The organism is Halarchaeum salinum, from assembly GCF_039520965.1.
Classification (GTDB): Archaea; Halobacteriota; Halobacteria; order Halobacteriales; family Halobacteriaceae; genus Halarchaeum; species Halarchaeum salinum.
In genome coordinates, this window is sequence record NZ_BAAABL010000050.1 from 1 (window position 1) to 55,667 (window position 55,667).

Annotated in this window: 53 protein-coding genes and 1 other RNA gene (1 of these 54 running past the window's edge); 18 read left to right on the plus strand and 36 right to left on the minus strand. The window is 67.6% G+C overall.

Annotated features, from left to right (window positions below; all coding sequences use genetic code 11):
• The first annotated feature begins 315 nt into the window (after window positions 1–315).
• Entirely contained in the window at window positions 316–4,368 is a 4,053-nt protein-coding gene (locus tag ABDZ36_RS08735; RefSeq protein ID WP_211312728.1) for a DNA-directed DNA polymerase II large subunit, read from the plus strand.
• Window positions 4,369–4,539: 171 nt separating this feature from the next.
• Here ABDZ36_RS08735 and ABDZ36_RS08740 read toward each other — a convergent pair whose 3' ends face one another.
• Genes ABDZ36_RS08740 through ABDZ36_RS08750 form a run of 3 tightly spaced genes read right to left on the minus strand, consistent with a single transcriptional unit; the run spans window position 4,540 to window position 7,896 of the window.
• Window positions 4,540–5,013 carry a zinc ribbon domain-containing protein gene (locus tag ABDZ36_RS08740; RefSeq protein ID WP_211312729.1) on the minus strand — a complete coding sequence of 158 codons (474 nt, stop codon included), beginning with the start codon at window positions 5,011–5,013 and terminating at the stop codon, window positions 4,540–4,542.
• A 58-nt stretch (window positions 5,014–5,071) separates the two neighbouring features.
• Window positions 5,072–6,547 (minus strand): pyridoxal phosphate-dependent decarboxylase family protein, encoded by a 1,476-nt coding sequence (locus ABDZ36_RS08745; protein ID WP_211312730.1) that lies wholly within the window; start codon window positions 6,545–6,547, stop codon window positions 5,072–5,074.
• Window positions 6,544–7,896: a diaminobutyrate--2-oxoglutarate transaminase gene (locus ABDZ36_RS08750; protein WP_211312731.1), complete on the minus strand. Its 1,353-nt coding sequence runs from the start codon at window positions 7,894–7,896 to the stop codon at window positions 6,544–6,546. Before ABDZ36_RS08750 ends, ABDZ36_RS08745 begins: the two co-directional genes overlap by 4 nt.
• Window positions 7,897–8,076: 180 nt before the next feature.
• On the opposite strand from ABDZ36_RS08750, the gene ABDZ36_RS08755 reads away from it, so the two are divergent.
• On the plus strand, window positions 8,077–8,364 hold the full coding sequence (locus ABDZ36_RS08755; RefSeq protein WP_211312732.1) for a DUF7130 family rubredoxin-like protein: 288 nt from the start codon (window positions 8,077–8,079) through the stop codon (window positions 8,362–8,364).
• 74 nt (window positions 8,365–8,438) lie between these two features.
• Here the strand turns inward: ABDZ36_RS08755 and ABDZ36_RS08760 are convergent, their stop codons facing one another.
• The 11 genes from ABDZ36_RS08760 to hemB form a co-directional block, all read right to left on the minus strand.
• Complete coding sequence (locus tag ABDZ36_RS08760; protein ID WP_211312733.1) at window positions 8,439–8,798, minus strand: NifU family protein; 360 nt, start codon at window positions 8,796–8,798, stop codon at window positions 8,439–8,441.
• A gap of 25 nt (window positions 8,799–8,823) precedes the next feature.
• Entirely contained in the window at window positions 8,824–9,174 is a 351-nt protein-coding gene (locus ABDZ36_RS08765; protein ID WP_211312734.1) for a DUF5783 family protein, read from the minus strand.
• A gap of 67 nt (window positions 9,175–9,241) precedes the next feature.
• On the minus strand, window positions 9,242–9,757 hold the full coding sequence (locus tag ABDZ36_RS08770) for a GNAT family N-acetyltransferase (RefSeq protein ID WP_211312735.1): 516 nt from the start codon (window positions 9,755–9,757) through the stop codon (window positions 9,242–9,244).
• A gap of 134 nt (window positions 9,758–9,891) precedes the next feature.
• Complete coding sequence (recJ, locus tag ABDZ36_RS08775; protein WP_211312736.1) at window positions 9,892–11,328, minus strand: RecJ family nuclease; 1,437 nt, start codon at window positions 11,326–11,328, stop codon at window positions 9,892–9,894.
• A gap of 88 nt (window positions 11,329–11,416) precedes the next feature.
• Window positions 11,417–12,163: a uroporphyrinogen-III synthase gene (locus tag ABDZ36_RS08780; protein WP_211312737.1), complete on the minus strand. Its 747-nt coding sequence runs from the start codon at window positions 12,161–12,163 to the stop codon at window positions 11,417–11,419.
• Window positions 12,160–12,918 (minus strand): uroporphyrinogen-III C-methyltransferase, encoded by a 759-nt coding sequence (gene cobA, locus ABDZ36_RS08785; protein WP_211312738.1) that lies wholly within the window; start codon window positions 12,916–12,918, stop codon window positions 12,160–12,162. The genes ABDZ36_RS08780 and cobA overlap by 4 nt, the downstream gene beginning before the upstream one ends.
• Window positions 12,915–14,030 (minus strand): hydroxymethylbilane synthase, encoded by a 1,116-nt coding sequence (gene hemC / locus ABDZ36_RS08790; RefSeq protein WP_211312739.1) that lies wholly within the window; start codon window positions 14,028–14,030, stop codon window positions 12,915–12,917. Before hemC ends, cobA begins: the two co-directional genes overlap by 4 nt.
• A gap of 44 nt (window positions 14,031–14,074) precedes the next feature.
• Window positions 14,075–15,349 carry a glutamate-1-semialdehyde 2,1-aminomutase gene (hemL, locus tag ABDZ36_RS08795; RefSeq protein ID WP_211312740.1) on the minus strand — a complete coding sequence of 425 codons (1,275 nt, stop codon included), beginning with the start codon at window positions 15,347–15,349 and terminating at the stop codon, window positions 14,075–14,077.
• 47 nt (window positions 15,350–15,396) lie between these two features.
• Window positions 15,397–17,058 carry an ammonium transporter gene (locus ABDZ36_RS08800; RefSeq protein ID WP_211312741.1) on the minus strand — a complete coding sequence of 554 codons (1,662 nt, stop codon included), beginning with the start codon at window positions 17,056–17,058 and terminating at the stop codon, window positions 15,397–15,399.
• Window positions 17,059–17,509: 451 nt separating this feature from the next.
• Window positions 17,510–19,330 carry an ammonium transporter gene (locus ABDZ36_RS08805; protein ID WP_211312742.1) on the minus strand — a complete coding sequence of 607 codons (1,821 nt, stop codon included), beginning with the start codon at window positions 19,328–19,330 and terminating at the stop codon, window positions 17,510–17,512.
• 307 nt (window positions 19,331–19,637) lie between these two features.
• Entirely contained in the window at window positions 19,638–20,621 is a 984-nt protein-coding gene (gene hemB / locus ABDZ36_RS08810) for a porphobilinogen synthase (RefSeq protein ID WP_211312743.1), read from the minus strand.
• 131 nt (window positions 20,622–20,752) lie between these two features.
• Between hemB and ABDZ36_RS08815 the strand changes: the two genes are divergently transcribed.
• Window positions 20,753–21,127: a hypothetical protein gene (locus ABDZ36_RS08815; RefSeq protein ID WP_211312744.1), complete on the plus strand. Its 375-nt coding sequence runs from the start codon at window positions 20,753–20,755 to the stop codon at window positions 21,125–21,127.
• A 13-nt stretch (window positions 21,128–21,140) separates the two neighbouring features.
• Here the strand turns inward: ABDZ36_RS08815 and ABDZ36_RS08820 are convergent, their stop codons facing one another.
• From ABDZ36_RS08820 to ABDZ36_RS08830, 3 genes are read right to left on the minus strand one after another with little or no spacing between them, the layout of a single operon-like run.
• Complete coding sequence (locus ABDZ36_RS08820) at window positions 21,141–21,848, minus strand: energy-coupling factor transporter transmembrane component T family protein (RefSeq protein ID WP_211312745.1); 708 nt, start codon at window positions 21,846–21,848, stop codon at window positions 21,141–21,143.
• A complete protein-coding gene (locus ABDZ36_RS08825) occupies window positions 21,842–22,543 on the minus strand; it encodes an energy-coupling factor ABC transporter ATP-binding protein (protein ID WP_211312746.1) in 702 nt (233 codons plus the stop codon). Before ABDZ36_RS08825 ends, ABDZ36_RS08820 begins: the two co-directional genes overlap by 7 nt.
• Window positions 22,540–23,145, minus strand: coding sequence for a biotin transporter BioY (locus ABDZ36_RS08830; RefSeq protein ID WP_211312747.1), 606 nt, complete (start codon window positions 23,143–23,145; stop codon window positions 22,540–22,542). Before ABDZ36_RS08830 ends, ABDZ36_RS08825 begins: the two co-directional genes overlap by 4 nt.
• Before the next feature lie 98 nt (window positions 23,146–23,243).
• Between ABDZ36_RS08830 and ABDZ36_RS08835 the strand changes: the two genes are divergently transcribed.
• Window positions 23,244–23,843 (plus strand): sigma factor-like helix-turn-helix DNA-binding protein, encoded by a 600-nt coding sequence (locus tag ABDZ36_RS08835; RefSeq protein ID WP_211312748.1) that lies wholly within the window; start codon window positions 23,244–23,246, stop codon window positions 23,841–23,843.
• 234 nt (window positions 23,844–24,077) lie between these two features.
• Here ABDZ36_RS08835 and ABDZ36_RS08840 read toward each other — a convergent pair whose 3' ends face one another.
• Complete coding sequence (locus tag ABDZ36_RS08840; protein WP_211312749.1) at window positions 24,078–24,266, minus strand: hypothetical protein; 189 nt, start codon at window positions 24,264–24,266, stop codon at window positions 24,078–24,080.
• Between the two features lie 74 nt (window positions 24,267–24,340).
• Here ABDZ36_RS08840 and ABDZ36_RS08845 point away from each other — a divergent pair, with 74 nt between their 5' ends.
• Entirely contained in the window at window positions 24,341–24,985 is a 645-nt protein-coding gene (locus ABDZ36_RS08845) for a CRISPR-associated protein Cas4 (protein ID WP_211312750.1), read from the plus strand.
• A gap of 21 nt (window positions 24,986–25,006) precedes the next feature.
• Here ABDZ36_RS08845 and ABDZ36_RS08850 read toward each other — a convergent pair whose 3' ends face one another.
• The 3 genes from ABDZ36_RS08850 to ABDZ36_RS08860 are packed head-to-tail and all read right to left on the minus strand — an operon-like array spanning window position 25,007 to window position 26,408.
• Window positions 25,007–25,600, minus strand: coding sequence for an L-threonylcarbamoyladenylate synthase (locus ABDZ36_RS08850; RefSeq protein WP_211312751.1), 594 nt, complete (start codon window positions 25,598–25,600; stop codon window positions 25,007–25,009).
• Complete coding sequence (locus ABDZ36_RS08855; RefSeq protein WP_211312752.1) at window positions 25,597–26,106, minus strand: redoxin domain-containing protein; 510 nt, start codon at window positions 26,104–26,106, stop codon at window positions 25,597–25,599. Before ABDZ36_RS08855 ends, ABDZ36_RS08850 begins: the two co-directional genes overlap by 4 nt.
• A complete protein-coding gene (locus tag ABDZ36_RS08860; RefSeq protein WP_211312753.1) occupies window positions 26,106–26,408 on the minus strand; it encodes a glutaredoxin family protein in 303 nt (100 codons plus the stop codon). Before ABDZ36_RS08860 ends, ABDZ36_RS08855 begins: the two co-directional genes overlap by 1 nt.
• Before the next feature lie 95 nt (window positions 26,409–26,503).
• Between ABDZ36_RS08860 and ABDZ36_RS08865 the strand changes: the two genes are divergently transcribed.
• Entirely contained in the window at window positions 26,504–27,871 is a 1,368-nt protein-coding gene (locus tag ABDZ36_RS08865; protein ID WP_211312754.1) for a hemolysin family protein, read from the plus strand.
• A 24-nt stretch (window positions 27,872–27,895) separates the two neighbouring features.
• On the opposite strand, the gene ABDZ36_RS08870 is transcribed toward ABDZ36_RS08865, so the two are convergent.
• From ABDZ36_RS08870 to ABDZ36_RS08880, 3 genes are all read right to left on the minus strand, one after another.
• On the minus strand, window positions 27,896–29,080 hold the full coding sequence (locus tag ABDZ36_RS08870) for an inorganic phosphate transporter (protein WP_211312755.1): 1,185 nt from the start codon (window positions 29,078–29,080) through the stop codon (window positions 27,896–27,898).
• Window positions 29,081–29,120: 40 nt separating this feature from the next.
• Window positions 29,121–29,810, minus strand: a complete 690-nt coding sequence (locus ABDZ36_RS08875) for a DUF5828 family protein (protein ID WP_211312756.1) — start codon at window positions 29,808–29,810, stop codon at window positions 29,121–29,123.
• A gap of 64 nt (window positions 29,811–29,874) precedes the next feature.
• Complete coding sequence (locus tag ABDZ36_RS08880) at window positions 29,875–30,084, minus strand: DUF8007 family protein (RefSeq protein WP_211312757.1); 210 nt, start codon at window positions 30,082–30,084, stop codon at window positions 29,875–29,877.
• 94 nt (window positions 30,085–30,178) lie between these two features.
• On the opposite strand from ABDZ36_RS08880, the gene ABDZ36_RS08885 reads away from it, so the two are divergent.
• Complete coding sequence (locus ABDZ36_RS08885) at window positions 30,179–30,553, plus strand: cupin domain-containing protein (protein ID WP_211312758.1); 375 nt, start codon at window positions 30,179–30,181, stop codon at window positions 30,551–30,553.
• Complete coding sequence (locus ABDZ36_RS08890) at window positions 30,546–31,187, plus strand: DUF8052 family protein (RefSeq protein ID WP_211312759.1); 642 nt, start codon at window positions 30,546–30,548, stop codon at window positions 31,185–31,187. The genes ABDZ36_RS08885 and ABDZ36_RS08890 overlap by 8 nt, the downstream gene beginning before the upstream one ends.
• Window positions 31,188–31,214: 27 nt before the next feature.
• Here ABDZ36_RS08890 and ABDZ36_RS08895 read toward each other — a convergent pair whose 3' ends face one another.
• The 3 genes from ABDZ36_RS08895 to ABDZ36_RS08905 form a co-directional block, all read right to left on the minus strand.
• A complete protein-coding gene (locus ABDZ36_RS08895) occupies window positions 31,215–32,942 on the minus strand; it encodes a carbon starvation CstA family protein (RefSeq protein WP_211312760.1) in 1,728 nt (575 codons plus the stop codon).
• 132 nt (window positions 32,943–33,074) lie between these two features.
• Window positions 33,075–34,034, minus strand: coding sequence for an ArsA family ATPase (locus ABDZ36_RS08900; RefSeq protein ID WP_211312761.1), 960 nt, complete (start codon window positions 34,032–34,034; stop codon window positions 33,075–33,077).
• Complete coding sequence (locus ABDZ36_RS08905) at window positions 34,034–34,327, minus strand: DUF7990 family protein (protein ID WP_211312762.1); 294 nt, start codon at window positions 34,325–34,327, stop codon at window positions 34,034–34,036. Before ABDZ36_RS08905 ends, ABDZ36_RS08900 begins: the two co-directional genes overlap by 1 nt.
• 100 nt (window positions 34,328–34,427) lie before the next feature.
• Here ABDZ36_RS08905 and upp point away from each other — a divergent pair, with 100 nt between their 5' ends.
• From upp to ABDZ36_RS08925, 4 genes are all read left to right on the plus strand, one after another.
• A complete protein-coding gene (gene upp, locus ABDZ36_RS08910) occupies window positions 34,428–35,105 on the plus strand; it encodes a uracil phosphoribosyltransferase (protein ID WP_211312763.1) in 678 nt (225 codons plus the stop codon).
• Window positions 35,106–35,340: 235 nt separating this feature from the next.
• A complete protein-coding gene (locus tag ABDZ36_RS08915; RefSeq protein ID WP_211312764.1) occupies window positions 35,341–36,354 on the plus strand; it encodes a TAXI family TRAP transporter solute-binding subunit in 1,014 nt (337 codons plus the stop codon).
• A 33-nt stretch (window positions 36,355–36,387) separates the two neighbouring features.
• Complete coding sequence (locus tag ABDZ36_RS08920) at window positions 36,388–36,924, plus strand: DUF1850 domain-containing protein (protein ID WP_343749284.1); 537 nt, start codon at window positions 36,388–36,390, stop codon at window positions 36,922–36,924.
• On the plus strand, window positions 36,917–39,628 hold the full coding sequence (locus ABDZ36_RS08925; protein ID WP_211312765.1) for a TRAP transporter permease: 2,712 nt from the start codon (window positions 36,917–36,919) through the stop codon (window positions 39,626–39,628). The genes ABDZ36_RS08920 and ABDZ36_RS08925 overlap by 8 nt, the downstream gene beginning before the upstream one ends.
• Here ABDZ36_RS08925 and ABDZ36_RS08930 read toward each other — a convergent pair whose 3' ends face one another.
• Window positions 39,629–40,270, minus strand: coding sequence for an IMPACT family protein (locus ABDZ36_RS08930; RefSeq protein ID WP_211312766.1), 642 nt, complete (start codon window positions 40,268–40,270; stop codon window positions 39,629–39,631).
• Complete coding sequence (gene trpY / locus ABDZ36_RS08935) at window positions 40,270–40,773, minus strand: TrpY family transcription regulator (protein WP_211312767.1); 504 nt, start codon at window positions 40,771–40,773, stop codon at window positions 40,270–40,272. The genes ABDZ36_RS08930 and trpY overlap by 1 nt, the downstream gene beginning before the upstream one ends.
• Window positions 40,774–40,856: 83 nt before the next feature.
• Between trpY and ABDZ36_RS08940 the strand changes: the two genes are divergently transcribed.
• A complete protein-coding gene (locus tag ABDZ36_RS08940; protein WP_211312768.1) occupies window positions 40,857–42,023 on the plus strand; it encodes a nicotinate phosphoribosyltransferase in 1,167 nt (388 codons plus the stop codon).
• On the opposite strand, the gene ABDZ36_RS08945 is transcribed toward ABDZ36_RS08940, so the two are convergent.
• On the minus strand, window positions 42,020–42,646 hold the full coding sequence (locus ABDZ36_RS08945; RefSeq protein ID WP_211312769.1) for a TIGR00296 family protein: 627 nt from the start codon (window positions 42,644–42,646) through the stop codon (window positions 42,020–42,022). The two genes, ABDZ36_RS08940 and ABDZ36_RS08945, sit on opposite strands and share 4 nt — an antisense overlap.
• 223 nt (window positions 42,647–42,869) lie before the next feature.
• Between ABDZ36_RS08945 and rnpB the strand changes: the two genes are divergently transcribed.
• An RNA gene (gene rnpB / locus ABDZ36_RS08950) (RNase P RNA component) lies at window positions 42,870–43,197 on the plus strand.
• A 427-nt stretch (window positions 43,198–43,624) separates the two neighbouring features.
• Here the strand turns inward: rnpB and ABDZ36_RS08955 are convergent.
• The gene (locus tag ABDZ36_RS08955; RefSeq protein ID WP_211312770.1) at window positions 43,625–44,731 is read right to left on the minus strand and encodes an aminopeptidase; all 1,107 of its coding nucleotides are present in this window, start codon (window positions 44,729–44,731) and stop codon (window positions 43,625–43,627) included.
• A 50-nt stretch (window positions 44,732–44,781) separates the two neighbouring features.
• A complete protein-coding gene (locus ABDZ36_RS08960) occupies window positions 44,782–45,207 on the minus strand; it encodes a CBS domain-containing protein (protein WP_211312771.1) in 426 nt (141 codons plus the stop codon).
• Between the two features lie 693 nt (window positions 45,208–45,900).
• On the opposite strand from ABDZ36_RS08960, the gene ABDZ36_RS08965 reads away from it, so the two are divergent.
• Complete coding sequence (locus ABDZ36_RS08965; RefSeq protein WP_343749285.1) at window positions 45,901–46,245, plus strand: DUF7979 domain-containing protein; 345 nt, start codon at window positions 45,901–45,903, stop codon at window positions 46,243–46,245.
• Window positions 46,246–46,473: 228 nt separating this feature from the next.
• On the opposite strand, the gene ABDZ36_RS08970 is transcribed toward ABDZ36_RS08965, so the two are convergent.
• Entirely contained in the window at window positions 46,474–49,122 is a 2,649-nt protein-coding gene (locus ABDZ36_RS08970) for a valine--tRNA ligase (protein ID WP_211312773.1), read from the minus strand.
• Window positions 49,123–49,309: 187 nt separating this feature from the next.
• Here ABDZ36_RS08970 and ABDZ36_RS08975 point away from each other — a divergent pair, with 187 nt between their 5' ends.
• The 3 genes from ABDZ36_RS08975 to ABDZ36_RS08985 are packed head-to-tail and all read left to right on the plus strand — an operon-like array spanning window position 49,310 to window position 52,433.
• Entirely contained in the window at window positions 49,310–50,428 is a 1,119-nt protein-coding gene (locus tag ABDZ36_RS08975) for an ABC transporter substrate-binding protein (RefSeq protein ID WP_211312774.1), read from the plus strand.
• Between the two features lie 44 nt (window positions 50,429–50,472).
• Window positions 50,473–51,576, plus strand: a complete 1,104-nt coding sequence (locus ABDZ36_RS08980; RefSeq protein ID WP_211312775.1) for a FecCD family ABC transporter permease — start codon at window positions 50,473–50,475, stop codon at window positions 51,574–51,576.
• A gap of 2 nt (window positions 51,577–51,578) precedes the next feature.
• A complete protein-coding gene (locus tag ABDZ36_RS08985; RefSeq protein WP_211312776.1) occupies window positions 51,579–52,433 on the plus strand; it encodes an ABC transporter ATP-binding protein in 855 nt (284 codons plus the stop codon).
• A gap of 18 nt (window positions 52,434–52,451) precedes the next feature.
• Here ABDZ36_RS08985 and ABDZ36_RS08990 read toward each other — a convergent pair whose 3' ends face one another.
• The 3 genes in view from ABDZ36_RS08990 to ABDZ36_RS09000 are tightly spaced (at most 46 nt apart) and all read right to left on the minus strand, a layout consistent with a single transcriptional unit that may run on beyond the window.
• A complete protein-coding gene (locus ABDZ36_RS08990; RefSeq protein ID WP_211312777.1) occupies window positions 52,452–53,759 on the minus strand; it encodes a hypothetical protein in 1,308 nt (435 codons plus the stop codon).
• 10 nt (window positions 53,760–53,769) lie between these two features.
• Window positions 53,770–54,813, minus strand: coding sequence for a DUF5305 family protein (locus ABDZ36_RS08995; RefSeq protein ID WP_211312778.1), 1,044 nt, complete (start codon window positions 54,811–54,813; stop codon window positions 53,770–53,772).
• Window positions 54,814–54,859: 46 nt separating this feature from the next.
• A protein-coding gene (locus ABDZ36_RS09000; RefSeq protein ID WP_211312779.1) for a S26 family signal peptidase crosses the window boundary here: on the minus strand, window positions 54,860–55,667 show its 3' portion. It continues 203 nt past the right edge of the window; the window shows 808 of its 1,011 coding nt (coding positions 204–1,011); the start codon falls outside the window, past its right edge; the stop codon is at window positions 54,860–54,862.

Genomic DNA, 55,667 nt, shown 5'->3' on the forward strand with positions numbered 1-55,667 from the left:
ATCTCTTTCTCTCGTCCTGTCATTGCCCTACCAACTCAGAATACACCTAAATCTTCTGTGAACCACTAAGCCGCCGCGAATGACGAACGGGGAGCGATAGCGATCCGTGAGTAACGCGAAGCCGAGCGAAGCGAGGGTCCGCGACGAAACGAACGGGAAGGGGCGACCCGTGAGTAACGCGGAGCCGAGCGAAGCGAGGGTCCGCGACGAAACGAGCGCTGATCGAGGCGAGGCGCGAGTAGCGCAGCGACAAAGCCGCCGCGACGCCACGAGCACAACCCTCAAGAGCGTCAGCGCTGTACGCTTCGTGAACTGATGCGCCCGGAAGACGACGCCTACTTCGAGGGGCTCGAAACCCGACTCGACGAGGCCTTCGACGTCGCGGAAGCGGCCAAGACCCGCGGCGAGGACCCCAAACCCGAAGTCGAGATCCCGGTCGCGCGCGACATGGCGGATCGTGTCGAGAATATCCTCGGAATCGACGGCGTCGCCGAGCGCGTGCGCGACCTCGAAGGCGAGATGGGCCGCGAGGAGGCGGCGCTCGCGCTCGTCGAGGACTTCGTCGAGGGGACGGTCGGCGACTACGACACGCGCGCGGGGAAGATCGAAGGCGCGGTCCGGACCGCGGTCGCCCTGCTGACCGAGGGCGTTGTCGCCGCGCCGATCGAGGGGATCGACCGCGTCGAACTCCTCCAGAACGACGACGGGACGGAGTTCGTGAACGTCTACTACGCGGGCCCGATCCGCTCCGCGGGCGGGACCGCCCAGGCGCTCTCAGTGCTCGTCGCGGACTACGCGCGCTCCCTCCTCGGGATCGAGGAGTACGGCGCGCACGACGACGAGGTCGAGCGCTACGCCGAGGAGGTCTCGCTCTACGACGACGAGACCGGCCTCCAGTACTCGCCGAAGGACGAGGAGACGAAATTCATCGCCGAGCACATGCCTATCATGCTGGACGGCGAGGCCACCGGCGACGAGGAGGTCTCGGGATTCCGCGATCTGGAGCGCGTCGACACGAACTCCGCGCGCGGCGGGATGTGTCTCGTCCTCGCCGAGGGGATCGCCCTCAAGGCCCCGAAGATCCAGCGCTACACGCGCCAGCTCGACGAGGTGGCGTGGCCGTGGCTCCAGGACCTCATCGACGGCACCTACTACGGCGATGACGGCGGCGACGACGGGGCGAGCGATGACGGTGACGAGACCGACGCGGGCGACGAGGACGACGCTGCCGAAACGGACGACGCGACGCCGGACGGTCCGCCCCGCGTCGAGCCCTCGAAGAAGTACCTCCGCGACCTCATCGCCGGCCGGCCGGTGTTCGGCCATCCCAGCGAGACGGGCGGCTTCCGCCTCCGCTACGGGCGTGCACGCAATCACGGCTTCGCGACCGCGGGCGTCCACCCCGCGACGATGCACGTCGTGGACGACTTTCTCGCGACCGGCACCCAGATCAAGACGGAGCGCCCGGGGAAGGCGGGTGGCGTCGTCCCCGTCGACTCCATCGAGGGCCCGACGGTCAAACTCGCAAACGGCGACGTCCGGCGAATCGACGACCCCGCGGAAGCGTTGGAGGTGCAAAACGGCGTCGTCGAGATCCTCGACCTGGGCGAATACCTGGTGAACTACGGGGAGTTCATCGAGAACAACCATCCGCTCGCGCCCGCCGGCTGGACGGTCGAGTGGTGGGAGCAGGCGTTCGCCGCCGACGGCGCGGATGTCCAAGCCCTGCGCGATTCGCCGTACGTCGACCTCGACGACCCGGACGCCGAGCAGGCCCTCGCGTGGGCGAGCGACTACGAGACGCCGCTCCACCCGAAATACACCTACACGTGGCACGACCTCGCGCTCGCCGACCTGTGCGCGCTCGCGGACGCGATCGACGGCGCGGCCGTACAAGATGGTGCACTCGCGATTCCGAACACCGACGGCGCGTGCCGCGCGCTCGAACGCCTGCTCGTCGAACACGAACAGGGGGAGGGAACGCTCACCGTCGCGGACTGGCGGCCGCTCGTCCGCACGCTCGGTTTCGACGACGACTTAGAGCGCGACTGGACCGCCGACGACTTCGACGATGCGGTCCACGACTGGCCGAACGCCATGCAGGCCGTCGAGGAAATCGCGCCCTTCGCCGTGCAGGAGCGCGCCCCGACGCGCATCGGCAACCGAATGGGCCGCCCGGAGAAGTCGGAGTCGCGCGACCTCTCGCCCGCCGTCCACACCCTCTTCCCCATCGGCGAGGCCGGCGGCCCCCAGCGCTCCTTCCGCGACGCCGCCGACTACACGCCGGACATGCGCGCCGAACAGGGCCTCGTGGACGTCCAACTCGGCGAGCGCGCTTGCCCCGACTGTGGCGAACACACCTACAAACCCCGTTGTGGGGAGTGTGGCGCGTGGACCGATCCCCACTACGAGTGCGACGACTGCGGCGTCGTCGCCCAGCCTGACGAGTCCGGGCGCATCATGTGCCCGCGCTGCGAGCGCGAACTCGATAACGTCGAACGCCAGACGGTGGACATTCGCTCCGCGTACCGCGAGGCGCTCCAGGCCGTCGGCGAGCGCGAGAACGCCTACGACATCCTCAAAGGCGTCAAGGGGCTCACCTCGACGGAGAAGATCCCCGAACCAATCGAGAAGGGCGTCCTCAGGGCGAAACACGGCGTCACGACGTTCAAGGACGGGACTGTCCGCTACGACATGACGGACCTCCCCGTCACCTCGGTCCGCCCCGCCGAACTCGACGTCTCCGTCGAGCAGTTCCGCGAACTCGGCTACGACACCGACATCGAGGGTCGGCCGCTCGAACACGACGACCAACTCGTCGAACTCCGCGTGCAGGACATCGTCCTCCCCGACGGCGCGGCCGAGCACATGCTCAAGACCGCGGACTTCGTCGACGACCTCCTCAGCGAGTATTACGGGCTCGACCCCTTCTACGAGGTCGAGGAGCGCGACGACCTGGTGGGCGAACTCGTCTTCGGGATGGCCCCCCACACTTCCGCCGCCGTCGTCGGGCGCGTCGTCGGCTTCACGAGCGCCGCGGTGGGGTACGCCCATCCGTACTTCCACGCCGCGAAACGGCGGAACTGCTTCCACCCCGAGACGAAGGTCTGGTTCGAAGACGAGCACGGTGAGACGCGCTACGAGGCCATCGAAACGCTCGTCGAGGATCGTCTCGACTCTGAGACGGCCGCCGAGGACGACTTCGGCACGCTCGTTCAGCGACTCGACGGCGACGTCCACGTCCCGTCCGTCGATAGCGAGGGGAACGTCGTCCGGAAACCCGTCACGGCAGTCTCGAAGCACCGCGCCCCCGACCACATGGTGTGCGTCGAGACGCGGAACGGGCGGGAGATCACGGTGACGCCCGACCACGAGATGCTCTGCTGGAACGCGGGCGCAGTCGAGCGCGTCGAGGCCCGCGACCTCGACGGCGGCGAGAGAATCCCCGCGAAGCCCGACGCGTCCGAGACGACTCCCGCGGCGGCCGTCGCCGACGGCGGAGCACTCGAACTCGATGTCGTCGAAACCGCCACATACTCAAAATCTGATAAAGAATATACGTATTGTCTGACTGTCGAGGATACGCATTCCTTATTCGCCGAAAACCTTGCTTCTGCGCAGTGTGACGGAGACGAGGATTGCGTCATGCTCCTGATGGACGGCCTCCTGAACTTCTCGAAGTCCTACCTCCCTGACAAACGCGGTGGCCAAATGGACGCGCCCCTCGTGATGTCCTCGCGCATCGACCCGAGCGAGATCGACGACGAGGCGCACAACATGGACGTCGTCGAGCGCTATCCTCTCGAGTTCTACGAGGCGACCCGCGAGATGGCGGACCCCGAGGACGTCGACATCACCATCGCCGAGGAGTCCCTCGGTACCGATTCGGAGTACACCGGCTTCCGGCACACCCACGACACGACCGACATCGCGCTCGGGCCCGACTTATCCGCGTACAAGACGCTCGGCTCGATGATGGAGAAGATGGACGCCCAACTCGAGTTGGCCAGAAAGCTCCGCGCCGTCGACGAGACCGACGTCGCCGAACGCGTTATCGAGGGCCACTTCCTCCCCGATCTCATCGGGAACCTTCGGGCCTTCTCGCGCCAGGAGACCCGCTGTCTCGACTGCGGCGAGAAATACCGCCGGATGCCCCTCTCTGGCGACTGCCGGGAGTGTGGTGGGCGCGTCAACCTCACTGTCCACGAAGGCTCCGTGAATAAGTACATGGACACAGCACTTCAGGTTGCGGAGGAGTACGACTGTCGGGAGTACACGAAACAGCGCTTGGAGGTACTCGAAGCCTCCCTCGAATCCGTCTTCGAAGACGATCACAACAAACAGTCCGGCATCGCGGATTTCATGTAGGACTTTTTTGCCGTTCGGGGCCGCTTCGCGGCCCTCTCACGGCAAAAACCTCCACTAAAAACTCCCGCGAGCGCGCCGCGCTCGCGGTGGGTACGGGTCCGCGCCGCCCCTCCCGCATCGCATCCGCACCGCCCGCCGCAGAACTCGCCCCTCCCGCACCGTATCCGTCGCCTATGCGCCGAGCGCGAGGAGCGGTGTGCCGACGCCGATCTGCGCGCCGAAGAGGACGAACGCGCCGAGGACCGCCGCGACGAACACCAACACCCCGAGCAGGAGTTCGAGAATCACGACGACCTTCGCGCCCGTCTCGCCGGCGATCTCGACCGCGGCGATCCCGAACAGGTTCCCGAGGAGGACCGCCCACACCTCCCAGCGCCCCTGCTCGATCCCGGTTCCCTGGCTCGCCCGGTACGCGAAGTACCCCGGAACGAGGAGTCCGATTGGGAACGTGCACACGGCGACGATCGCACTTCCGAGCCACGTCAGCGTGGAGTACTGCTCGAAGAACTCGATGTCGCCGACACTTCGATTCGCGGTCTGTTGTCTGATCCCACACTCGGGACAGATGTCGGCGTCTTCGGCGATCTCGGTCCCACAGTTTCGGCAGTAGACCGTTCGCTGGATCGGTTCGTCGCTAGGGGGCATCGGTGTCGGGATGTCGTCGCGGCGCGCCTTAAAACCGAACGGTGACCGTCCCCATGCCTCAGGCTGTCAGCGTTCCTACGTCGACGTCCTCGGCGACGTCACGGAGCGCGTCGAGCGTCTCAGCGACGTCGTTGAGCGTCGTTCGCGGATTCATCAGCGTCAGCTTGAGCGCCTCGACACCGTCGACTTCGGTGCGTGCGATGACGGCGCGCCCGTCGCGGAAGAGGGCCTCGCGGGCGGCCGTGTTCAGCGCGTCGAGTTCGTCGTCGTCCAGCTCGCGCGGTTCGTAGCGGAAGAGGACGGTGTTGAGCGACGGTTCGGCGAGCAACTCGAAGTCGGGGGCGGAGTCGAGAAGCGCCGCGGCGCGGTTCGCGGTCGTGAGCACCGTCTTGACGATGGTCTCGAAGCCGTCGCGCCCGAGGGCACGGAACGCGAGATACGGCTTGAGCGCGTCGAAGCGCCGCGTCGTCTGCGTCGACTTCCAGACGAGGTTCGGGAGCGCGGAGTCGGCGGGGTTGAGGTAGTCGTCGTTGCGCGCGGCGTAGCCGAAATCCGCGCGGTCGTCGACGAGGAGCGCGCCGCAGCTGATCGGCTGGAAGAACAGCTTGTGGAAGTCGACGGAGACCGAGTCCGCCCGAGAGAGCCCGCCGAGCCGGTCGGCATCGTCGGTGAGCGCGAGCGCGCCGCCGAACGCGGCGTCGACGTGAAACCACGCATCGTGGTCGGCCGCGTGGTCGGCGAGCGCGTCGAGCGGGTCGATCGCGCCGAAATCCGTCGTGCCGGCGGTGCCGACGACGGCGAAGACGTGTTTGCCCGCGGCGTCGAGCCGTTCGAGCGTCGCGTCGAGCGCGTCGACGTCCATCCGGTGGTCGTCGTCCGTCTCGACCGTGCTGACCGCGTTGTGGCCGAGACCGAGGTGGTGGGCGGACTGCTCGGCCGTAAAGTGCGCCTCCGCCGAGCAGACGATCCGGAGGTCGTCGGCTTCGGGCGGCAGCCCGTCGCGCTGGACGTCGTGGTCGAAGCGCTCCCGACAGTAGCGATCCCGTGCGAGCAGGAGCGCTTGGAAGTTCGACTGTGTGCCGCCGCTCGTGACGACGCCGTCCGTCCCCTCGTCGAGACCGAAGAGGTCGCCGAGTGCTTCGATGAGTCGCTCCTCGACGACCGTCGCCGCGCCACTCTGATCGTAGGAGTCGAGCGACTGGTTCGTCGCGGAGAGCATCGTCTCGGCCGCGAGCCCCGACACCATCGGCGGACAGTGGAGGTGCGCGGCCGTCCGGGGATGCGAGGCGTTTACGGTGTGCGCGAGGACGTCCGTCGACACCTCGTCGATCGCGGCGTCGAGACCGACTCCGGACGCGGGGAGGACGTCGTCCGGCAGCGCCTCGCGGACCGCATCCGGCTCGACGCCGTCGAACGGGTCGTCCGTGTCCGTCGCCTCGACGGCGGCCTCGACCGCATGCTCCGTCGCCGCGCGATAGGCGTGTTCGCCCGCGTCGGTCCCGAGGAAGTGCTCGTCGATGCCGTCCGCCGTCATGCGTCAGCCTCCACCGCGGCCGCGGTGGCCTCCGCGAAGATTGCCGCAATCTCGTCGATATCGTCCCCGTCGACGACGAGCGGCGGGAGGAAACGCGCCGTCGAGCCGCCGCGGCCGCCGAGTTCGATGACGAGGCCGCGCTCGAAGCACTCTGTCCGAACGCGATCCGCGAAGTCCTCGTCCGCCGGGCGCGCGCCTGCGTCGCCCGGCTCCGTGTCGGCGTCCACGAACTCGACGCCGAGCATCAGGCCGCGCCCGCGGACGTCGCCGACCGCGTCGTAGCGCGCTTCGAGGTCGTCGAGGTGGCCGCGGAGGCGCGCGCCCATCCGTTCGGCATGGTCGTCGAGGTCGTTCTCCAGCACGTAGTCGATGGTTGCCTCGCCGGCCGCCATCGCCAGTTGGTTCCCGCGGAAGGTGCCGGCGTGCGCGCCCGGCTCCCAGACGTCGAGCGACTCGTCGTAGACGACGACCGCGAGCGGGAGCCCGCCGCCGACCGCCTTCGAGAGCGTGACGACGTCCGGCGTGATGTCTGCGTGCTCGAAGGCGTACGTCTCACCGGTGCGCCCGAGGCCGCTCTGGATCTCGTCGACGACCATCGGGATGTCGCGCTCGCGGGTGATCCGGCGGATCTCACGCGTCCACGCGTCCGGTGCGGGGACTGCGCCGCCCTCGCCCTGCACGAGTTCGACGAAGAGCCCGGCAGGGTCACCGAACCCGCGTCCGGGATCGTCGAGGAAGCGCTCGACGTACCGCGCGGCCGTCGCGCCCTCCTCGTCGCCCGCGTCGCCGAACGGGCTCCGATACCGGTAGGGATAGGGGAGGTGCTGGACGCCGGGCATGAGCGTCGAGAGTTCCTCCGTCGCGTGCGTATCGCCCATCATCGAGAGCGCGCCGTTCGTCATCCCGTGATACGCGCCGCGGAACGCGAGCACGTCGTCGTTCCCGGTCGCGGTCTTCACGAGCTTCAGTGCGGCCTCGATGGCGTCCGTCCCGGCGGGACTGCAGAACTGCACTTTCGCGGTCTCGGCGAAGTCGTCCGGGAGGCTCGCCATGAGTGAGTCGACGAACCGCTCCTTCGCCGGCGTCGTGATGTCGAGCGTGTGGATCGGGCGGTCGTTGTCGAGCGCCGTCTCCATCGCCTCAGTGACGACCGGATGGTTGTGTCCGAGTGCGAGCGTGCCCGCGCCCGCGAGGCAGTCGTAGTACGTGTTCCCGTCCATGTCAGTCAGCTCGACGCCCGTCGCCTCCCGAATGGCGAACGGGAGGTGACGCGGATAGGTGCGCGCGTTCGACTCGCGCGCCGCCTGTTGATCGAGCAGCCCCTCGTTTCCGACGTCTTCGTAGGTCATCGTTCGGCCTCCCGATCACGCTCGCTCGGCCGTCGCGGTATCCCAGTCACGCGTTCGTCTACTGTCTTTACGGGTAGGAAGGTATCGACCGGCGAACCCGTTGCCTACTGTGGTGTGGGTCCGTCCCGCACTCCCCGCCGGCGATTGAATTTAAGGGCCGACCGGGTGAACACCGGGTGCATGAGCAACGACTCACCGGTGAAGATCGGAACGGCAGTGTACGACGCGGACGGGAACGAGATTGGCACGGTCCGCGGGTTCAATAACGACGGCTTCTTCGTCACGACCCGTGAGGGCATCGCTGCGCTCTCCGTCGAGCACGAGCACACGCCCCACGACCTCGGTGAGGCCGAACTCCTCTGGCGCTGTTCGGACTGCGGCGCGGTCGGCGACGTCGAGGACATCCCGGACAGCTGTCCGGACTGTGACGCGCCGCGCGAACACCTCTACTACTGGACGGAAGACTGAGCCGACCGGCGACGCCGCTGTCGTCACCGATAGCGCTATCGCTACGCACCTCGTGAAAAACGGAAAGAACTACCTTAGAACGGGGCCTGCGGGCCTTCGTCGTCCTCGGCGTCATCGTCGCTGGTTTCGCCGGGGAACGACGGCGACATCCCACCGCCGTGGCCGCCTTCGCCGCCCATCCCGGTGTCGGCGTTGACCGTCTCGATCTCGGGGATCTCCTCGGTCATCCGGGCCTTGATCGCCTGAATCGTCATCGGGGAGATACCGCATCCCGAACAGGCACCGCTCAGCTGGATGTCAACCTCGCCGCTCTCGCGGTCGATGTTCGTGATCGAGGCGCTCCCGCCGTGCATCTGGATCTGTGGGAAGTTCCGACGGAGGAAGCTCGTGACGCGGTCCTCGAGGTCGTCGCCGGACTGGCTCTCGGTGCTCATATCCGCGAATAGGTGATTCGCGGCCTTAGGCTTTTGGTTGCCCGCCGTCCTCGCCCTCGTCCTCGAAGTCGAAGACGACGCGAAGCTGGTGTTCGATCCCCTCGACGTAGCGATCGAGCACCTCCCCGGCCTTCTCCGTCTCCACGACGCCCTCTAGACGCTCGATTGGCTCGTCCGGGAGTTCGACGCTGAACTCGCCGTCGCCCTCGTAGTGCGGTTCGCTTTCGTTGAGCACCTGCTGGTCGAGCGAGTGGACGAGCGTGCTGTCGTAGCGTCCGTTGAGGTCGTTGAACGCGCGCTTGTACGCGGTCTGGAGCTGCGGGAAATACTCCGTGTATTTGCCCTCCTCGAACTCCTCGGGCGTGAAATCGGCCATACACGACGTTCCGCCGCCGAGCGCTAAAAGCCGGACGGTCCGAGACGACAAACTCCATACCGCTATATCAAATGTCGCGGGCCATCGTCAGCTCGACGCGGCCACGGTGTTCGACCTCGAAGCCGAAGCGCCGATAGAGGGCGCGCGCGCAGCGATTCGTCGCCTCGACGGCGAGCCAGACGCGGCCGCCGCCGCGCGACCGGTGCGCACCGAGAAGGCCGCGGAGGAGCGCGGTTCCGATGCCGACGCCACGCGCGTCCGGGGTGACGAAGACGGCGAGCTCGTGGGCGTCGCCGGCCTCGATGAGCGCCGCATGCCCGATGACGTGGCTGTCGCGGCGCGCGACGACGCTCTGTGCCCCGAGGAGCGTCTCGACCCACTCGCGACGCTCGTCCGTATCGGCCGGTGGGAGGCCCTGCGTCCGATCGTTAGCAGGGAACGCGTCATACATCGCGGCCAGTGCGTCGGCATCGCGGGAGGTCGCGTCCTCGATCGCGACGCGCGTCCCGTCGGCCGCGCGAAAACTGAAGGGGTGGTCGCGGAGCAGTTCGTCCGTCGTCGTCCGTGTCGCGCTTTCGGTCATGTGGGCGGTCTCGTCGGGGTCGGTGGGCGCTCCGTTCGTGGGTCGATCGACTGGGCATGCCGGCGGGCGTGTGCTACGTGTGCTGCCATACAGCCGCCTACTACCTCTCCCCACAAAACTATAACGGTCGTTCGTTATGAATTGAGCTGATCGCCGACCGCCGCGTCGGCCGCCGCAACGAAGTTCGACTCGCGGCCCGCGGGCACCGTCGCGCCCGCCGCGACCTCGTGTCCGCCGCCGTCGCCACCCACCGCCGCTGCGGCCTCCGACGCGACCGCCGAGAGGTCGAGGCCACGCTCGACGAGCCGCGGCGTCCCCCGCATCGACACCTTGACGTCCGGGTTGCCGTCCACGCTGCCCTCCGCTCCCGCCTTCGTCGCGAACGCGATGATCGGGACGCCGGCGTCCACGCCGTCCTCACCCATCGCCATCCCCGCGACGATCCCGACGACCGTCTCGGGGAGTCGATCGCCGGCGTGGAACCACTGGACGTGCTCCTCGCGCTCGACGCCGACCTCGCGCACCACGTTTACGCCCGTCGCCAACGTCCGGCGATGCTCTCGCAGCAGCTCTCGGGCGGCGTCAAGCGGTGCGCCGCGCTCGCCGCGACAGACCGCGAGCCCGACGGCTGCCCGGTCGTAGCGCGCCGTCGCGTTGAGGAGCGTGGAGAACTCGCTCGCGTCCCGAAGCTCGCTCCCGGGTTCCTCCCCGAGCAGCGTGTACGTCGTCCCGATCAGCGCCTCCACCTCCGACGTGTCGACGCCGGTGCGTACCGCCCGCTGGACGAGCGCGCTCACGATCGTCCGGCGTTCTTCGGTGTCGAGAGCCGCCCATGTCTTCCATTCGCCGTCCTCGCGTAGGTCGGCGTCGAGACCGTCGAGGAACCGGAGCGCGCCGTTCCGATCGCCCGTGATTCCCGGGATCGGCACGTCGCTCGCGTACGCCAACAGCTTCGGCAGCGGGCGCGTCTGCGTTCCGAACACCGCGAGGTCCTTCGAGGCGTCGAGCACGCCCGCGTCCACGCCCTCCGCGACGATCGCCGCGTTTGCCCCGACGAGTTCCCCCTCCACGACCTGCATGTCGCCGACTGCACCGACGACGGCGAGCGCTGCCAGATTACGGTTATTCACGTTTTCACGACCGGCACCGAGCGCTCGTGCGATGCAGTAGCTCGCGCCTGCCCCCGAAAGCTCGCTCCCGCCGTCGAGTCCTTCGAGCAGGGGATTGAGGTGGTACTCGATGTCCGCCTCCGCCGGCTGGTGGTGATCCGCGATTACCGGCGTGAAGGCGTCGTACTCCGTGATGACGTCGAGCTGGCCGCTCCCGAAGTCGGTGAAGAAGACGGTGTCGTAGTCGGCCGCCGCGTAGCGCTCGACGGCGTCGCGATCGAGCTGTTTCTCGAAGACGACGTCGTGGGCGATCCCGGCGCGTTCGAGCGCCGTACTGGCGATCCCGGCGCTCGTCAGGCCGTCCGCGTCGATGTGCGACGCGAGCAGAAGGTCATTCGCCGCACGGAGCGGCTCGGCGCACCGCGCGGCCCGCGCGGCGAGTTCGGGAACGGGTGCGTCCATCGAGTGTGGCTACGCCGCCACCGCCGATAAACTCCCGCTCTCTCCCTTCCGCCCCCCGCGTCCCCCGCTCTCCTCGCGCCTCCTCGTGCTACTCGTGGCGACTCGGCGCGGCTGCCTCGACGGTTTCGGCCGCGAGCGCGTCGAACGACGCCTCCTCGGGGACGACGTTGACGCCGATTCCGTGGCGCTCCGCCGTTCGGGCCGTCGGATCGCCGATACAGCCGACGACGGCGTCGTTCAGTCCCGCGAGCGCGTCGTCGCGGACGCCGCGCGCCGTCGCGGCCTCCAGGAAGTGTTCGACGGTGAGCGAGGAGGTGAACAGCGCGGCCTCCAGCTCGCCCGCGGCCGCCCGCTCCGCCGACGCCCCGGCTTCGGGCGGTCGGACGAGTCGGTAGAGCACCGTCTCGTGGACGTACGCGCCCGCGTCCTCGAGGCCGTCGGTGAGCACCGCCGAGCCGTGATCCGAGCGCGCCACCTCGATGCGCGCGCCGTCCACCTCGGCTTCGAGGGCGTCGACGAGGCCAGCGCTCGAAAACTCCGCGGGCACGAGGTCGACGTCGTACCCCGCGTCGCGCAGCGCCCCGGCCGTGCTCTCGCCGATGGCGCAGAGCGTTGTCTCGCTACCGTCGAAGCCGGTTTCGGCGACGAGTTCGACGCCGGTCTTGCTCGTCAGGATCGTGTAGTCGGCGTCCTCGCGCGCCGCGTTCCGGGTCGGTTCGACGGCGAGCATCGCGTCGGGGACGGGCGTCGCGCCGAGCGACTCCAGCAGTTCGACGGCGGCCTCGAGGCGGCCGTCGTCCGGCCGGAACACCGCCGCGCGGACCTGCTGGGTCATCGCAGGAATGCCTCCAGTTCTTCGCGAACGCCCGCGACGCCGCCGATCACCGTCACGGCGGGCGGTTCGATGTCGGCCTCGTCACGCGCCGCGACGATGGTGGCGAGGGTACCGGTCGCGACGCGCTGGTTCGGCCGCGTCCCGCGCTCGACGAGCGCGACGGGCGTCTCGGGGTCCATCCCGGCCTCGACGAGCGCCGTCGTGTACTCGGGGAGGCGCGTGACGCCCATCAGGACGACGATGGTGCCGCCGGTCTCCGCGAGCGCCGCCCAGTCGACGGTCGACTCGGGCTTCGTCGGATCCTCGTGGCCGGTGACGAACGTCACCGACGAGGCGTGGTCACGGTGAGTTACTGGGATGCCGGCGACGCCCGGCGCGGCCACCGGCGACGTGACGCCCGGGACGACCTCGAAGGGAATATCGTGTGCGGCGAGGTACTCCGCCTCCTCGCCGCCGCGTCCGAAGACGAACGGGTCGCCGCCCTTCAGGCGCACCACGCTCTTCCCCGCGCGGGCGTACTCGACGAGGCGGTCGTTGATCTCCGCCTGCGTCGTCCGCTTGTCGCTGTGCGCGCGCTTTCCGACGTCCTCGGCGCGCTCCTCCGGGACCAGATCGAGGATCTCCGGGCCGGGGAGCCTGTCGTGGAGGACGACGTCCGCGCTTTCGAGGAGGTCGCGGGCTTTCACCGTCAGCAGCTCGGGGTCACCCGGCCCGCTCCCGACGAGGTAGACGGTGCCGGCCTCGGCGGTCGTCATTCCTCGGTCGCCTCCGCGATGAGGTCGGCCGCGCCCGCGTCGGCGAGGTCGTCGGCGAGCTCGCGTGCTTCGCGGGCGTAGTCGTCGAGGTCGAGTTCGCGCGTCTCCGTCACCGCGCTCGCCCCGTCGGCCGAGTACACCTGCACGTCCGTCCGGACGACTTCGCCCTGTAGGAACGCGTGAACGCCGATCGGCGCGATACAGCCGCCACCGAGCTCTTCGAGGACGACGCGCTCGACGGTCGTTTCGACGCGCGAACGCGGGTGATCGAGCGCCGACTGGATCCGCTCCGCGACGTCCGTTCCCTCGCGCGCCGTCACCGCGAGCGCGCCCTGTCCCGGTGCGGGGACGAACTCGCTCGTCGGGAGATCGACGAGGTTCACGCTGTGCGCCAACCCGGAGCGTTCGAGGCCGGCGCGCGCGAGGACGATCGCGTCGTACGCGGTGTCGACCTCCCGCCCGAGCGCCTGTTTCTCCAGTTCGGGGAGCGAGTCGAACCACGCCTCGACCGTCTCGCCGTATTCGCGTTCGACGTCGTCCGGGGATTGCTCGCCGTCCGCCTCGGCGCGCTCACGGCGCTCCTGATACGCGTTCTCGGCCTCCTGACGCGCCTCGTGTTCGGCCTGCAAGTGCGACGCCAGCAGCTTCTCGACGCGCGTATCGACGTTTCCGCGGAGGCCCGCGACCTCCAGATCGGGTCGGTGCGCGCGGAGCTGTGCGCCCCGGCGCATGCTCGACGTCCCGACGACCGCGCCCTCGGGGAGGTCCTCGAACGCCGTGCCGTCCGGCGTCACGAGGGCGTCGCCCGCGCTCGCGCGCCGCGGAACCGCCGCGACGATGAGGTCCTCGGGCATCTCCGTCGGGACGTCCTTCATCGAGTGGACGGCCGCGTCGACGTCGCCCTCCAGCACGCGCTCGTCGAGCGCGCGGACGAACGCCCCGGTCTTCCCGAGGTCCGCGATGCGCTCGTCGGTGATCCGATCGCCCTCGGTTTCGACCTCCACGAGTTCGATGTCGTGGCGTCGCTCCTCGAGGGCGGCCTCGATCTCGCCCGCCTGCCGCAGCGCCAGCGACGACCCCCGCGTCGCCAGCCGAATGGACTCCTCTCGCATACTCTTCGTTCCGATACGCGCCCTGAAACCCCCTTCGGATACGCTCAGAGGGTGTTCCGATAGGCCTCGATCGTCTCCTCGACGTCCGCCGCAGTGTGGGCGTATGAGACGAACTGCGATTCGAACTGGTTCTGCGAGAGCATGACGCCGTTCTCGAGCATTTGCGGGCGGAAGACGCGGTTCCATCGCTGGACGTTCGCGCGCCCGACGTCCGCGCCGTTCCGCGGGGCCTCGCCGTCCCGCGTGAAGACGACCTTGAACAACGAGTCCGTCCCGACGACGCTGTACTCGGGCGCGCGCTCCGCGACGACGTCGCGCAGGCCGTCGCGCAACTGCTCCGCGAGGTCGTTCATGTGCTCGTAGACGTCGTTCTCGGCGGCGTACGTGAGCGTCTCCAGCCCCGCGGCCATCGTCACCGGATGCCCGGAGAAGGTGCCGGCCTGGAAGACGTCGCCCGCGGGCGTGAGCTCCTCCATGATCTCCGTCCGCCCGCCGATCGCGCCGATCGGGAACCCCCCGCCGATGACCTTCCCGAACGTCGTGAGGTCGGGCGTGATCCCGTATTTCCCCTGCGCACAGGAGAGCCCGCCGACGCGGAAGCCCGTGATGACCTCGTCGAAGACGAGCAGCGCGCCGTGGTCCGCGGTGAGGTCGCGAAGCGTCTCGTGGTACCCCTCGCGGGGCTCGACGATCCCCTTGTTCGCGAGGATCGGCTCGACGAGCACCGCCGCGATCTCGTCGCCGTGTTCCTCGAAGACCTCCGTGATGGCCTCCTCGTCGTTGAACGGCACGGTCAGGGTGTGCTCGGCGAACGACGCCGGGATGCCCGGCGAGGACGGCGTCGTCCCGTCGCCGTCGCCCTCGACGAGCGTCGACTCCTGCGCGCCGTGATAGCCCCCCTGCATCACGACGACCTTCTCGCGGCCCGTGTAGCCCCGCGCGAGGCGGACGGCGGACACCGTCGCCTCCGTCCCGGAGTTGACGAAGCGCACCATCTCGACGCTCGGGACGTGGCGCGCGATGAACTCCGCGTGCTCGATCTCGACTTCGGTCGGCATCCCGTACATCGGCCCCTCGCTCGTCCGCTTCTGGACGGCTGACTGGACGGTCTCGGGCGTGTCGTGGCCGAGCAGCAGCGGCCCGAGTCCCATCACCCAGTCGACGTACTTGTTCCCGTCCGCGTCGATCACCCGTCCCGCGTCGCCCTTTTGCACGAACGTCGGATACGGTTGCGGGGCCGCGCGCACCGAGGAGTTCACGCCGCCCGGCAGCACGCCGAGCGCCCGGTCGTAGAGGTCACGCGAAGTGTCGCGGTTCATACGCGAAAGACAGCGCTGCCAGCGGGAAAGACCTTACTGGCTTGCGCCTACACCGCGTCCGGGCCGGTCTTCCCGGTCCGGATCTGCGTGGCCGCGCTAACCGGGAGGACGAACACCTTGCCGTCCCCTTTCTGTCCGGTCTTCGCGCCGTGACAGATGGCCTCGACGACGTCGTCGGTCGGCGTGTCGGCGACGACGCACTCGACTTTCACCTTCTGGTGGAGGTCGACGACGTACTCCTCGCCGCGCCACTGGCCGGTCGTCGAGGGCTGGCTCCCGCGTCCCGAGACGTCAGTGACGGTGAGCGACGGCGCGCCAATCTCGGCGAGTTCCGTCTTCACGTCGCCGAGTGTGTCCGGGCGGATGTAGGCCATCACGAGTTCGATGTCGCTCGCCGGGCGACCGCCGTCGGTGACGACGCCGCCGTCCGGCACGCTGACGCTCTCGTGCTCGCCGAACTCGGGATACGTCTCGACGCCGTGCATCGTGACGTCGAGGCCCGTGTTCTCCGAGTCGGAGTCGACCCGCGCCCAGTTCACGCCGCGCGCGGCGAGGAAGACGACCGTGGTGACGCCCGCGCTCAGCGCGACTATGACGGCGATGCCGAGCACCTGGACGCCGAAGGCGGCGAGCCGCGAGCCCGTGAACGAGGCGGCGACGAACGGGAACGCGAGCGTCCCGATGATCCCCGCAGTGCCATGGACAGGGAAGACTGCACAGACGTCGTCGACGCGTAGGCGGTGCTCTACGAAGTCGAAGACGATCGGGAGCTGTGCGCCGCCGATGAGACCGAGGGCGACCGCGCCCGGCCATGCCGCGACGTCGGCGACGGGCGTGACGCAGACGAGGCCGGCGAGCAGGCCGTTCGCGAGGAACAGCGTGTCGAGCTTCCGCGTCTTGTACCACGCGACCGCGCCCGCGCCGACGCCGCCGAACACCATCCCGAGCGTCGTGTCGAGGGCGACCCGACCGACGTACGAGAAGCTATCGAGGACGAGCTGGCCGTTCTCGACGGCGAAGACCGACGCCGCGGTGCCGACGTTGAAGCCGTACCAGCCGAAACAGAGGATGAGCGTCCCGAGGACGGCGAGCGTGATGGAGTGACCGGGCATCACGTTCGTCGAGCCGTCGGCGTCGAAGCGCCCGCGGCGCGGCCCGATGAGGTACGCGCCGACGAGGCCACCGACGCCGCCGAGCGTGTGGACAACGGCACCGCCCGCGAAGTCGTGGAACCCCATCGTCGCGAGCCAGCCGCCCGACCAGACGAGCCCGTCGGCGATCGGATAGATGATGCCCGTGATGACCGCCGTGTAGATGACGTACATCCGCGGTCGCGTCCGGCCGGCGAGCGCGCCGGAGACGATGTTCGCGGCGGCGATTGCGAAGACGCCGCCGAAGAGCCAACTCGTCCACGTCCCGGTCTGGTCGGCCGGCGCGTACACGCTCGCGAACGCCGCGCCGACATCGAGCGCCCCGCCGCCCGTCACCTCGCCGACAATCGTCGCGACGGCGGCCCCGACGCCGAAGAAGACGATGAAGCCGACGACCATCGTGATGATCGTCTGCGTGAGCTGGTTCGCGACGTTCTTCGCGCGGACCTGTCCGGCCTCCAGCATCGCGAACCCCGCCTTCATGAAGAAGACGAGGAACGTCACGAGCAGCACCCAGACGAGGTTAACTCCCGTCGCGACCGTCGTGAGGTCGCTCACGGCGCGCCCTCCGCGGTACTCTCGGCGTTCGTGTCGTGCTCAGTCACGAGGGAGCGCAAGCCGTCCACCGACAAAAGCCCTTGCTTAAAAAGTACCGCGTATATCGGATATTATCAAACGTACATCCAATACTAATACAATATGGTCGCGTATAAGGATAAACGAGCCCGGTTGTGAGGCAACTATTGCGCGAAACGTGGGTGCCCGTCCACCGGACTCGAAACGGCGAACCTACGTGACGGCGTCGAGCGCCGCCGGTCGACGGGTGACTGAGTACGACGAGCGTGGTCGTCGACCGGGACCACGGACACGACGGTTCAGGGTTCGACGACCACCTCCGGGCTCGGCCGCCGCGCGACGCGCGATCGACCGCGGCCTCTCCCGACGCCGGGGCGAGCGGGGCCGGTCCTCCGGGCGCACCGCGTCACCGCGTCGGCGTCGGGGGCCACGCTCAGACCGCCTCGGGGCCGGTTTTCCCGGTGCGAATCTGGAGGGCTTCCTCGACGTCGATGATGAAGACCTTCCCGTCGCCTGGTTCGCCAGTCTTCGCGCCCTCGCGGATCGCGTCCGCGACGTCCGCCGCGGGGATGTCCGCGACGACGCACTCCAGTTTCACCTTCTGGTGGAGGTCGACGACGTACTCCTCGCCGCGCCACTGCTCGGTCGTCGAGGGCTGACTCCCCCGCCCCGAGACGTTCGTGACCGTGAGGGACGGCGCGCCGACCTCGGCGAGCGACTTCTTCACCTCGCCGAGGCGGTCCGGGCGGATGTAGGCCATCACCAGTTTGATCTCGCCGTTGTCGGGCTCCTCGTCGTCGGTGTCCTCACCACCGTCGGTACGGATCTCGTGTTCTTCGATGTCTACACCACCGTCGGTGCGGATTTCGTGTTCGTCCATGTCCATGTGTACGCCACCGTCAGTGCGGATCTCGTTGTCCTCACCGCCGTCGGTGCGGACCTGGTTGCGCTCGCCGCCGTCCGTGACGACGCCCTCGTCGACGAACTCGGGGTACGCCTCGATGCCGTGCTCGCCGCGATCGAGTCCGATCTCCTCTTCGTGCTCGTCGACGCGGAGGCCCCAGATGCCGTCCGCGATCTTCAGCGCGATCGCAGTCGTGACGATCGTCCAGACTGCGATGACGATGACACCGACGATCTGCATGGTCAGCTGCGGAACGAAGTCCGCGTAGCCGCCAGCAGCGAAGACGGGAATCAGGATGGTACCGATCGCACCCGCGCTCCCGTGGACCGCGAAGACGCCACAGACGTCGTCGATCTTGAGGTTCTCCACGACCCAGCGGTAGACGATCGGGGTCTGGACGCCACCGATGAGGCCGATGATCAGCGCGCCCCACCAGGTGACGTGCGCACACGCACCCGTGATCGCGACGAGGCCGGCGAGTAGGCCGTTCGCCGCGAAGAGCGGGTCGGGCTTGCCCTCCTGCATCGTCGTGACGAGCGTCGAACCGACCGCACCGATGCCCATCGCGAGCGTCGTGTTCAGGGCGACACGACCGAGCGCCGCGCCGTTGAACGAGAGCGTCTGCGCGTCGACGTTCGCGCTGAGGACGCTCGCCTGCGTCCCGACGTTGAAGCCGTACCAGCCGAACGCGAGGATGAGCGTCCCGATGACGGCGAAGACGACCGAGTGACCCGGGATCGGCCGCGGGTTCCCGTCACTGTCGAAACGCCCGCGGCGTGGGCCGACCATGTACGCCGCGACGAGGCCGGCGACGCCGCCGAGCATGTGCACGACGGTCGCGCCCGCGAAGTCCTCGTAGCCGGCACCGATGAGCTGGCCGAGGAACCCCGAGCCGGCGAGCAGGCCGCCGCCCCAGGCGAAGCCGCCGATCACCGGGTAGATGATCGCGGTGAGGCAGATCGCGAGGAAGACGTACGCGGAGAACTTGATACGCTCCGCGACGGCCCCGGAGACGATGGTAGCCGCCGTCATAGCGAACACCGCCCCGAAGAGCCAGCCGATCCAGCTACTCGGCGAGTTGATGTACGCGAACGCCGAGGCGACGCTCACGGCCTGCCCGGACGTGAGCATCCCGGCGAGCGCGTAGACGCCGTTCCCGACGAGGAAGAACACGAGGACCCCGAGCGCCCAGTCCATCATGTTCTTCATCACGACGTTCCCGGCGTTCTTCGCGCGGACCTGACCCGCCTCGAGCAGCGCGAACCCCGGCTGCATGAAGAAGATCAGGAAACAGACCACCAGCGTCCACACCGTGTTGACGCCGTTGGCGATGTTCGCGACGTCTACCATGCTTCCTCCCCACCGATACGACCGTCGGTTAGACGTTCGTTCACCTGATCCGCGTATTTACGTGAATCCATATTGATGATCTACGGAAGAAGGACAGGGAACGGCTAAACATAACCCTTTGCTTTAAAAAACTCAAATATAGGGGTGGCTGCTGAGCGTATGACCAATACTTATTCGGGTACCATCTGTATAAGGATGTATAGTGTCCGTTTTCTTGGACCAACTCTCCCTAAAACCGTACGAATATAGTGTATTCTATGTTAACTGAACCTCCGCTTCGACGTCAAAATACGGGCCCGCGCCCCGATCAGGAAAGCGATGCCGCGATATCCTCGGCGAAGTAGGTGAGTATCAGATCCGCGCCTGCCCGCTTGATCGACAGCACCGATTCGTACGCGCTTTCGGTCGTGTCCAACCACCCTTTCTCCCCGGCCGCCTGCAACATCGCGTACTCCCCGGAGACGTTGTACGCCGCGACGGGGTGGTCGAACTCCCGACGGACGTCCGCGACGACGTCGAGGTACGGGAGCGCCGGCTTCACCATCAGCACGTCCGCACCCTCCTCGGCGTCGCGTCGTGCCATCCGCATCGCCTCGCGCCGGTTCCCCGGATCCATCTGGTAGTGGCGTCGATCACCGAACGCCGGCGCGCCGTCCGCCGCGTCGCGGAACGGCCCGTAGAACGCCGACTCGTACTTCACCGCGTACGCCATTACGGGGATGTTGTCGTGGCCCGCCGCATCGAGGGCCTCACGGATCGCCCCGACTTGTCCGTCGGCCATCGACGACGGCGCGACCATGTCCGCGCCCGCCTCGACGTGCGAGAGCGCCGTCCGCGCGAGCAGGTCGAGCGTCTCGTCGTTCTTCACCGTCAGGCCCTCGCCCGCACGGGCATTCTCTGCTAAAACCCCACAGTGGCCGTGTTCGGTGTACTCGCAGAGACAGACGTCCGTGATCACGTAGGCGTCCGTCTCCGCGCTGATCCGTCGGACCGCCTCCTGCACGACGCCGTCCTCCGCCCACGCACGCGACCCGCGCGCGTCCTTCGATTCGGGGATCCCGAAGACGATGACCGCCTCGACACCCGTCGCCAACACCTCCTCGACCCGTTCGACGGCTTCCGAGACGGGCACGCGCTCGTGGCCCGGCATCGACTCGATCGGGACGCGCTCGTCGGTCGTCGCGTCGACGAACACCGGCGCGATCAGGTCGCTCGCATCAAGACTCGTCTCGCTCACCAGCCCGCGGACGCCGTCTTGACGGAGCCGTCGGGGCCGTCGCGTCATGTCCATACGCACATGTGGGTGCCCGTCCGCTTATGGCTCCCGGAGCCACCGCAACCCGATTCGATATCGCATAATACGATTTATGTCGTCCCGGCTGGCGGACAACTATTTCTGTCATTATCTCACATGCCCACGCGATGACGGCCATCGCACTCGACGTGACCGGTGATTGGGGTGAAGACCTCCTCCACGCGTACTACACGGCGTTACAGGGCAAGAAGCGCGGGCTTCGTCCCGACGAGGAGTGGAACGACCCCGAGGCGACGCCGGGGTTCCAGCTCGGCCTCGAATACCTCGGCGAGCGCCCCTACGTCGAGGCGAGCGTTCCCGACGACCTCAGTACCTGCCTGGAGGGCTACGACGGGACGATCTCCGGCGACGCGCTCCGCGGTCTCGTTGATGCCTTCCGGGACGCCACCCCGGACGAGCGTTCGTTCGCCGTCGAGACGGGGCCGGTCGCCGTCTGCGAGTTCGCGGTCGAACACGGCCACGCCGTCGAACTCCGCGAGTAACCTCTTCTTTTTTCTACGACGCGATGGCCACTATGACCAGCGCCCCGGCGACGCCAAGTACGGCGTAATCGCCCTTCCCGAACGCGAGGGCGGGCGGCGTCGGGTTCCACGAGAGACAGCGCGCTCGGAGCGCGAGCGTTAGCGCGTCCGCGCGCCGGAACGCCCGAGCGAGCGCGCTGACCGCGAGGTGTTTCACTCGGCGGTCGACGCGTCGTTCGTCGCCCAACCGAACCCACGCGCCCTCGCGGAGCCGCCGGAGGTCGGCCTGGAGGAGTGGGAGGAACCGGAAGACGAGCGCCACCCCGAGCCCGAGGAACCGGCCGGCTCGCCCCGGGACGAGTCGCGTGATCGCCGCCCGCGACTCCCGCGGCGGCGTCGTTTTCACGTACGCGGCCGCGAGCGAGAGCAAGAGGAGCGTCCGATAGACGGCGAACAGCGGGTCGCGTGCGCCCGTGGGGTCGATCCACGGCGGATCGAGCCGGAGCGCGCCGACGAACGGGGCGACGAGCAGGAACGGGAGGACGCCGCGGTACTCCGCGAGGACCGTTCGTACCGCGAGCTCGCAGTACCGGAGCGCGAGCAGACAGACGGCCGTGAGCGCGAGGAGCCAACGCGGCGTCGGATGCGCGAGCGCAACCGTCGCGAACGCGGCCTGAAACGCGAGCTTCGTCCGGGGATCGAGGCGGTGGCCGAGCGTGTCGCCGGGCGCGTGGCTCAGCACGGCCGATCGACCGGGAGCCCCGCCAACTGCTCGACGGCTGTCTCGGGGGCGTCGTCCACGACGATCGCCCCGTCGTTCAGAACGACCAATCGGTCGGCCGCCGCGAGCACGTCCCGGAGGTCGTGTGTGACGACAACGACGCCCGTGCCCGCCGCGTGCAGCGAGCGCAGCCGTTCCAACACGCTCGCGCGTGCCGGCGCGTCCAATCCGGTGAACGGCTCGTCCAGCACGAGGTGATCGGGGTGCATCGCCAGCGCGCCGGCGATCGCGACCCGCTCGCGCTCCCCGCCGGAGAGCGCGTCGATCCGCTCCCCACCGCGCCCATCAAGGTTCACGGCGTCGAGCGCGTCCGCGACGCGTTCCGCGATCTCGTCCCGGGGAAGCCCGAGGTTCTCCGGGCCGAACGCGACGTCCGCGCCGATCGTCGCCGCGACGAACCCGTCGCGGGGCTCCTGGAACACCATCCCGACCGCCGTCCGCGCCACGACGCGATCCTCGGCTACCCGCGTCCCGTTCACCCGGACCGTTCCCTCGTCCGGGTCGAGCAGGCCGTTCCAGTGGCGCACGAGCGTCGTCTTCCCCGACCCGTTCGCGCCCGCGAGGACGACGAACTCGCCGTCCTCGATCGCCAAGTCCACGCCGTCGAGTGCCGTCACCCCGCCGTAGCGATGAACGAGGCCCTCCGTCTCGATCATCTGTTTCGCAGCCGCTCGCTACGCGCGACGAGCACCGCGACGACGCCCTTCAGGATCTCCCCGGGGACGAACGGAACGACGGTGACGAGCGCCGCGCTGACGAGTGCCCCGAGCGGGTCCGCGAAGAGCGCGAGGTCGCCGAAGTAGGCGTACCCGACGGTCCCGAACGCGTAGATCACGACAGTCGTCGCCGTCAACCCGACCGCGAGCCGCCAGCCCGCGATATCGCCGGCCGGTGTCCGCTCTTCCGTTCCGTGCGCGACGTAGCCCAGCAACCCCGCCGCGAACGGGTACGACCAGAGATAGCCACCCCAGGGGCTGACCAGTTGGCCGACGCCGCTCGCGCCGTACGCGTACACCGGCGCGCCGACCGCACCCGCGACGACGTATAGCGCGAGCGAGGCGAACCCCCACCGCGGCCCGAGGAAGATCCCCGCGAGGAAGACACCCAACACCTGCATCGTGTACGGGACCGGCGAGATCGGCAGTTGAACGCTCACGTAGGAAAACACGCCCGTTAGCGCCGCGAACAGCGCCGCCCGAACGACGTGCGCCACCACCTCGTCATCGACGAGCGCGACCGACTCCGTGTCCGTGCTCATGCGCTACACACTCTCGTCAACCATAATCAGACTAGTGGTTTACGAAATAACGACGCCACCCGAAAGCCTATACGCGCCTGGGGGGAAGCCCGGACGATATGGACGAGAAGACCCGCGAGCTCCGCGACATCTTCGTCGACGTCACCGAGGGCGAAACCGTAACGGAGTCCCAGCAGGAGGGCCACGGGTCGCTCGCTACCGACGCCGAGATCGACGATCGGCTCCACGACGTCGTGGACGCCATGCGCGAGCGTCTCGACTTCCGCACTGATCTCGACGACGACGCCCTCGTTCGGCTTGTCCGCGGGTTCTACGCCGGCGACGACGACACCGCGCTCGCCGACACCCTCGGCGTCGACGAGGAACGCGTTGTCGAGGCTCGCCGCGACCTCCACCTTGTACAGCCCGACGTCGCCGACGCGCCACTCGACCTCGACGCCCTCCGGCGCGCCATCGAGACCGGCGATCCGAGCGACGCCGACCTCGCCGCCGACCTCGATAGCGACCCCGACACCGTCCGCGAATACCGGCGGGTCGCCCGCATCCAGACCGAGATCCGCTCACTCAACGACCGCTATCGCGCCGAGTTCGAGAGCATCCTCCAGGATCGCGATCTCGCCGAACGCCTCACGACCGCCGCCCAAGAGGACGGGCTCGAGGAGGCTACGGAGGGCCAGGAGACGAACACCAACCTCTAGCAAGCCCTTTTCCGGGAGCGCTCGCAGAGCGCCCCCGGAAAACCCCTTGCAGATTCCCACCCTCGTCGTGGTCGGAGCGCGCCGCTCCTCCCTGCTCGCGCTCGCCTTGCTCACGCGAACGTCGGCAGACGCGGGCGGGCGGCCAAGGACCGCCCGAACGCATCGTGGGGTGCGGTCGCCGCGACCGTCGCCGCACCGCGACCGTCGCCGCACCGCGACCACTGCCGCGCGCGGTCACTCGCTCCGCGCACCGCTCCGCCCCCACGTCGCGTAGAGGCCGCCGCCGACGGCGAGCGCGACGGCCACCGCGAGCGCGCCCGCGACGACGCCGGTCGGGTCGGGCGCGAACAGCGGCCCAAGGACGGCCCCGGCGACCAGGCCGACGACCGCACAGACGAGCGTTCGTACGCCATCGGTGGTCATACGCCCTCTCGTCGCGCCCGCCGCATAGTCGCTTCCCCCGAGGTCCAAGTACGAGGACGGTGCCACTCGGTCGCGTGCCCACTCCTGTCTCCTTCGCCGATCTCGCCACGGCCGCGTACTGTCCGCGACAGCTCTACTACCGTCGGATGGAGGACGCCTACGACCTCCCGGCGTCGGTCGAGCGGGTCCGCGATCTCGCCTCGCGGTATCCGACACTCGTCGAGGCGAGCGACGCCGCGCTGCGCAACACCGTCGCCGTCGAGCCCGCGACGTACCGGGCGCGCCTCGGCGCGGTCCTGACGCGTTATCCAGGGCTCGCGTCGCCGGACGAGACCGACGTTCTGCTCACCGGAAAGGACTGTCGCGGGCGCGTCGCGAAAATCGTCTCGCCGCTCGCGCCGACGCTCGTCTCGCCGGGCGAACCACCCGAAACGGGGGTGTGGGAGCCACAGAAAGTCCGGGCGGTCGCGGCCGCGAAGGCGCTCGCGTGGCGCGAGCGCGCGCCCGTCGAGTACGCGTACGTCGAGTATCCGCGCCATGGCATCGTCCGTGAGGTGTCGATCACGACGCGCGCGAAGGCGGCGTACCGGCGCGTCCTGCGGGCGGTTCGGGGGATGGACGGGCCACCCTCGCGACTCGGCGATGACGCGAAATGCGGGGGTTGCGACTACCGCGAGCGGTGTGGCGTTCGCACGCGCTCGCTCTCCTCGTTGCTCTGACTCAGTGTCCCGCTCTGGCCGTCAGTGCTCGACGAGCCACTCCGCGATGGCGTCGGCGTTCGCGCCCTCGCGGATGACCGTGTCGTTCGCGACGTCGACGACGGTGCTCTCGACACCGCCCGTCTCGCCGCCGTCAAGGACGATGGCGACGTCGTCGATGAAGTCAGGGTCGAGGGCGTCCACGCGCCGGACGCTCCCCGTCCCGCTCCGGTTTGCGGACGTCGCGGTGATGGGCTCGACGCGTTCCAAGAGGGCGAGCGCGATCTCGTGATCCGGTACGCGGACGCCGACGCGCTCGCGCCCGCCCGTGAGTGCGTTCGGGACGACGTCGCGCTTCTCGCAGACGACCGTCACGGGACCGGGGAGGAAGGCGTCCATGAACGCCTCCTCGCGCTCGCCCGCGACGACGTACTCGCGTGCAGCATCGGCGCTCGGGACGCCGAGGCTCAGCGGCTTCGAGCGATCGCGGCCCTTCGTGGCGTACGCGCGTTCGATCGCCTCAGGGTCGAGTGCGTCCGCGCCGAGGCCGTACACCGTCTCGGTCGGATAGACGACGAGGTCGCCGTCGCGGATCGCGGCTGCGGCCGCGTCCAGGTCTTCGCTCGTGACGCTCACAGGTCGGCGATGGCGGCCTCGATCGCGTCGTACTCGGGGAAGTCCGGCCACTCCGCCGCCGTCCACGCGTACGCGACCGTTCGATCGGGTTCGAGGAGGAAGACCGAGGGCCGCGGCTCGGAGACGCCGGCCATCCCGTCGAGGTCGTGACTGATCCCGTACGTTTCAGCGACCTCGTTCTGTGGGTCGCTGAAGAGTCGGTACCCTAGTTCGTCGAGGCCGCGCTCCTCGATCGTCGTCGCGTGCTCGTACGGCGTGGAGATCGAGACGCCGACGACCTGCACGTCGAGGTCGCGCTCGACGAACGCCTGCCACATGTACGTCGTCGGGAACGCGCCGTCCATCGGGTGGAAGACGAGAAGCACCGGGCCGTCGTCGGTGAGGTCGGAGAGCGCGGCGTCCTCCCAGAACTCGCCGTTTACGAGCGGGCGCGTGAAGTCTGGGGCCGTCTCGCCGACCGCGGGATGGTCGGCCTCGGGGAGCCGCGAGACGTCGAAGTCGACCATTAGTCCTCCCCCTCCGTGCCGTCGCCGTACGTCGTTTCAAGATAGTGGACGACGTTCGCGGACTCGGCCATCGCGACGCCCGTATTCTCATCGACGATCGCGGGAACGGTCCGCGCGCCGACGAGGCGCTTGACGACGTCGCGCTCCGAGTGCATCGGCTCGACGAAGCGGGAGTGATACTCGATGCCGAGATCGTTCAGCACGCGCACGACGCGCTCGCAGTACGGGCACGCCTGCAATCGGTACAGGGTGATCGCCGCGTCCTGGCTCTCCGGGTTCGGTGGGGCGCTCGTCGCGCTCATACTCGGTTCATCGGTCGAATACGGGGTAAACGCTTCGCCCGCGGCGGACCGTGCAGAAACGCTTAATCCTCGGGGGCCGGAAGCCACGGTACCGAATGGGCGCAGCTGCACTCCTCGCGACGACGCCGGCAGTGCTGGGGCTCGACACGCCGACGATAACCGCCGTCGGGGTGGCCGTGCTCGTCGTGTTGATGGGGCTCTCGGCGTTCTTCTCCTCCTCGGAGCTCGCGATGTTCTCGCTCGCGCGCCACCGCGTCGAGTCGCTCGCCGAGGAGGGCGTTCCGGGCGCGGCCGCGGTCGCCGACCTGAAGGCCGACCCGCATCGCCTCCTCATCACGATCCTCGTCGGGAATAACCTCGTGAACATCGCGATGTCCTCTATTGCGACCGCGCTCGTCGGCATGTACTTCACGAACGCGGGCGTCGCGGTCCTCATCTCCACGTTTGGCGTCACCGCCCTCGTCCTCCTCTTCGGCGAGAGCGCACCGAAATCGTATGCCGTCGAGAACTCCGAGACGTGGGCGCTGCGCATCGCCGGCCCGCTCAAGTGGTGTGAGCGCTTCCTCCTCCCGCTCGTCATCACGTTCGACCACCTCACGCGGGTCGTAAACCGCCTCACGGGTGGTGGCGCGGCCATCGAGTCCTCCTACGTCTCGCGCGACGAGATCCAGGAGATGATCCGCACCGGCGAGCGCGAGGGTGTCATCGAGGAGGACGAACGCGAGATGCTCCAACGTATCTTCCGGTTCAACAACACCATTGCGAAGGAGGTGATGACGCCGCGCCTCGACGTCGATGCCGTCTCGACCGACGACTCGCTCGAGGAGGCTATCCAGACCTGCGTTCGCTCCGGCCACGAGCTCCTCCCGGTCTACGAGGGAAGCCTCGACAACGTCGTCGGCATCGTCAGCCTCCGCGACCTCGTCCGCCAGTACAACTACGGGGAGAGCGACGGGGTCGCCCTCGACGACCTGATGGAACCCACGCTCCACGTCCCCGAGTCGAAGAACGTCGACGAGCTCCTCCAGGAGATGCAAGAAGAACGCGTCGGCCTCGTCGTCGTCCTCGACGAGTTCGGCACCACGGAGGGGCTCATCACCACCGAGGACCTCATCGAGGAGATCGTCGGCGAGATCCTCGAAGGCGAGGAGGAGCGCCCCGTGACGTTCGTGGACGACGACACCGTCATCGTCCGCGGCGAGGTGAACGTTGATGAGGTGAACGAGGCGCTCGGCATCGAACTCCCGGAGGGCGAGGAGTTCGAGACGATCGCGGGCTTCATCTTCAACCGCGCGGGGCGGCTCGTCGAGGTCGGCGAGACGTTCCGCTACGAGAACGTCGAGCTCCGTGCCGAGCAGGTGGAGAACACCCGCATCATGAAGGCGCGTGTGACGAAACTCGACGAGGAAGTGACGCCGGAGACGGCGGAGGCGGCCAACGACGCCGAGTCGCTCGAAAACTGAGTCGGCCCCCGAGCGAGTTCGTTCTTACGCCACCAGGGTTACGAGGCGGAACACGGCGTAGCTCGCGGCGAGCGCGATCGCAAGCGATCCCACCCACGCTGCCGCGGTCTTGAGCATCTTCTCGCGGCTGACGCCGCCGCCCGCGCTCCCCGCCGCGTAGCCGCCGCCGACGATGGCGGAGACGATGATCTCGTTGAACGAGACGGGGACGCCGAAGAAGACGGCGGCCTGCGCGATGGCGAAACTCGGGATGAGCGCGGCGATCGAGCGCCGCGGACCCAAACTGGAGTAGTCCTGCGCGAGCGCCTTGATCATCCGCGGCGCGCCGGTCCACGACCCCACGAGCAGGCCGAGGCCGCCGCCAACGAGCACGTACGTCGTCGGGACGCTGTCGCCGACGAGCGGGAGGAGCGGGCCGACGGCGAGGCCGACCTGACTCCCGCCGGCGGAGAACGCGACGAGGCCGCCGAGCGCGAGGAGGAAACGGCGGTTGGCGGCGTCCGAGTGGTTCGCGACGTCCCAGCGGACGACGCTGGCGATGATGAGGGCGAGTGCGGCGGTCGCCCCCGCGACGGCGAGCGTTTGTGGTAGGTCGGGGAACTTCGTCGCGGCCGTCCTGGCGAACGACTGCCCGATGCCCGGCGGCCCGAGGAAGACGAACTTCACGTTCGCGATGAGCGCGCCGACGACGGCGGCGAGTGCGGGGACGAGCAGCGCGTCGCGATCGATCTCGCGGAGACCGTACGCCGTCGCAAAGGAGGTGAACCCGCCGACGAACGGGACGAGCACCCACAGCGTCGCGATTTGCGTGTACTTATCCCATGCGGGCGCGCCGCCCATTGCGAGGCCGGTGCCGACGACCGCGCCGGTGACGGTGAACGCCGTGGCGATCGGATAGCCGGTAAAGACGCCGACGGCGACGAGCGTTGCGGCGGTGAGGAGCGCGACGATGACCGCGACGGAGGTGAGTGTCGCGCCGTTGATGAGACCGTGCCCGACGGCCTCCGAGACGTTCGCGCCTTGGAGGACCGCCCCGAGGAAGCCGAGCAGGCCGACGTAGAAGCCCGCGCGCATCACGGGGATGGCGTTCGCACCGACCGCGGGCGCGAACGGCGTCGACCCGCTCGACCCCGCGCCGATGGTCCACGCCATGAACATGCTAGCGAGCGCGGCGACAAGCAGGGTCCCGGTGGCGGCGACGGTGACCATTTGTAGCCTCGACAGGGGGCGCGGAGAAAGGGTTGTCGACTCAGTTCGTCGAGGGCTTCGATTCGCCGCCGGTCCGTGGTGCCTCGACGCCCTCGGCGGCTGCGGCGGCACCCGTCTCCTTTTCGGTGTCGACGTGCCAGCGCTCGACATCGTCGTCGTACTCGTGGAGCACTTCCCTGACCTCGTCGCGCAACTCGTCGTCGTTCACCTGTATCTCGAAGGCGAAAGTATCGTCCTCGCCGCGGACCCGCTGGACGTTCGCCGAGACGAGGTCGTTGTCGAAGTAGTACGGGGCCATCTGCGTCATCACGCGCTTGTAGACGGTGTTCTCGACTTTTCGGAGGGCGCGCCGACTGGCGGTGTCGGCGGCGCGCGCGACGTGCCCGATCGACTCACCCCACTTCTCGACTGCGCCCTCCGTGTCCTCGTCCTCCAGTTTCTCGTAGGACTCGCTGAGGCGCTCGCCGGCCGTCTGGAGGTCGTCGTCGACGTCCTCACCGGCCTTCTCGCCCTCCCCTTCGGCGACGCTCGCCTGTTCTGCGGTCTTCTCGTTGACGTCCGTCGTGAGGCGCTCGTGGGTCTTGGGCCGCCAGTCGTCCCACTCCTCGTAGGCCGCCCGATAGGGTTCGTCCGCATCGACCTCCCGTAGCGCCGATGTGATGCGCTCGCCGTGTTCGACGATGTCCCCCCACGTCCCCCGCACGCGGAAGCCCGAGATGCTCTCGTCCATCGCTTATTCGCACACGTACGACGGCATCGCCCTTACGTGTTGCCAGCGACTCGGTGGCACGCCTCTAGCGCCCGTATGTGAATCCGCGGGCCCACTCGTTCAGCCGTTCCTTGAGCCGCCCGAGCGCGACGACGTGCCGCGAGACCGCACGGACCTTGCGTTCCTCGACCTCGATGACGTTCTCGCCCTCAAACGGGCTCCGACCGCTCGTCAGGTCGGCCGCGCTCGACATCGCGCAGCGCCCGCACGCCTCGACTATGTCTTTCGTTCCCATATCACTTGATTCGTCCCCCACGGACTTCGGTGTTACGCGCCCGCACGCCGCCGCTGACCGTGGCCTTTTCTCCCTCCGCCCCGAGTACGCCCCTATGGGATACCACACGATCGACCCGGACGAACTCGACCCGACGCCCGAGCGCCCCTGTGATCAGCGCTCGATCACCGACGCCGCCGACCTCGACAACTTCGCGTTCAACGTCTACACCGCTCAGCCCGGCGAATCCATCCCGCTCGCCTACCACGTCCACGAGGAGCAAGAGGAGGCCTTCTACGTCCTCTCCGGTGACCTCCACGTCGAGACGCCCGAGGGCGACTTCGTCGTCGGCGCGGGCGAGGTCTTCGTCGCCGAACCCGAAAGTCCGCACTTCGCGAGCGTCCCTGCGGACGCCGAGAAAGCGGTCCGCGCGGTCGCCGTCGGCGCGCCGAATGTCGACGATGTCTCGCCGTACGAGGCGGATGAGTGAGCGGACGGACGCCGCGAGTGTCGACGAGGAGGGTGGCGTGAGCGCGGACGCTACGCCCGCCGACGAAGCCCCGGCGCGCCCCGTGTGGGACGACGCCTACCTCGACGACGTTGCCGAACGTCTCCAGTACTCCTTCGACCTCGAACGCGACGTTGACCTCGACGGTGAGACGTGGCCCCTCTACGGCCAGTTGAACCTTGAACGGGAGAAGTACTTCCTCCACCCGTCGATCTCGTACGGGCGACACGATTCGGACGAACACCTCTTCGCCCGCCGTGTCGACGGCCTCGACACCACTGACCTCGACGCGCTCGTCGAACTGGGCCATCAGCTCGCGGACGAGCGCATCACCCCGAATGAACGCCATTACAGCACTGAGTTCACGTTCGCACTCGTCGTCCCCGAAATCGACGCGGCGGTCCGCGACTACGTCTCGGGCTTTCGCGAGCGGACCCTCCTTAAATACGGCTACTACGGTCACTACGAGGTGAACCTGCTCGTCGTCGCGCCCAAGCGCGAGGCGTGCGTCGCGAGCGAGGAGGCGGACGTCGCCGACGCCTTCCGGACGTGGGACGCGCCAGCGACACGCGATCGCGGCCTGTTCGGGCGGCTCGCGGACGCGATCTTCGGCTGAGAAGGGACCGAAACGCGGGTTTCGTCGCTATTCTTCGACGCCGCCGTCGGTGGCTGCGGGCTGCTTCCCGCGCGCCTCACGGACGTTCGCGACGCCCTTGCGGAGCAACAGGAGCGCGAGGACGATGAGAATCGTCCCGATGACGACTTGCAGGGCAAGCGACCACGCGGCGCTCTGCGTGTTCCCGAGGATCAACCCCTGGTAGAGGTTCTGGTAGTACTCCAAGTAGACGAGTGCGCAGACGGTGACGACGCTCATGAGCGCCATCGGTACGCCGGTGCTGAGGAGCTGTTTCTTCTCGCTCCAGTTGGCGAGCCAGACGGTGCCAGTGAGGAGCGCGAGTGCGGCGAGCAGCTGGTTCGCGCTGCCGAAGAGCTGCCAGAGCGGCGTCCACGTCCCGGAGGCGATGAGGACGTACGCGACGACGCACTGCCCGAAGCTGTTGACGTAGCGATTGGAGGTGGCTTCCTGCACCTGCGTCTCGGGCGTGCCGACGATCTCCTCGAAGAGGTAGCGTCCGAGACGTAGTGCGGTGTCCGTGGAGGTGAGGAGGAAGCTCACCATCACGAGCGCCATGAACGGCGCGCCGAAGGAGACGGGGATACCGAGGCTGCTGAGGAAGATCCCGCCGCCCTGTGCGAACTTCGGGAGCGCGAGGCCGACGCCGCCCGCGGCGTCACTCGCGGTGACGCCGACGACGGCGACCGCACAGAGTGAGAGCGTGGCGAGCAGGCCCTCGCCGAGCATCCCGCCGTAGCCGATCATTCGGGCGTCCGTCTCCTTGTTGAGCTGCTTCGACGTCGTCCCCGAGGAGACGAGCGAGTGGAACCCGCTAATCGTCCCGCAGGCGATGGTGACGAACAGCATCGGGAACAGCGGGCTGAACGTGCCGAGCGTCTGGTTGCCGCCGAAGGACGTGAACGCCGGGATGTTCGTCACGAGCGGCTGGCTCGACGTCGCGAAGATCGTCCCGACGATGACGGCGATGAGCGCGCCGCCGACGCCCGCGTAGAGCAGGAACGAGGAGAGGTAGTCACGCGGCTGGAGGAGCGTCCAGACGGGGAGGACGCTCGCGATGAGCGAGTAGAGCAGGATGATGGGGATCCACGTCTGCTGGCTGAGCTGGATGGGGAAGCGCATTCCGACGAAGACGCTCACGAAGACTAGCGCGACGAAGACGACCGTCCCCGGGACGAACGGGAGGTCGAGCTGATAGAGGTAGACGCCGAAGAGGAGCGCGAGGCCGATGTAGAGGATGCTCGCCGTCGCGGCGCTCGGGTACTTCTGGAAGACGAGGCCGACGACGAACGCGAAGACGGCGACGACGAGGATGATGGTGAGGAAGGCGAACCAGAGCAGTAGGTTCTTCCCCTCGTCACCCACGTACTCGCCGATGATGTACCCGATCGAGCGTCCCTCGTGTTTGAGGCTGGCGCTCAGGGAGACGAAGTCGTGGACCGCGCCCATGAGCGGGTTCCCGATGGCGATCCAGAGGACCGCGGGGAGCCATCCCCACAGAAGGCCGGCGGTGATGGGCCCGACGATGGGGGCCCCGCCGGCGATGCTCGAATAGTGATGCCCGAGGAGTACCGGCTTCTTCGCCGGCACGTACTCCTGTCCGTCCTCGTACTTGTGCGCCGGCGTCTCAGCGTCCTCGTCGAGCCCGACGAACCCCGCCAGGTACTTCGAGTAGCTGAGGTACCCGACGCTGAAGATGATCAGGACGCCGACGACCAGCCAGAGTAATGCAACCATGCTATGGGAGAGAAACCCATGAATGTACATAATTGTTTCTTCTAAGACCGACGGCCGAGCACGCGCCGTCGCCTGTGACATTAGCGTCGGCACATCGCGACCGACCCGGACGGTCCGATCGACGAACCCCGCTCAGTCGGCGACGTCGATCTCCAGTTCGGCCGCGACCTCGTCGAGAACATCGCCCTTCACCTCGCCCGTTCGGGACGCGATGCGTGCGACGACCGGAACGGGAATGGTCTCCTCGGTCTCCGCGATCCGCTCGCGCTCGCGCGTGACGCGCTCCCGGAGATAGTTAGCACCCCGGCCGCGCTCGTCGTCGTCGGGTTCGGGCGTGACCTTGTTGACGACGAGGCCGGCCACGTCGAGGTCGTGCTCGGCGAGGCGCTTGACGGCGCGCCGCGTCTCCGCCACCGAGAGCTCATCCGGATTCAACACAAGATAGAAATCCGCGTCCTCGCGGAGCGTTCGTCCCGCGAATTCGAACTTCTCCTTGCGCTCGCGGAGCCGGTGGATGATCGGATCGTTCTCGGCGGTCTTGCGCGGTTCCTCGCTGCCGATCGCCGCCTTCTGGTAGAGATCGAGGCTCGTCTCACGCTTCTCGATGAGCCGATCCACCCAGTCGCCGAGGAAGTCGGGGAGCGAGAGCAGCCGGAGGGTGTTGCCGGTCGGCGCGGTGTCGAAGATCACACGGTCGTAGTCGTCGGCTTCCTCGCGCATCACGCGGATCACCCGATCGAAGAGCGCGGCCTCGTACGCTCCCGGCGTCTCGTGGGCCATCTCGATCTGTTTGTCGATCTCGTTGACGACGACCTGACTCACCTGCTCTTCCATCTCGCGGCGGATGTCCATCAGGTGTGCCTCAACCTCGGCCTCAGGGTCGATCTCCATCGCGGCGAGATTCGCGTGGCCCTCGACGGGTTTCGGATCGTCCCCGAAGGGCTGCCCGAAGACGTCCGAGGTACTGTGTGCGGGGTCGGTGGAGACGACGAGCGTCTCGTGGCCGGCGTCCGCACACCGCAGCGCGTACGCCGCCGAGACGGTCGTCTTGCCGACGCCGCCCTTTCCGCCAAAGAAGGTGAACCGGGCCATCAGAAGTGGAAGTGCCCCTTCCAGTCGAGGACGCTGTCCCGATCCCACATCCGGCGCTCCCACGCCCCGAAGTCCTCCGCGAGGTAGGGGAGGAGTTCGGCGGTGTAGTAGGAGACAGGACTCGGGATCCCAAAGGCGTCCGCGAAGCACGCGAAGAAGAACGCGTCCTCCTGGTCCATCGCCTCGTCCTCGATCTGCTCGAACGCCGGGTGCTCGATCATCCCGTGGTAGAGGCCGTGGAGGACTTCCATCGCCTGTTCGCGCGCCCGCGCGAACTGCTCGTGGATCGTCATATCCTTCATGTGGGTCCGTGAGGGTTTAACGTCCCCGGCGTGGTCGCGGCGACGACTTGGGATCGGTACATTCACCCCGAACGCGGGCCGCTTTGCACCTATGACCATCGAGGACCGCGACGACGCGAACGTCATCACGCACGCGCTCGCGAAGGACACGCTCTCGAGACTTCGCGATAAGCACACCGAGCAGGTCGCCTTCCGGAAGGGGCTCGTGAAACTCGGCCGTATCGCCGGCTACGAGGTCATCGACGGCGCGATGGACACCGAGTACGTCACCATCGAGACGCCGCTGACCGAGACGACCGGCGAGCGCGTGAAGGGGCTCGACGACGTCGTCATCATCAACGTCCTGCGCGCCGCGACGCCGTTCGTCGAGGGGCTGCTGAAAGCTTTCCCCCGCGCGAAGCAGGGCGTCATCTCCGCGGGCCGCGACGAGGAGGCCGGGATGAACGAGAGTGGTGAGTTCCCCATCACTGTCGACTACGTCAAGCTCCCCGACATCCGCGAGGAGGACACGGTCATCGTTGCCGACCCGATGCTCGCCACCGGCTCGACGATGTGTACCGTTCTCGGGGCCGTCCTCGACGACCAGCCCAACCCGGAGAACCTCTTCGTCCTCTCCGCGGTCTCCGCGCCCGACGGCCTCCTTCGCGTCTCCGAGGCGTACCCCGAAGCCGACCTCCTCACCGTCTCCATCGACGACCATCTCGACGAGAACGGCTACATCATCCCCGGTCTCGGCGACGCCGGCGACCGCGCCTTCCGCACGAAGTAACCCCTTCGCTTCCCTTCGAAACCGTACGACTGCATACGGATGGTAAACCGACCCCTCGAACCGAAACGCACCCCCGGACGACTCCCCTGTGTGACGTTGCCGTGTCCGGATCGGCGGGTCGCGCGACGGATCGAGAAAAACGCCGTATTACCGGGCACACGGCCCTTTTCGTAACCGTTTGAACGTTTGTATTAAACCAGCGAATATTTAGCTCTTGGGTGGTCTATCCTGGAGTATGTCGAAATTTAACCGACGTAACTTCGTGAAAGCGACCGGCGTAGCGGGTATCGCGGCACTCGCCGGCTGTTCCGGGGGCGGCTCGGGCGAGGGTGAGACCAGCACCTCGACGAGCGGTGGCGAGACCAGTACCTCGACGACGCAGAGCGGTGGCGAGACGCGCCTCTCCTGGCACGCCGGCGGTACCGGCGGAACGTACTACCCGCTCTCCAACGAGTTCAAGAGCGTCATCGAGGGACACACGGACTACGGCGTCCAGGTCCAGTCCACGGGGGCGAGTGTCGAGAACGTCGGTAGCCTCTACTCCGGCGACGCGGACTTCGCGCTCATCCAGAACGACATCGCGTACTTCGCGAAGAACGGCACCGGGATCGAGGCGTTCCAGGGCAACCCCATCGAGAACCTGATGGGTGTCGCGACGCTCTACCCGGAGACGATCCACGTCGTTACGCTCGCCGACTCGGGCATCGAGACGCTGCAGGACCTCGAAGGCGAGCGCGTGAACACCGGCGACCTCGGCTCCGGTACGCAGGTCGACGCCCTCCAGATCCTCAACGCGGTGGGCATCACGCAGGACGACTTCCAGGAGCAGAACACGAGCTTCAGCCAGGCCGCAGAACAGCTCCGTAACGGCGACGTCGACGCGACGTTCACCGTCGGCGGCTGGCCGGTCGGCGCGATTAGCGACCTCGCGACCACCGAGGACATCCGCATCGTCCCCATCGACGGCGAGGCCCGCGAGAGCGTCAAGGACGCCGCCTCCTTCTTCGCGGACGACCAGATCCCCGCCGGCACGTACAGCGGTATCGACGAGGCCGTCCCGACCGTCGCCGTGCAGGCGATGATCGCCACGAACGCCGAGGCGTCCGCGGATGTCGTCGAGAACGTCACCGCCGCCATCTTCGACAACGTCGACGAACTCAGCATCAAGACGGACTTCATCTCGAAGGCGAGCGCGCAGGACGGGATGTCCATCGAGCTCCACGAGGGCGCACAGGCCTACTTCGGCTAACCGCCCGCCGTCGATCCGCTCCCCCTCCCTACTGTGTCCGCTCTTATCGATAGACTCCGCGACCGTTTTGGCCGACGAGCCGCGCTGCTCGTCGCCATCGCCGCCGTCGTCGCCATCGCCCTCCTCGCGGCGGCCACCGCCTCGGCCGTCCCGGCCGGCAAACAGCTCACCGTCACCGATCAGGAGACCGGCGACGTCGTCATCCAGACGCCCGTCCACGAGAACTCGACGGTCTCGCTCGTCTACATGCACAGCGTCCAGAAATCACCCGTCGTCGACCAGTACACGGTCCGTGGACACACGCTCGTCTACACCCGCATGGAGTTCGAGTCCTACGGCTGGGGCCTCCCGAGTCGCTCCGACGTTCGCGAGGTCAACGGCACGTTCGTCCTCGCGAACCCCGACTGGCAGGGCCGCGAGATCAACGTGAAACCCGGCCACATCGCCGGCCACCACCTCATCGTTGACGGCCGCGACTACGACCTCGTTGAGCGCTCGAACGCCCGGGCCGTCACGATCCGCGTGACCGACCGCTCGCTGCTCGCTACCGTACTCCACACGCATGAGTGACACTCCAACCACCGACGCCGGTACGGCCGACGACGACAGTCTTCCCGACGATGCGGACGAGATCGTCCAAGAGCTCGAACGCAAACGGAGCCTCCGCGGGGCCGCGGCGATCCTCGCGGCGATCATCGGGATCGGCTTCTCCGTCTTCCAACTCTGGCTCGCCGCGCGCGGCTTCATCCTCACGGTCACGCTCCCGGTCGTCGGCCGGGTGGAGGTCGCGGCCCTCCAGCAACTGCAGGTCAACGCCATTCACGTGACGTTTGCGCTCCTGTTGGCCTTCCTCCTCTTCCCGCCGACGAAGGGAGACGGCTTCCTCGCCCGCCGGCTCTCGACGGCGCACGCCGCGATCAACGCGCGCATCGGTGGTCCGGTCGCCCACCTCGTTGACGGCGTCGCCGGCGCGCTCGCGTGGCTCATGCTGGACCGCAAGGGTGAGCGCGTTACGCCCGTCGACGTCGTCTGCATGATCCTCGCGGTCCTCGCCGGCGGCTACGTCGTCACTGACTTCTCCGAGATACAGCGCCTGCGCGTCTTCGGGCTGGAGTCCGGCCGCCCGATGCAGGCGGTCTTCCCGCACCTCAGCCCGCTCGTCGACACCGTCGCCACACTCGGTATCCCGCTCGACACGACGTCCTACGCGTTCCTCATGGGAATCGCTGGAACGCTCCTCGTCCTCGAGGCCACTCGGCGCGCGCTGGGCTTCCCACTGATGGTACTCGTCAGCTCCTTCCTCGTCTACGCGCGCCTCGGCTACCTCATCCCGAGCGACGCGCCGCTCGTCGGCGTCTTCGGGACGACCCAAATCGACTGGTACACGATCGTCCAGAACATGTGGTTCAACACCGAGAACGGCATCTTCGGGATCCCGGTCTCAGTGAGCGTGCAGTTCATCTACATCTTCGTGCTGTTCGGGGCGTTCCTCGAGATGTCCGGTGCGGGCCGGTGGTTCATCGACTTCGCCTACTCGCTGACCGGCCGCCGTAAGGGCGGCCCCGCGAAGGCGAGCATCCTCGCCAGTGGTTTCATGGGGACGATCAGCGGGTCGTCGATCGCCAACACCGTCACGACCGGCGCGTTCACGATTCCGCTGATGAAACGCTCGGGCTACCGCGCCGAGTTCGCGGGGGCCGTCGAGGCGTCTGCGTCCTCCGGTGGGCAGATCCTCCCGCCAGTCATGGGCGCGGCGGCCTTCCTCATCGTCTCCTACACGGGGACGCCGTTCGCCGAGGTCGTCGTCGCCGCCACCATCCCCGCCGTCGTCTTCTTCTTCGGCGTCTGGGTGATGGTGCATTTGGAGGCATCTCGAACCGGTATCGGCGGCGTCGCGGAGGACGCGCTCATCAACGTTCGCGAGCACCTCCGCAAGGGGTGGTTCTACCTCCTCCCGCTCGTCTTACTCATCTACTACCTCGTCGTCATCCGCTACACGCCCGCGCGCTCGGCGTGGTTCACCATCGTCGCGCTGTTCGCGCTCGTCGCGCTCGTCGCCGCCTACAACGAGCGGACGCGCCTCCCGCTCCTCGTCGGCATCGTCGCGCTGTTCTGCGCGGACCTCGCGGCGTTCGCCGTTGCCGGCGTCAACGCCATCGAGTTCCTCGTCGGCGCGCGTGCCGCGGGGATGCCCCTCGGTGAGGCCTTCGCGTACGCTTCCCCCCACCTCGGGTGGATCGTCACGCTCGCCTGCGTCGCCGTCCTCCTCGTTCGCCCGCGCGGCGACAGCCCGCTGCTCGACTACGACGAGCACGTCGACGACGCCGCCGAGTCGGTCGCCGGCACGATCGGTCGCCCATCGCTCACCGACAACCGCGCGTTCGGCTACCTCTCCTTCGTCGGGGCGTCGATGGAGTCCGGCGCGCGTACCGCCACGACGGTCGTCATCGCCGTCGCCGCCGCCGGCATCATCCCCGGCGTCGTCGCCTCCACCGGGCTCGGACCGAACCTCACGAGCCTCATCATCGCCGTCAGTGGCGACTCGCTCGTCCTCCTGCTCGTCATCACCGCAATCGCCTCCATCATCCTCGGGATGGGGATGCCGACGACGGTCACGTACATCATCCTCGTCAGCCTCCTCGGCTCCGCGATCACCGACATCGGCGGCATCCCGATTCTCGCCGCCCACCTGTTCATCCTCTACTTCGGCGTCATCGCTGACATCACGCCGCCCGTCGCCGTGGCGGCCTACGCGGCCTCCGGGATCGCCAAATCCGATCAGTTCCAGACGGGCGTCGAGGCGTTCAGCCTCTCGTTGAACAAGGCGATCGTGCCGTTCGCGTTCGTCCTCTCGCCCGGCATCCTCCTGCTGCGCGGGACGGGCGGTGCCGAGTCCGTCCGCACGCTCACCGCCGCCGACGTCGCCGATCTCGGCTTCTTCGTCCCCGAGGTCCTGATACCCGTGATCTGCGTCTTCATCGGCGTCTACGCGCTCGGGCCGACCATCATCGGCTACCTCTACTCGTCGCTCTCGCGCACGGAGCGCCTCGGCTTCGCCGTCGCCGCGCTCTTCTTGATGGCACCCGGACTCCTCGGCATCGTCCAGCGGACTGTCGGCGTCGCCCCGCTCGCCTTCGATCTGACGTTGCGCGCGCTCGGCTTCGTCCTCTTCGTCGCGCTCGTTTTGAAGAACCGGCGCACCCGCGACGGCTCCGACGGCGAGCCCGTCGACACCGACGCCAACACCGGTACGAACGCGAGCGTCGAGGTGTAACTACGAGATCTCGACGCGTCCCGAGGTCGCGTTCCGCAACCGTTCTTGCAGCGCCTCGGCGTCGTCGCGCCGACACGTTATCTCGAAGGAGACGCGTTCCTCGTACGCCGCGTCGAAGTCGCAGTCGGCCGATTCGAGGATCCCCCGCACCGTCCCCGAGTCGTCGTAGTCGACGACGGCACTGAGGGCCGTTCGTGGCCGTTGGGTCGTGACGCCGGCGTCGTCGACCGTCTCCTTCACCGCCCGCGAGTACGCCCGCGCGAGTCCGCCGACGCCGAGCTCCGTGCCGCCGAAGTAGCGCGTCACGACGACGACGGCGTTCTCGATGTCGCGTTGCTGGAGGACGTTCAGCGCGGGCTTCCCGGATGATCCTGAGGGCTCGCCGTCGTCGCTCTGGTACTCGCGGAGCAGGACGCCGGCTTCCGCCCCATCTCGATCACGGCCGTCGTCGCTCGCCACTCGAACCCGATAGCAGGGCACGTTGTGGCTCGCGTCCGCGTAGCGCTCCTGCACCTCGTCGATGAACGCCTCTGCTTCCTCGACGGTCTCGGCGGGGCGGGCGCGCCCGATGAACGCGGAGCCCCGGATCTCGAAGCGCGCCTCACCGAAGCCCGCGAGCGTGTCGTAGGTGTTGTCCGCCATCAGGAGAGTTCGACGGAGCGCACGAAGGGGAGATCCATCAACGCGGTGACGACATCGCCGGGGAGGTCGGTGTCGACGACGAGGTAGAGGCGCGGCTCGTCCGTGAACTCCGGGTCCTCGCTGATCGTCTGTCTGATGCTGACGTCGTGGTCCGCGAGGAGGCTGGTTACCGCCGCGACGAGGCCCGGATCGTCGGCGTCGTGGACCGCGACCGTCACGACCGTCAGGTCGAGGACCGGCGCGAGATCCATCAGGCTCGGGATCTGACTGATGTTCTGGAAGATCCGCCGGAGCTCCTCGTCCGCGAGGATGGCGTCCGTCGTTGAGTCGACGACGCGCCGATCGACGCCGACCTCCTGGGCCAGTTGGGTGTCCGCGATCTCGATGCCGCCCGAGACCACGCGGCCCTCGTCGTTCACCGAGAACCCGCGTTCGAGGAGGAGTCGAATGACGGCCTGCTGGCCGGGGCTCCCCTCGAACTTCCGCATGATGTCCTCGAACACACGGACGCGTACGCGGCGCGGCCGGTAAAACCGTCGGGGGTCGCCCCGCATGCTTTTTCGCCCCGCCGCCGGTAGCCCGAGGTATGCCACGAGACGCGCCGTCGGACACCGGTCCCTTCGACATCGTCCCCGTCGACGCCATCCGCGACGGTCGGGCGACCGACGCCTACTTCGAGCGCACGCGGACGACGCTCGAACACGCTGGCAAGAACCCACACGTCGTCGCGGAGGTCACGGCCGATCAGTTCCCCACCGGCGAGTTCGAACTCCTCGGTGGCGTGAAGGACGCCGCCCACCTCCTCGAAGGGCTCCCGATCGACGTTGATGCGATGCGCGAAGGCCGGCTCTTCGACGGCGGCCCGGTCATGCGCATCGAGGGCGACTACCTCGACTTCGCGCGCTACGAAACGAGCCTGTTGGGCTTCCTCTCGCACGCGAGCGGCTGTGCGACCGCGGCGCTCGACGTCCGGCGTGCCGCTCCCGACAGCCAGGTGTTGAGCTTCGGTGCGCGCCACGTCCATCCCTCGATCGCCGCGATGATCGAGCGCGCGGCGCTCGTCGCCGGCCTCGACGGCATCAGTCACGTCGCCGGCGGTGAGGTCATCGGCCACGAGGCGAGTGGGACGATGCCCCACGCGCTCCTCATCGCGTTCGGCCGCGGCCACCAGGAGGACGCGTGGCGGGCGTTCGACGAGGCCGTCGACGCCGACGTCCCGCGGGTTGCGCTGGTCGATACTTACTCGGACGAGAAGGACGAGGCGATCCGCGCCGCCGAGACGCTCGGTGATCGCCTCGACAGTGTCCGGCTCGACACGACGGGATCGCGCCGCGGGAACTTCCGCCACATCATCGAGGAGGTCCGCTGGGAGCTCGATCTCCGGGAGCACGACGATGCCGGGATCTTCGTCAGCGGCGGCCTCGGTCCCAACGACCTCCGTGACCTCCGCGACGTCGTGGAAGGGTTCGGCGTCGGCGGCTACGTCTCGAACGCCGATCCCGTGGACTTTGCACTCGACATCGTCGAACGCGACGGCGAGCCCTGTGCAAAACGGGGGAAACTCTCCGGGGCGAAGGACGTCTACCGGACGCCCGACGGTGCCCACCACGTCGGGCTCGCGTCCCGACCGGGGCCGACCGACGGCGAGCGGCTCTTGGAGCCGTTGCTCCGTGATGGTGAGATCGTCAGGGAGTTCGATATCGACGACGCGGCGCGGCGTGCGGCCGCTGACGTGAAGAACGTCGACCTCTAGCTACGGGTCGTCACGTCGCCGTTCGGTTCGTCCTCCTCGAAGACCTGGCCGTCGAAGAGCGTGACGACGACGTCGTCGTCCTCCCACGCGCCGTTCGGGAGGCCGGCCTTCCGACAGGTCCGATCGAGATACTCGAAGACGGTCCAATCGTTCTCGACGGGGACGGTCGGATACATCCAGCCGTACTGGCCGTCACCGTCGACGATGACGCCGTGCGTGCCGAGTTCGATGTCGGCGACCGGATCGTCGGTGAGAATGAGGTTTGAGACGGTACAGACGGAGACGCGGATCGTGTCGAGCTCGGCGGGTTCGACCTCCGAGCCACACGAGGAGTCGCTGGCCGCGTTGATTGCGGCCTCGACGATGGCGTGGCCCAACTGTTTCGAGCCGTTCCCGAGGTCGCGGATGGAGTCGTGTGCACCCGCACACCCACGGAGTCGCCCGCGCCCCCGTGTCGATTGGAGACGGACGAACGCGCCCGTCCGGTTGTAAAACGCATCGCGCATGCTCCCGGGCTGTTCGCGTTGTCCATTACGAACGAACGCTTCGACCGAGTCACGCGCGAGTTCGACGGCGCGAACGCCGTCGTCCTCGGAAAGGTGTATCGACTGGGCCTCCGACATTACGCATACATATAGGGTCCGTTCGGACTTCAATCCTTCCCCGGAACACGAATCCGTGATCGATAACGGAACTGAGTAATTCATGGGTCAGACGCCTGCTCCGTGCCGGATTCGGGATTCACGTCCGACATCAGGAGCCAGAAAGTACTTATTGGAGTGTTGGTACAAGTTGCCACACAACTCATCGAACGGCTTAACCCCGTCTGGCTGGTACTCTTTGGCGAGTAGCGGGAGCCCGGCCCCCGTGCGCGCAGCCCGCGTGCATGAGGAAAGTCCCCCCACCTGTCGGGCAGGCGACCGGGCACACGCCCGGGGCGGGAGACCGTCGGCACTGGAACAGAGACGACACGTCTCCGTCCGACCGATGCGGTGTGCGAACCCGCGACGAACAAGGCCGCGGGGAGTCAACCCACCGAGGGATGAGGACGGAGGAGCGATGGAACGGCCACCCTCGCCGGTGCAAGTCCGTGCACAGGAAGGTAGCCCGACGTACCGCGCGGACGCTCAGCCGAATGCCGGGATGAACAGAAGGGGGCTTACTCCCCGCAGCTCGACCTTGACCTTTTGCAGCGCTCGCTACGCTCGCTTGCAAAAGCTCGGCCAAAACCCTCCTCACTCCAGCCGCGGCTCTCCGAGCCGCGTTAGTCGTTCGTCGGTCCGAGCGCGGAGCGCTCGGGGAACCGCGACCCTTCCGGGTCCTCGGCGAGACCGAGGTTCTCGCGTGCCCGCACTCGCCCTCGACTCGCGCGGACTCCGGACCGCCGGGTCGTGGACGTCATCAGAACGCGAAGCGTGCTGACTGGCGAACGAGACGCTTCGCGTCTCGTCAACGCTAGCCCCGTGATTCGTCTGGCCGGCCGTCCCGATGGTCCGTCTTCTCGCTCCTTATCGCCGCGCTCGTTCTCTATTCCGCGAAGGACCTCCTCCGCGACAGCCTTAACGTCCTCCTGCAGGGCGCGCCGAACGCCAACGGCGTGCTCACTCCTCGAACCCGTCTTCGAACCAGAACTGCCCGTCCTCCTGAATCGTCTCGCCGTCGACCTCGATGCGCGACTCCTCGCTCATGTCCGTGATGAGGTCGACGTGGACGGCGGACTCGTTCGCCTCGTCCTCGTGTCCTTCGGGGAAGTTCGACGAGTAGGCCCGGCCGAGTGCGAGATGCACCGTCTCGCCCATCTTCTCGTCGAAGAGGATGTTGTCCGTCACGCGGTCGATCCCGCGGTTCATCCCGATGCCGAGCTCGCCGAGTCGGCGCGCGCCGTCGTCCGTCTCCAGTACCTCCGTGATCGCGTCCTCGCCCTGCGCGGCGTCGTAGTCGACGACTTCCTCGTCTTCGAAACGGAGAGTGACGTCCCGGACGCGCTTCCCGTTGACCGTCATCGGCACGTCGAAGACGACCTCGCCCTCCGTCGCCTTCGGTGCGGTGAACACCTCGCCCGACGGGAGGTTGTGCGAGTCGTAGTCGACGCTCGCCGCGGAATTCACGGCGACACGCCCCTCGATCGACAGCGTCAGGTCCGTCTCGTCTCCCGAGACGATGCGTACCTCGCTCGCGTCGTCGAGGACCCCCTTCACCTTTGCCTGCTTCTCGGCTTGTTCCTCCCAATCGCGGTTGATCGCGTCGTAGACGAACTCCTGATAGGCCTCGTAGCTCATCCCGGCCTGTTGGGCGAGCGAGCGCGTCGGGTGCTCCGTCAACACCCACTTCGTGTCGAGGCGTGCCTTCCGGATCTCCTGTCGCGCCCGATCGTACGCCTGTCGCGTCCTCCCCGGGACGTCCGCCGTCGCCGCCGTGTTCCGTCCACCGCCGAGCGTCAACACCGCATCCGCCTCTTCGAGGAGCGCGCGCTCGTACTCGGGGTCTTCCTCGAAGTCGCCCTCGTGTGCGCGGAGGTACGCGCGCGTGAGTTCGCCCGAGGCGTACGTCGTCACGACGTTCGCGCCGCGCTCCCCCAACACTTCTGCGACCGCCACCGCCAGGTCATGGGCGTCGGGACCGACGCGGACGACGACGTCGTCGCCCGCCTCGATCCGCGCGCTCCAGTCGATCAGGGTTCGTGCGTGTTCGCGAACGCGTTCGTCCATACCCGCGTCGTCGTGCGGGCGGGAGAAAAAGCCGACCGCTCGTCTCCGATCTAGACCTGTGCTTCGAGCAGATCAGCCACGTCACCCATCTCCTCGCCGAGGAGGACGAGCACGTCGTCGAGCGAGATGACGCTTACCGGGTCTTCGTCGTCGTCGACGACCACGACACGCCGGACCTCCTCGAGCTTCATCTTCTCGACGATCCGAAGGATGTCCATGTCCCGCCCGATCGTCACGAGCTCGGGCGTCATGAGTTCGTTCGCGGTCGCGGCCGTCGGGTCGACCTCGTTTCGGAGCGACAGGGCGACCTGTCGATCCGTGAGCGCGCCCGCTGGCTCGCCCTCGTGCGTCACGACGAGGAAGCCGACGTCCTCCGAGTACATCGTCTCTGCGACCTGATCGAGCGAGGCGTTTCCGGGAATACTTACGACGTTTCGCGAGACGTCCTCGACGGGAAGCGACTGGCTCTGTGCCATATCGGACACGGGGAGCGGCGACCACCTAAACGCGGTGGCCCATTTTTACAGGCGGTCTAGGAGAATGCCTCGGGGCTTGACCCCGAGGCGATTCACTGCAGAGGTGCGCCGCAGGCACACCCCCCGCCCGCGGCAAAAACATGGTCCGCGCGAACGGTGTGAGCGCGGGAGTAGCGAGACCCGTCGGGTCTCGCGGTGAAAAAGGCGGGTCACCGGTGGTGACCGGTGGCTACGCGAGTGGGCAACGAAGCGTGATCGGAGCGACGCCGGCACTCTGGGAACTCGCGCCTCGGGCGAGTACGCGAGAAAAGACCGCACCGCTACTGCTCGAGAGAGGCGCGTATTTGTCACACGACCCTCTTTGTTCCATCTGATCTACCTGACACAAGACATTTATAGGGTTGTTTCGAGAATTCATACATGTCAACTCGGTTTGCGCTAGTGAGTGTCGCTGTTCTTGCGCTGTTCGCCGGCTGTGGTGGCCTGGGATCTCCAGGGGCATCTAGCACGCAAGCGACCACCGGCGTGACCAACACAACGACGGTCTCGCAGATGAACACGACGAGTCAGGCTGTGGAGCCTCGGGAGTTCCAGACCCTCTCAAACGCGTCCCAGGGGCTCGCTTTGGAGGCGATCGAAAACGGGGAGGCGACCGCACTCCGTACGAACCTCAGCGGCGACCTTAGGCCTCGTATGAATTGGTCGCAACTCCGGTATCAGGGGACAGTCTACGACCTATCGTGGCAACGCGTCGGACTCGTCGCGCAGTACAAGATGTCCCATACTTCTCATGTGAGTGCGTCCGAGATTGAGAACGTAAGTGACGGTATCGCGTACGGGAACCTCTCTGATCGGGCACAGCGGTTCTTCACGGAGGCTCGCGCCGGGAACGAGTCGGCGTGGTATAGCCGTGAGGCATTCCCTGCTGAGTTTCACGACCACCATCTCGTGAAGTACCAAAGAGAGTACTATCGGGTCATCGTCTACACTGGCGACTTCGAGCAGTACCGACTCTCAGCAACCCCGACGGACGGGTGAGTCCTCGATAGAGTACCGACTGGGATGTCGCCTCCTTACCGACCCCACGACGAACGCTGACGAGCCGAGCCACATGGGCTCGCGTCCGCGAGCGAGCGGTTCGTTAGAACCCGAGCAAAGCGGTTCACTCGCCCGGAGGGCGAGGTCCGAAGACCCCCGGAGGGGGTCTGACGGACATTTTGGTGAAGCTTTTGCCAGCGACGGCGAAGCCGTCGCGCGGCAAAAGATTCAGGGGTAAACGAGCACCGTGCCGAACTCGGTTTCGACGACGGCGACTTCTTCGCCGCCTTCAGCCCGGTACTCCTCCTCGACGGTGACCCACTCGGCATCGAGTTCGTACTCCTCGCCGTCGGCCTCGAGGGTGATGGTGTCGCCGGAGTTCTTCTGGGCCTGAATGACCGCTGGGTCGGCTTCGCTCAGGGCTTGGAGGACGATGCCGGCGTCGCCACGGAACTCGGGGCCGATCTCGGCGTCGTCGCCGTCGACGTCGATAGGGACGAGTTCGACGTTCGGGCGGCCCGTGCGGACGCGGACGGGCGCGTTGACCGTCTCGGAGAGATCGTAGGTGTCGACGTTCTCGACGGCGGCTCCCGGATCGAAGTAGAGCTCGACGTCGTCGAGGTCGGCGTTGAGCGGGTAGCCGTTCGCGGACTTCCACGCGCGGATCTCGCGGGTGGCCTCAGCGATGACCTCGCCGCGGGCCTCCGCGTCCTCGTCGTAGGCGTCGAGTGCGGGCCAGTCGGCGGTGTGGACGCTCCCCTCGGTGCCGGGGAGATGGGTCCAGATCTCGTCGGCGAGGTGCGGACTGAACGGGGCGAGCAGGCGCGTGACGACCGAGACGACGTCGTAGAGGGCCTTCCGCGCGGCGTCGCGCTCGCCGGGGCGGCCGTTGTAGAGCCGTCCCTTGGCGAGTTCGACGTAGTCGTCTGCGAGGTCGTTCCACGCGAACTCACGGAGCTCGCGGAGGGCGGCGTCAAAGCGGTAGGCCTCCATCTCGGCCTCGACGTCGCTCGCGACGCGCGTCGCCTTCGCGCGGATCCAGTCGTCGGCGTCGCGGTAGGCGGGGTCGGCGATGTCGGGCGTGTCCTCGTCGAAGTGGCCGCTCGCGAACTTGACGATGTTCCAGAGCTTCGTGAGGAAGCGCGAGGCGGATTTGACCTCCTTCCACTGGAACTGGACGTCGCTGCCGGGCTGGCCGCCGAGCGCGAGCGCCTGCCGGGCGGCGTCCGCGCTGTACTCCTCGACGGCCTCCTCGGGGCTGACGGTGTTCCCCCGGCTTTTGCTCATCTTGTTGCCGTCGGGACCGAACACCATGCCGTTGACGAGGACGTTCTCCCACGGCTTCTCACCGGTGAGTTCGCCGGTACGCAGGAGCGTGTAGAACGCCCACGTCCGGATGATGTCGTGACCCTGCGGACGCAGGGAGACGGGTTCGAACTCCGCTAAGTCGATGTCGAGCGGCCACCCGGAGAGGTGGAGCGGCGTGATGGAGGAGTCCATCCAGGTGTCCATGACGTCGGTCTCGCCGGTCCACGACTCGCCCCCACACTCGGGGCAACTCCCCACGGCCGGGGGTTCTTCGGTCGGATCGACGGGCGTCTCGTCGTCGGTGGCGATGTGCCAGTGGCCACAGTCGTTGCACTCCCAGGCGGGGATCGGCGTCGCGAAGACGCGCTGGCGACTAATCACCCAGTCCCAGTCCATCCCCTCGGTCCACTCGACGAGGCGCTGTTGCATGTGCTCGGGGATCCACTCGACCTCGTCGGCGCGCTCGAGGATGGCCTCCTTGTCAACCTCTACGAACCACTGTTCCTTCGAGAGGATCTCGATGGGGGTGTCACAGCGCCAGCACGCGCCGACGGACTGCTCGGTTGGTTCGGTGTCGTTGAGGTAGCCCTCGTCGTCGAGGTCGTCGGCGACGGCCTCTTTCGCTTCGTCGATGGTGAGGCCGGCGTAGTCACCCGCGTCCTCGTTCAGGTGGCCGTCCTCGGTGAAGACGGCGCGCAGGTCGAGGTCGTGTTCGGCCCACCACGTCACGTCCTGTTTGTCCCCGAACGTACAGATCATGACGGCACCGCTGCCGAACTCCTGGTCGACGTCCTCGTCCTCGATGAGCTCGACCTCGTGGCCGAAGAGCGGCACCTCGAAGGTGTCGTCCTCGCGCCCGTCGTAGCGCTCGTCGTCCGGATGGACCGCGATGGCGACGCAGGCCGCGAGCAGTTCGGGGCGGGTGGTGGCGATCTCCACGTCGTCGTTCCCCGCGCCGGGGAAGGTGACGTAGTGGAGGGTACCTTCGCGATCGATCGGTTCGACTTCGGCGTCGGCGATCGCGGTGCCACAGCGCGGACACCAGTTGACGGGGTGTTCGTCGCGGTAGACGAGGTCGTCGTCGGCCATCTCGACGAAGGACTGCTGGGTCTTCCCCCAGTATTCGGGGTCCATCGTGCGGAACTCGGCGTTCCAGTCCTGACTGAAGCCGAGTTCGCGCATCGTCTCCTTCATCGAGTCGATCTGGTGGCGGGTGTGCTCGACGCACATCTCGCGGAACTCGTCGCGTGGGACGTCCGTGCGCTGGATGCCCTCGTTCTCCTCGACTTTCACTTCGGTCGGGAGCCCGTGGCAGTCCCACCCCTGCGGGAAGAGGACGTCGTCGCCCTGGAGGCGGTGGAAGCGCGCGGCGAAGTCCATGTACGACCAGTTGAGCGCGTGGCCGATGTGCAGTTCGCCGGTCGGGTACGGCGGCGGCGTGTCGACGACGTACGCGGTGTCGGGGTCGTTCGCGTCGCCGTCGAAGCGATACGTTTCGTCGTCCAGCCAGCGCTGCTGGAGGCGCGGTTCGAGTTCCGCGGGGTCGTAGTCGTCGGGCACCTGGGTCATGGCTCTGAAGTCGTCGCTGTCGGGGTAGCGTTTCGACGCGCGCCAGAAACGGGTCGGTATTTACCGACGTACTACGGCGACAGCGACGCGCATACTCCGACGGATGCCCGCGCTCCCTAAAAAGGTTCCCGTCCCGCGCTCGACGCTATACCGACGGATTTTTGTTCTTTAGGTTGGCCTAAAACATATGGACAGGCGAACGTTCCTCGGCGTCGGCGGGGCAACCCTCGGCACGGCGCTCGCGGGCTGTACCGGAACCGGTGACGGCGGGAGTACGAGCACCAGTACGACCAGCACCACGAGCGAATCGACGCACGCCGTCTACACGACCGAACCGATGGGCGACGTCCCCATCGAGAGTGTCCCCGAGACGTGGGTCGCGAACAACGGGAGCTACGCCGACATGGGGATCGCGCTCGGCCTCGACGAGCCGGAGGCCCTCTGGCTCACGAACCGCTGGCACACGACCTACTACGACGGGATCGACGGCGTCTCCGTCGACACGAGCGACATGCTCTCGCTCTACCAGGACGGCGTCTCGAAGGAGTGCTACTACTCCCTCGACGCCGACATCCACGTTCAGGACCCGAACTTCCTGCTCAACCGCTTCAAGGGCTGGTCCAAGTCGGACATCCAGGACATCGAGGAGAACGTCGCGCCGTTCTACGGGAACTCCATCTTCTCGCGGGGCTACGCGTGGCACGAGGGCTATCAGTATTACTCGCTCTACGAGGCCTTCGAGAAGGTCGCAGCGCTCTTTCAGCGAACCGATAGATACCAGGCGTTTGCGTCCCTCCACGACGATTTCCAGCAGTCGCTCACCGACTTCGTGCCGACGAGCGACGCCGAACGCCCCCAGGTCGCGGTACTGTGGGCCACGGGGAACGAACCGACGTCGTTCCTCCCCTACCTCGTCAACGACGGGACGAGCTTCAAGCAGTGGCGCGACCTGAACGTCCGCGACGCGCTCGCGGAGACGAGCGTGAAGGACTTCCACGCGTCCCGGGGGAACATCGACTACGAGACGCTGCTCAAGATCGACCCCGAGTACCTCCTCCTGCGCGGGCACGAAGCCCAGACCGCCGCGGAGTTCCAGAACACCGTCGTTTCCTTCATGAAGGAGCACGAGGTCGCAAGCGAACTCACCGCGGTCCAGAACGGGAACGTCTATCGGGGCGGCCCGCTCTACCAGGGCCCGATTAGCAACCTCGTACTCACCGAGCGCGGTGCGAGCCAGCTCTACGACCACGACGAGACGCTCTTCGATCGCGATCGCGTCGCCGACATCGTCGCCGGATCGCTCTGAGCGTATCGCAATAGATTTAGGGTCCCCTAAACAAAATAGGTGTGATGGACGTGTCGACGCGGTCGGTGAAGGCATACGCTCGACTCGACTCTCGCGATCGGCGGTTGGCATCCCTTATCGTGGGAAGCGTCGTCGTCGCCTTCCTCGCCGCGTTCGTCCAGGTTTCTCAGGGGTCGTACCCGACACCGCTCGGCGTGACGTACGACGTCCTCACCGACCCAGCGATCCTCTTCGACCCGGCCGTCTGGCTCGCTATCTTCACCGGTGGCGACTTCCCGGACACGCTCTCGCAGAGCGCCGTCATCATCTGGAGTCTCCGGATGCCCCGCGTCTTCATCGCGGCGCTCGTCGGCATCAACCTCTCCATCTCCGGGGCCGTCTTTCAGGCCGTCACGCGCAACGAGCTCGCGAGCCCGTACATCCTCGGCGTCAGCGGCGGGGCCGGCCTCGCCGTCCTCATCACGCTCGTCTTCTTCGCAGGTGCGACGTACGTCCTCCCGTTCGCCGCCGCGGCCGGCGGGTTGATCGCGTTCGCCCTCGTCTACCTCATCGCGTGGCAGGGTGGGACGAACCCGGTGCGCCTCGTGCTCGCCGGTGTCGTTGTCGCCACCGTCTTCCAGTCCCTCCAGACGGGACTGTTCTACTTCCTCGACAGTAACGCCGCGGTGAAGACCGCTATCGCGTGGACCACGGGGTCGCTCACGGGCGTCGGGTGGCCGCAGTTTCGCCTCGCGATCGTGCCGACGCTCATCGTCGTCCCCGTCCTGCTCCTCGCCTCGCGGCACCTGAACGTTTTGTTGCTCGGCGAGGAGACCGCGCGTTCGCTCGGGATGCCGGTCGAATACGTTCGGCTCGGGCTCTCGACGCTCGCCATCCTCGCCGCCGCGACCGCGGTCGCCGTCGCCGGGTTGGTGGGGTTCGTCGGCCTCGTCGTGCCGCACGCGGCGCGCACCATCGTCGGGAGCGACTACCGCCGGCTCGTCGTCGGCTCGCTCTTCCTCGGGCCCGCGCTCGTCCTCGTCGCCGACGTCATCGCACGCCTCGCGCTCATGCCGATCCAGGTGCCGGTCGGGGTCGTCACCGGCATCATCGGCGGCCCGTACTTCCTCTACCTTATGCGGCGACACGGCGACTTCAGCGAGTTCTAGAGATGTCACAGACAGATTCCACACCCCGAGACCGGATCGAGCGACGAACCGACCGACAGACCGAGAGCGGCGACGCGAAGCTCCACGCGAGCGATCTCGAGATCGGCTATCCCAGCCTCGAACAGCCGGTCATCGACACCGACACGCTCGTCATCCCCGAAGGCGAGGTCACGGCGCTCGTCGGGCCGAACGGGAGCGGGAAGAGCACGCTCCTGAAGGCGCTTGCGCGCCACCTCGACGCCGACGCGGGCGATATCCTCCTCAATGGGAAGGCCATCGCCGAGTACGGATCGAAGGAGTTCGCGCGCGAACTCGGGATGCTCTCCCAGCACGGCTCCACTCCCGGCGACCTCACCGTCGAGGAACTCGTCCATCACGGGCGATACCCGCACAAGGGGTTCCTCGAAGGCAAAACGATGGAGGACGAAGAGGCAGTCGAGCGCGCGATCGACCTCGCGGGCGTCGACCACCTCCGCGAGCAGGACGTCGGGAGCCTCAGCGGCGGGCAGCGTCAGCTCGTCCGCATCGCGATGGCGCTCGCACAGGAGACGGACACGCTCCTCCTCGACGAGCCGACGACCTACCTCGACCTCCGTCACCAACTGCAGGTGATGGACGTCATCCGAACGCTCAACGAGGAGCGCGGCGTCACCGTCTGCATCGTCCTCCACGACCTCACGCAGGCCGCGCGCTTCGCGGACTATCTCGTCGCGCTGCGTGACGGCGATATCTACGACTGGGGCCGCCCGAAGGACGTCGTCTGCGAGGAGCTCCTCGCCGAGGTCTTCGGCGTCGTGGCGAGCGTCGAATACGGCGAGGAACCCCGCATCATCCCGAAGCGCCCGGTCGACCGGTAGCCCTTTCCTTCTCGTCCGTCAGGCCACGCCGACGCCGCCGACTGTCACGTTCCCGTTCGCGCTCTGCACGCGGTGCGTCGTCGCCGCCCCCGTCACGTCGTCGACGTACATGAGGCGATGCGACGACGCATCCACGTAGAGGATCTCCGGTGTGCCGTCGCCGTCCCAGTCGAGGGACGCGACGCCGGTCTTCTCGACGCCGCCGACAAGTTTTGTCGTCTGCGCTCCGTTGTCCTTCACCTGCGCGAGCCGGAGGGCGTTCGAGCCGTCGACGATGGGGACGCGAACGTGCCCGTTACCGTCGAAGTCGGTCGGCGTGCCGACGGCGTCGCCCGTCGCCGCAGACGGGGCTGTCTGCACAGTCGTTCCGTTCTCGTACGCGAAGCGGAGCTGTTGACTGCCACCGACGAAGACGAGTTCGCGGGCCGAATCGCCCGCGACGTCCGCGACGCCGACGACTGCTTTCGGCGTCGTCGAGCTAACTACTACCGCCGTCGTCGGCCGGCCGCCGGGACGGACGCGCGTGACGTTCTTCGCGGTGCTCGCGTAGTAGACGGCGTCGCCGCTCCCGTTCCACGCCCCCGCCCAGAGTCGGCTCGGCGTGCCGTAGAGGGTCCCGTTCAGCGTCCGCGCGCCGTCGCCGTCCGTCAGCGCGATCGTCGACCCGTCGGGTGAGTACGGGACGTCCGCTGTGCCGTCGCCGTCGAAATCGACCGTCGCGGGACCGATGGTCTCGGGGGTCACGCTGTAACTCGTCGGCGCGGCGTTCGGGCCGGCGAGCGTGCGGAGCTCGCCCGCGGTATTCACGTAGACGAGCGACCGGCTGACGGTGTCGTCGCCGCAGCGCGCGACGGTCTCCACCGTGCGGATCGCGTGGAACCGGAACGAGCCGTTCGTCGCGGTGATCGAGAGGTGGAGGGCGTCGGCACCGCAGTCCACGGCGGCGTCGACGCTCGTCGTCTCGCCCGGTGCGAGCGACGCCGAGACGCTGTCACCGCTCGATCCGCCGGCGTGAAGGGTCGCATCGCCGCTCGACCCGTTGACGAGCGAGACGGTGACGGCGAGCGTCTGATTCAGCCGGTTCGTCGCGGTGAGCGTCCGGCTCGTTTCACCCGTGGGCACCGAAGTCGCGAGAGCGAGCCCGACCGTCGCGTTCCCGTCGTTCGCGACGCCGAGGTTCGACGTTCGGTCGACGCTGGCGACCGTGAACGAGGAGACGGGGCCGACGGTGGCGACGGCGACGAGCCCGACGAGAACGGCAATAAGAACGACGGTGCCGACGCGCGGCCCGCCGCCGCCGCGGCGTCGACGCGGTGCCCGTAGCATCGTCCCCTCGTTACGCCGTGCCCGTTGATACGTCCACTGGCTGTCGGGACGGCGTGTACGTGTACGTCGCCGCGTCGTCGATGACGTAGTAGGTCCCTGCGTCCGTGTCGTGGACGACGCGCCGGTCGGTGTCGATGGCGACGTCCACGAGGTCGACGAGCGAGTCCATGTGGACCGTCCGCTCGGCCGCCCCGGACGGTGCCGTTCCCTCCGAAATCCACTCCCGGTAGACGAGCGCGACGAGCGCCTCCCGGTAGGGCTCGGGCTCCGCGTCCCGGTAGCGACGCCAGTAGAGACCGGCGACGAGGAGCGCGACGAGTACACAGAGGGCACCGGCACCGCCGAGCGCGGCGACGGCGCGCCAGTCGGGAGACGACGCGTGGACGCGCGTGGTCGTCACGTCGCGCGTCACCGAGAGCGTCGGCGTCGCGACGTCGAACCACGTCTCGCCGCGCTCGATAGTCGCCGTGGCGTTCTTCGTCCCCTCGTAGCGCGGCGTCTGATAGGAGAGGGAGACGACCAGCCGCTCGGAGACCGATCCGGCGTCGCCGATCCGCTGTTCGAGCGCTGCGGTCCGGTTCTCGATCGCCGTGATGTCGAGCGACGCCGTGGTTTGCACGCTCGCGTTCCGCGCCGACGCGGACGCAAGCACTCGTGTATCGCGGTAGAAGACGTTCCCGTCCCGCGACGCGGTGCGACGGATCGCGATCCGTTGGGTGAACTCGCCGCCGCGCTCGGCCGTTTGCGGGGTCGCTACCGCGCTGAACCTGAAGTCGGACGTCGACGCGCGGAAATAGACGGGGCGGTCCTGGACCCGCTGGCCGGCGGGATAGACGGTGTTGTCCCCGGTGATGAGCCCGCTCGTGTGCGTCTCGGCCTGCACGTCGAGCGCGGTCGAGGACTCGGCGACGCGCGTCGTCCCCGGATGGGTGTAGATCCAGCCGGCCGCGGCGAGGCCGAGCACGCCGACGACGAGGAGGACGGCCGCGACGGCGGCCCCTCGGCGTGCGAGGAGGTGCTCGACCTGCAGTCGGGCGCGGCGGAGTAGTGACACTGTGACGCGATACGGCGAGGGGTTTCTTAGGTCCCTCGGCCCCTCATCACCGCCACAGTCCGAACGCGCGGAGTTCGCTCGAACGCATCGGGACGTCCGGTCCGAGCACGAGCAACGCGACGAGGTAGAACGCACCGGTGACGATCCCGTTGGTGATTAGCGCGGCCAGCAGCGGGTGGACGTTCGCGAGCGCCCGCGTCGCCCCGCGTGGCAGGACGGCCGGATACCGACGGACGGAGATGCGGGCGTGGTACTGCCCGACTTCTTGCTGTGGCGGGATTCGCACGCGATACGTCTCGCCTGACTCCTTTAGCGTCCGGTCGACGATGCGCGCCCCCCGCGCGTTGGCGACGCGCGTCGTAATCGGGCTCTCCGCCGGCGGGCTGAACGTCGCGTTCACGGTGTGCGACGTCCCGGCTTCGATGATCGGCGCGGGTGCCTGCGCGGCCGGGTCGTCCTGTATCGAGAACGTCATCTGCGTGGTGGTCGCGCCGACCGTCGTGACCGTCGTCAGGCCGACGAGCACCGCGATCGCCGTCAGCGCGAGCATTCGGTGGCTGGAGATCGGGCGATCACCGCCGCTGCGACTCGACCCGCCACCATCCGTCCGCCACGAGAACAGGAAGGCGAGCGCGCCGAGGCCCAAGAGGAGGAACTCGTTCGCCCGCACGAACTGGACGACGAGGCCGAGCTGGGGGACGACAAGCGGGCTCCCGCCGACGCCGAACACCTGTCCGTGAATTTCCGAGCGCTGGACGTACGGGTAGCCCGCGCGCTGGTCGGCGATATTGTTGTTGTCGCCCTTCGTTACGAACCCCTGTGGCGTCTCCTCGACGATTCGGTGAGCGGTGTAG

Bases quoted from the DNA above. Each gene is read 5' to 3' on its own strand.
- ABDZ36_RS08740 (WP_211312729.1), bottom strand. From the start codon at position 5,013: ATGCCCCCTAGCGACGAACCGATCCAGCGAACGGTCTACTGCCGAAAC.
- ABDZ36_RS08885 (WP_211312758.1), top strand. From the start codon at position 30,179: ATGGGATACCACACGATCGACCCGGACGAACTCGACCCGACGCCCGAG.
- ABDZ36_RS08930 (WP_211312766.1), bottom strand. From the start codon at position 40,270: ATGGCGGACAACACCTACGACACGCTCGCGGGCTTCGGTGAGGCGCGC.
- ABDZ36_RS08805 (WP_211312742.1), bottom strand. From the start codon at position 19,330: ATGGTAGACGTCGCGAACATCGCCAACGGCGTCAACACGGTGTGGACG.
- ABDZ36_RS08895 (WP_211312760.1), bottom strand. From the start codon at position 32,942: ATGGTTGCATTACTCTGGCTGGTCGTCGGCGTCCTGATCATCTTCAGC.
- ABDZ36_RS08980 (WP_211312775.1), top strand. From the start codon at position 50,473: ATGGACGTGTCGACGCGGTCGGTGAAGGCATACGCTCGACTCGACTCT.
- ABDZ36_RS08925 (WP_211312765.1), top strand. From the start codon at position 36,917: ATGAGTGACACTCCAACCACCGACGCCGGTACGGCCGACGACGACAGT.
- ABDZ36_RS08940 (WP_211312768.1), top strand. From the start codon at position 40,857: ATGCCACGAGACGCGCCGTCGGACACCGGTCCCTTCGACATCGTCCCC.
- ABDZ36_RS08815 (WP_211312744.1), top strand. From the start codon at position 20,753: ATGACGGCCATCGCACTCGACGTGACCGGTGATTGGGGTGAAGACCTC.
- ABDZ36_RS08780 (WP_211312737.1), bottom strand. From the start codon at position 12,163: ATGACCCAGCAGGTCCGCGCGGCGGTGTTCCGGCCGGACGACGGCCGC.
- hemL (WP_211312740.1), bottom strand. From the start codon at position 15,349: ATGAACCGCGACACTTCGCGTGACCTCTACGACCGGGCGCTCGGCGTG.
- ABDZ36_RS08975 (WP_211312774.1), top strand. From the start codon at position 49,310: ATGGACAGGCGAACGTTCCTCGGCGTCGGCGGGGCAACCCTCGGCACG.
- ABDZ36_RS08960 (WP_211312771.1), bottom strand. From the start codon at position 45,207: ATGGCACAGAGCCAGTCGCTTCCCGTCGAGGACGTCTCGCGAAACGTC.
- ABDZ36_RS08860 (WP_211312753.1), bottom strand. From the start codon at position 26,408: ATGAGCGCGACGAGCGCCCCACCGAACCCGGAGAGCCAGGACGCGGCG.
- ABDZ36_RS08890 (WP_211312759.1), top strand. From the start codon at position 30,546: ATGAGTGAGCGGACGGACGCCGCGAGTGTCGACGAGGAGGGTGGCGTG.
- ABDZ36_RS08900 (WP_211312761.1), bottom strand. From the start codon at position 34,034: ATGGCCCGGTTCACCTTCTTTGGCGGAAAGGGCGGCGTCGGCAAGACG.
- upp (WP_211312763.1), top strand. From the start codon at position 34,428: ATGACCATCGAGGACCGCGACGACGCGAACGTCATCACGCACGCGCTC.
- ABDZ36_RS08875 (WP_211312756.1), bottom strand. From the start codon at position 29,810: ATGGACGAGAGCATCTCGGGCTTCCGCGTGCGGGGGACGTGGGGGGAC.
- ABDZ36_RS08840 (WP_211312749.1), bottom strand. From the start codon at position 24,266: ATGACCACCGATGGCGTACGAACGCTCGTCTGTGCGGTCGTCGGCCTG.
- ABDZ36_RS08745 (WP_211312730.1), bottom strand. From the start codon at position 6,547: ATGACGGCGGACGGCATCGACGAGCACTTCCTCGGGACCGACGCGGGC.
- recJ (WP_211312736.1), bottom strand. From the start codon at position 11,328: ATGGACGCACCCGTTCCCGAACTCGCCGCGCGGGCCGCGCGGTGCGCC.
- ABDZ36_RS08905 (WP_211312762.1), bottom strand. From the start codon at position 34,327: ATGACGATCCACGAGCAGTTCGCGCGGGCGCGCGAACAGGCGATGGAA.
- ABDZ36_RS08755 (WP_211312732.1), top strand. From the start codon at position 8,077: ATGAGCAACGACTCACCGGTGAAGATCGGAACGGCAGTGTACGACGCG.
- ABDZ36_RS08825 (WP_211312746.1), bottom strand. From the start codon at position 22,543: ATGATCGAGACGGAGGGCCTCGTTCATCGCTACGGCGGGGTGACGGCA.
- hemC (WP_211312739.1), bottom strand. From the start codon at position 14,030: ATGCGAGAGGAGTCCATTCGGCTGGCGACGCGGGGGTCGTCGCTGGCG.
- hemB (WP_211312743.1), bottom strand. From the start codon at position 20,621: ATGGACATGACGCGACGGCCCCGACGGCTCCGTCAAGACGGCGTCCGC.
- ABDZ36_RS08945 (WP_211312769.1), bottom strand. From the start codon at position 42,646: ATGTCGGAGGCCCAGTCGATACACCTTTCCGAGGACGACGGCGTTCGC.
- ABDZ36_RS08830 (WP_211312747.1), bottom strand. From the start codon at position 23,145: ATGAGCACGGACACGGAGTCGGTCGCGCTCGTCGATGACGAGGTGGTG.
- ABDZ36_RS08990 (WP_211312777.1), bottom strand. From the start codon at position 53,759: ATGCTACGGGCACCGCGTCGACGCCGCGGCGGCGGCGGGCCGCGCGTC.
- ABDZ36_RS08955 (WP_211312770.1), bottom strand. From the start codon at position 44,731: ATGGACGAACGCGTTCGCGAACACGCACGAACCCTGATCGACTGGAGC.
- ABDZ36_RS08835 (WP_211312748.1), top strand. From the start codon at position 23,244: ATGGACGAGAAGACCCGCGAGCTCCGCGACATCTTCGTCGACGTCACC.
- ABDZ36_RS08760 (WP_211312733.1), bottom strand. From the start codon at position 8,798: ATGAGCACCGAGAGCCAGTCCGGCGACGACCTCGAGGACCGCGTCACG.
- ABDZ36_RS08965 (WP_343749285.1), top strand. From the start codon at position 45,901: ATGAATTGGTCGCAACTCCGGTATCAGGGGACAGTCTACGACCTATCG.
- ABDZ36_RS08970 (WP_211312773.1), bottom strand. From the start codon at position 49,122: ATGACCCAGGTGCCCGACGACTACGACCCCGCGGAACTCGAACCGCGC.
- ABDZ36_RS08855 (WP_211312752.1), bottom strand. From the start codon at position 26,106: ATGGTCGACTTCGACGTCTCGCGGCTCCCCGAGGCCGACCATCCCGCG.
- ABDZ36_RS08880 (WP_211312757.1), bottom strand. From the start codon at position 30,084: ATGGGAACGAAAGACATAGTCGAGGCGTGCGGGCGCTGCGCGATGTCG.
- ABDZ36_RS08735 (WP_211312728.1), top strand. From the start codon at position 316: ATGCGCCCGGAAGACGACGCCTACTTCGAGGGGCTCGAAACCCGACTC.
- ABDZ36_RS08770 (WP_211312735.1), bottom strand. From the start codon at position 9,757: ATGACCGAAAGCGCGACACGGACGACGACGGACGAACTGCTCCGCGAC.
- ABDZ36_RS08870 (WP_211312755.1), bottom strand. From the start codon at position 29,080: ATGGTCACCGTCGCCGCCACCGGGACCCTGCTTGTCGCCGCGCTCGCT.
- ABDZ36_RS08750 (WP_211312731.1), bottom strand. From the start codon at position 7,896: ATGACCTACGAAGACGTCGGAAACGAGGGGCTGCTCGATCAACAGGCG.
- ABDZ36_RS08915 (WP_211312764.1), top strand. From the start codon at position 35,341: ATGTCGAAATTTAACCGACGTAACTTCGTGAAAGCGACCGGCGTAGCG.
- ABDZ36_RS08985 (WP_211312776.1), top strand. From the start codon at position 51,579: ATGTCACAGACAGATTCCACACCCCGAGACCGGATCGAGCGACGAACC.
- ABDZ36_RS08865 (WP_211312754.1), top strand. From the start codon at position 26,504: ATGGGCGCAGCTGCACTCCTCGCGACGACGCCGGCAGTGCTGGGGCTC.
- cobA (WP_211312738.1), bottom strand. From the start codon at position 12,918: ATGACGACCGCCGAGGCCGGCACCGTCTACCTCGTCGGGAGCGGGCCG.
- ABDZ36_RS08765 (WP_211312734.1), bottom strand. From the start codon at position 9,174: ATGGCCGATTTCACGCCCGAGGAGTTCGAGGAGGGCAAATACACGGAG.